The sequence below is a fragment of the uncultured Pontibacter sp. genome, from assembly GCF_947492645.1.
Lineage (GTDB): Bacteria > Bacteroidota > Bacteroidia > Cytophagales > Hymenobacteraceae > Pontibacter.
The window spans coordinates 57,672-115,342 of the sequence record NZ_CANLMZ010000009.1 but is presented as its reverse complement, the minus strand read 5'-3'; the positions used below and the strand labels follow the sequence as shown (position 1 = coordinate 115,342).

Here is a 57,671-nt window from a genome sequence, read left to right as displayed (position 1 = left end):
CTGACTTAGACCTGGACTTGCTGAAAGACCTGAATACTGCTGGTAGTGTTCGTAACCTTAAGGATAGACGTAAAGACCTGTATAACCTGAGTTGGGTAATGCGGAAGGAGGAATAGAAGCTATAGTTAATAAAAAAGGCCGCTGTCTTATGTGAGACAGCGGCCTTTTTTATGGTGTTATGGTCTTGTTTATACTTTAGACTTCTTAAATAAAGCTACGGTAAAACCTATTGCAAAAAAAGCTACCATGCCTAATCCAACATACTTTATTACATTAGGACCAGATGGCCTAATTCTAGGAGAAAAGCCGTTAACTACTTGTATATTATCTAATTGATCCAGTTCAGCTTCTAGGTTAACCTGCTCCTTATACATATCAATGCTTTCTCTGTAAAGGTTAGTTGGGTCGATCGGCTCTCCATATACAAAACCATTAACAGGTCCTCTTGGGGAAGTTACTGTGTTTTTAACGCTATCTATAGAAGAAATATCGCTTTTATACTTCGACACCATACTTTGAATTTGGCGTTGCCTTATCAGCTTTTGTTTATTAAAAAACCTATTACTCTCTAAGTAATTTGTAATTGCAGGCTCCAGCGAATCAAAAAGATTGTTATTGTAAAGCGACACCTCAATTCTAAACGGAGAGCCCCTTAATATACTGTCTTCTGCAATTCTTTCCTGATCCAGATTAAAAAAAGACATCTTCTTAATATCTCTGGCTGCGGTTTCACTAATATCCAAACGCTGTGAAATGGCGCCGAAGTTATCATCTTCAATCATTTGCGTAAGCTTCTCTAATTGGTCTTCCACAAACTCGTTTCTAATATCAGCTAGTACCAGCGTCATGCTCGAAGTAAAGTATGGCTTAGTCGTTTTATATCCAGCAAACCCCACTATTCCTCCTAAAATGGTGCAAATTAAAAGCAACAGGAAATTTCTTTTAAAAACATTTATTAAATACCTAAAAGCATTAGAAACCCCTCTATAGATAGCTCTAAGTATAGAAATCATATCAAATTCTATCTCGTCATCAACAACTCTTGTTGGTTTGTACTCAGTAGTTCCTTTTGCCATTATTTAAACTTATTTATTATTAAGATTCTGTCGTTTGTTTTCTACTGCAAAATAACAAATAAGAATCCAATTTTATGTTCAGTTTTATTACTTAACTTTGCTTTCTAATATCTTTTAGTAAAACTAATTTTGATTAATTCAATTGCTTGCTACTATCAACTCTTCACAAACTTTAATGAAAGTTTCAATAGTAATGCCTGCTTACAATGCAGCTAATACTATAGCAGAATCAATCGAGAGCGTACTTCGCCAGTCTTATCAAAATTGGGAGCTTATCATTGTAAATGACTGTTCTAAAGATAATACCGTACAAATTATCAACAGGTACATTGCACAGCATGATAACATTAAATTAATCGATTTAGAAGTAAATCAAGGACCATGTTTAGCACGTAACATAGGTATTAAATGTGCAACCGGTGATTATATATGCTTTTTAGATTCTGATGATCTTTGGCATCCTTCAAAATTAGAGCTCCAAACCTCTTTTCACCACCAGCACCCGTACAAAATTAGCCATACCAATTTTATCTTCTTCAACGGCAATGGCATTGTAAGGCGACCATGGAAGAACCTCATCCAGTTGGGCATGAAAAAATCGGGTAAACTTCTTGACCAATTGTACCAGGAAAATGTAGTTGGCATCCTTACAGTTATGGTTAAAAGGGACATATTACTTGATTTAGGAGGATTCGATCCCGAAATCCCTGCATTAGAAGACTACGACTTATGGATAAGAATTGCAGAAGCTGGCTATGAGTACGGCTACATTGATAAAAAACTAGCAGATTACAGAGTTGTAAACGGTTCCCTTTCCAACTCCCCGAGTAAATATAAACGTGTATTTAAGAAATTTATAAGAAAGCATATAAATAAGCATATAGGTAATCCTAAATTGAAGGGGCAGATATGGGGCAATTATTATAGATACTTCGGTACAGTATATTTTAAAAATAAAAAATATAAACTATCTATTTTATACTTCAAGAAAGCAATTTCGCTTCATAAAACAGGCTTTATCAGCTTTACAACATTTTTATACATGCTTATTGCTTCATTTAAAATTAAGTTCAACAAAATAGGATGAACAAGATACTTATCATCTGCGATGTTTTTACCAAGGATTTTCTAGAAAACAAACTCTTCAATGAAAGCTACATCAGTAATTTTCCTGGCTCAGCTTTCTGGCCACTTGTACATGACTTCTGTCTTCAAAAAAAATGGGTTTTATTAACATCTGATATTTTCTTATCGCAGGAACAGGAGTACCACCAATATAAGAAGTATATTATTTCGGAAATGTATACTCCTACAACTGATATCCTTATAGAAAAAGGTGCAATACCATTGATATTATTTTCACAAGAATCACCCAATGTAGCCCTTCATTTCCATAAAAACATATATGCTTATACTGGTAAGTATAAACATTCGATCCTATTTGGTGGATTAAAACAGTATGTACACCCTTCTACAGTCTTTCATGCACTCTACTGGCCAAACAACCTTAAAAATAAGGTTACCAATAGTTCAGGCAACTGGTCTGAGAAAGAGTTACTAGTAATGGTGGCAAGCAATAAGCGTAGATTTGATGTTGCGCTTGACCGCCCTTTTGTATTTTGGAGAAGATTAATTAAAAAAATGTATGTCTCTTATATAAAGACTACAAATTCACTATTCAGGTTTGAAGATCTTTATGACAAGCGTATTAAGGCAATCCTCCATTTCTCTAATGTAAAGGGCTTTGCTCTGTTTGGCACACTTTGGAACGAAGCAAATGGCCTAAATCAAAAATACTTCGAAGCTGTAAAAAAGCTTGATCCGGTTAAAGTAGATGATAAGCATGCTACCCTTGCTAATTATAAATTTAATTTATGCTTCGAAAATTGCGTTTTCCCGGGATATGTAACTGAAAAGATTTTTGATTGTTTACTTGCTGGCACCATACCGGTATATTTCGGCGCCCCAGATATAGAAAAGTATTTGCCAAATGGGTGCTTTCTTAACTATCGAGATTACAATAGTTTCCCTGCATTGCAGAAAGCCTTAGAAGGAATGACTGCTGAAGAGGCCAATTCTTACTTAGAATCTGGTAAGCAATTTCTTCAAAGTAATGAGTTCAACAAATTTACGATAACTCATTTTGCCGGGCTTATCAACGATATTCTTGAAAAGGAAATAATGTTGCAGGTAAGAAACATTTAACTCTATGTTAAAAATTAAAAGCGACTTGACAAAGAAAGTGCTTCAAGGTTCCTTTATAAACATGATTGGAGCCGTTGTCACTAACTTTACAAGATTCCTTCTTGTGTTTATTCTTGCACGTTATTATATAAAAGAAGAATTTGGAATCTGGGTTACAATTACTTCTATCACAGCTATACTAGCTACTGGAGATTTTGGCATTGGTAATGCGCTACGCAACAAATTATCCTTATTTATTACCCAAGGAAAAGATGCAGACAAACATGCAGAAAGATATTACCTTACCGTACTTCATGTTTTAATCTACGTTACCATATTCATTAGCATCGTTCTGTACTATTTGCAAGGTTATATACCGCTTCAGGAACTGTTCAAAACTGATAGTGCTAGTATTAAATCAATTGGTAAAGAAATAATAGTTTGGGTTCAAATAATACTATTACTAGGTATCCCTTTCAGTATTAGTAATACATGTTTTTATTCATATCATGAATCTAGAATTGTAGCCTACTTATCGATAACGCAAGCTATAATAACCTTTGGTGCAACTTGTATCCTTGCGCTCACAGGCCAATCCATTGTTGTCATTTCTTTAGTCTTCTTTACCTCTACCTTGCTCATGTATGTTGCGGGCACCTTTATATTCATCAAAAAAAGGGGCTGGCATTTTCTAAACATACAATTACCAGGAGCTATAAATATCATAAAAGAAATGGTTATCAAGGGATTCCCATTCTTTGCATTGCAGATGTCGAGTGCGTTCTTGTTTAATGCTGGTACTGTAATTATGAGTTCAACTGTTGGTTTAACTAGTGCAACTGAGTATAACCTGGTTCAAAAACTTTACCTCTTTATACTTGGCATATATCAAGCTGCTTTCAACCCTATGTGGGCCGGCTATGCACATGCAATCAATACACAGGCATGGGAATGGTGCAGAAAAACACTTCGAAATTCTTTGATGATCACATTCATTATTTTCGCTTCTGCAACTATCGGCATAACCATATTAGGCAACTTTGCCTTAAGTATCTTGGCAGGAGAGAAATATGTGACTGATGTAACACTATTTATACTGCTTGGTTCCTGGATAACCTTATATACACTTTGGGCATGCGCACAAACATTGCAAAGTGCTACAAATAGAATTAATTTGCTTGTAATTACTACACTAATTGCAGCTATTTGCATAACCCCATTTTCCAAATTTATGATAGGTTATATGGGCGTAAATGGATTACTTTGCGCTCAAATTATCATTTACTTTATATTAGCACTTGCTACAGTTACTGAAGCATTTTATCTGATAAAGATAAAATCTAAAGCACAACCTGTTTTAAGTTAAATTTATTCTAGCGTTTCCATTAAATGAAAATATACGAGTTCTGTCCCTTCTACAAAGAACAGTTAATAGCTGATATCCATATTGAAGAATCCAAAAAATGGGTTGATGAAATTCATATAACTGAGGCAAACAGGACTTTTCAATATTTGCCAAAAGACTTTTTATTTGTTAATACGAAGGGCGCTGTGCACCATAAGGTAAACGTGGACAAATTGTTTAAGCCCAATCGTAAGCTTATTCCCAATATCGTACTTAATAAGTCAAGGTCCTGCAAAAGCATTTTCAGAAATCCTGCCTGGTTTAACGATGCAACACAGCGAAATTTAGCAGCTTCATTTGTAGACTTCGATGATGAGGACATTATTATTTTGTCAGATATTGACGAGATAATAGACCCCGTTCATGCTGATCGAATAGTAGAAGAAGTGAAGAAGCGTAAAATAATGACAGTCAAGATTCACTTCACACTATTTTATTTTAACCTTTTTAGCAAAAACTGGAGTGGGCCCGCTGACTATAGTTACAGAATTTGTGTAATTAAAGGTCACGAGTTCCGTAAGAAGTGGAAGAAAGACTCAGACTGGCTACGCAAGTTAGGTGAAGGAGGCAAATTAACAAATGAAGTATACTGCCCAGATAAGTTTATGGGCTTCCATCACTCCTGGCTTGGAGATGAAAATTTTATCTCTGAAAAATTAAATGCTTATGCCCATACTGAACACAGAGAGCATAATGACTTGGCACATATCAAATCCTGTTTAAAAGAGGGCAAATCCATTTTCCCTGGTCATGAACTTGAAGTAAACAATTCGATAAAGTTACTTGACGCTGTAGAGCAATATAGACGGACATCTTTATTTTTATAATTGATATGCATCCGACTAACTTGAATGCTGTTAGTGAAGAAAAGCTTGTTTATTGGGTTGTTAAGACTGCGCTTGTTTTATTCTTTATATCTGATGTATTAAACCGAATACTGATATACTATGAATTTGATTTCAGTGCCTCCCTTTATGTAAGAGGGTTTTATGAGCTTGTTTTTATATCTATTATAGCTGTTTACAGCAACCGGTCCAGAACAAGCTTTTTTATTACTATACTAATACTGTTTTGTTTTTTTGCTGCGGGAATTATAGCTTTCAGCTTAAACTACCCAGACGACTTTAATACCTTATTTCACCTATCAGTATTTAATAAGTATATATTTGTTTTTATTATCTATCAAGCAATCAACTCATTAAAAAATAAGCCAACTTATATTGATAATTTAGTTGCCCTTTTAGAGAATATATTTGTCTTAAATTCTGTAATAGTCATTATTGGAGCAGCCTTTCAAATAGATTTGCTTCGTTCTTACCCAGGAGAAAGAAGCCTGCGATTTGGATACATTGGTTTTATTCCGGCTGTAAATGAAGCCACACTATTCTACCTTATTGGTTTAAGTTTAGCCTATTATAGAAGGTATATACTGAATATAGAAACCAAAAAGTTCTATGTGATTGTAGTAGCTTCGCTACTGCTGGGTACTAAAGCCATTTATTTAATTATAGTTTCGCTCCTACTTCTGCACCTGGCAAGAACATCCAAGTTTAAGACTAAGGTGTATGTGATTTCAACTATTTTAATTCTCGCTTTTGCGGTAAAATTATATTTAGGCACTCCAGACGCACAGGTAAGGTTTAACCTTTTCTACAGACTTGCAAATGAATATGGCATCATGTCTATGCTACTATCAAGTAGAGATATTTTATTACAAACAAGGTTCTTAGCTAATACAGACTATTGGGGGATTGTTAACTATTTGTTCGGAGGGCAAAATCAATTAAGATTCTTAATCGAAATGGACCTATTTGACATGATGCTATTCTTCGGAATTATTGGGTCTATATTATACTTATCGCTTTTCTTCTCGAGCCTCTTTACCTTTAAAAAGAACCGATATTTTAACTTATACTTTATATTAATATACTTTACCATTGCTGCGTTAGGAGGACATTTCTTTGCAAGCGCTCTAAATGCATTGTATCTTGCTTTAGCTGTGCTTTACATAAAATCTTCTCAAAAAAGTGTGCCATTGCTCCATAATTAAATGAAAAGAAAAATATTCCTTATTTCAAATATGTATCCTTCGCAGGAGGATGAAAGTTATGGCATTTTTGTAAAAAATTTTGAAGATTCTGTTAAGCGTGATGGTTTTGTGATAACTGAAAAAGCAGTAATAGCTGGCAAGGGTAAAAATTTGCTTAGTAAAATAAGGAAGTATCTGAAATTTTATTACCAGATACTAATCAAAGGCCTCTCATCAGATTATGATTTAATCTATACACATTATATTACACATAGCGCTATTCCTTTAATACTGCTCCGGGTTTTTATTAAAAAACCACTAGTTCTTAACACGCATGGCGATGATGTGATGGTAACAACTACTTTTCAAAGAATCCTTTCGAAAGTAGTTAAACCTTTAGTTCGTTCATCTGATTTAGTTGTGGTGCCCTCATTCTTCTTTAAAGAAAAAGTAGTTAGTAATTTCAAAATAGCTCCAAATAAAATTTTTGTATCTCCATCAGGAGGTGTAGACACTCAGCTATTTAAACCATCACCTATACCCAATAATAATTCTTTTGTTATTGGGTATATGAGCCGAATAGAGGAAGGCAAAGGATGGAAAACTTTTTTGCATGCTGTGTCTTTATTTAAAGAAAATACAACTAATAGCGTAGACTTTAAAATTTGCATAATCGGAGATGGAAGTGACCGCCAGCGAATGCTTCATGAAATTTCAAGATTGAATTTAGATGAGGTTACAAACTACCAAGGTCGATTGCACCAATCAAAATTACCGATCATTTTAAATCAAGTAAACTTATTAGTGTTCCCTACTTTACTTCAAGAAAGTCTGGGCCTTTCAGGCTTAGAGGCAATGGCCTGCGGTTTACCTGTTGTTGGTTCTAAAATAGGTGGTTTAACTGATTACATTGAAGATGGCAGGAACGGTTTTTTCTTTACACCTGGAAACCCCAAGGAGTTGTGCGACAAAATTTTGCAGTTTTTTAATTTACCGCAGTCTGAAAAAGATGAAATGATGAAAGAGGCTCGCGCAACTTCCCTCAAATTCGACACTAAGGCTGTTTCAAGCCAGCTCCACCAAAGGCTAAAAAACTTATTAACAAGCTATAATTAGTGTTGTATGTTATATAAAATTTACCTCGTCTTTTATTATCTTCTAATATCAAAGCTCCCTCACTCCCGGCTCATATCAATATCAAATAAGATCCGGTGTATCTACCTTGCCAAATTCCTTAAAATAATGCCCTATTGTAAGGAAACTATAGTAGAACATGACGTTTATATATCCAATGGAGCAGGTAAAGTCAGTATAGGAAAACATTGCGAAATAAATGAACACGTCTTTATACAGGGGGCAACCATCGGCAATTATGTAATGATTGCTCCACATGTAGCAATTCTTAATTCGACGCATCATTTTAATAGAACCGATATACCAATGATCATGCAAGGAAAAGGACTTAATATGAATCCTGTTATCGAAGATGATGTATGGCTTGGAAGAAATGTAGTAATTATGCCTGGCATTAGAATTGGCAAGGGAAGTATAGTAGGTGCAGGGGCTATTGTTACTCGTGATGTGCCTCCGTTTAGTATTGTTGGCGGAGTTCCCGCCAAAATTTTAAAAACGAGGCAAACCGGTTAAGACTAAAATAATTCTTGAATCCGTTTCTTTGATTTAGCAATTTTTAAAAGCTCAAATGTTTCTCATTATTAAAAAAACAATGCATTTTTTTCTTATCGCTTTCTTATTACTTACTTCTTGTTCTGATACTAAACTTAAACCAGATGGTCTAAAAACCAAAAAGATATTTTTAGTAGCGGGGCAGAGTAACGCTCAAGGCCATGGTGATTACCAAGAGTCCCCAAACCTAGAACAGTATCCTGTTTATGAATTTGATGCCAATATTTCGGACATAAAAAAATTAAAAGATCCTGTAGGTGCAAATGGTTGTTACTTTGAACCTGCTCAATCAGGTAGTGCCTGGCCATCATTTGCAGAGCAATATCATCAGCTTACGGGAGATACATTAATTATAGTGCAAGCAGCAAAAGGTGGTAGTTCCTGCCACCCGCTTGCTGAGACTAATGGATGGGGTAATTGGGATCCTTCAAGCAATTTATTTGCGTGCTCAGTAAATAAGACGAAACTAGCAGAAGATAAACTAAATACTAAACTTGCCGGAATTATCTGGAGCCAAGGCGAAAATGATGCTGATGCCATCAATAAAGGTATTATATCTGCATCTCAGTATAAACAGTCATTAACTAAGCTAATAAATAACTATAGGGCTATGTTTGGCAGCAATTTAAAGTTTTACATTATTCAAACTGGGTATCATACTGCAAGTGCACCTGAAGGCTTTACAGCTGTACAGCAAATACAGCAAGAAGTAGCTGATGAAGATACTAATACTTTTGTTGTCTATGATAAAACCAAAGACTTTATCAAGCTAGGTTGGATGAAAGATGTAGTACATTATAATCAAAACGGTCTTAACGATATAGGAAGAATAACTGCAGCTGAAATAGTTAAGATTGAATCTTCAGCAAACTAATACATATTGCCATCAACTAACTTTTAGCAGCACAAGACAATTACTGTCAACACTAATAGTATTTAACAATACTTCTCTTTTATATTTCCAGCTAGAAACATCTTCATAAAGCAGTATATTGCAGGAGCCATGATTTATCATGGCTTTTACTTTCTATATTTTAGACTAAAATAAATGTTACTAACAAGTAATATTGTTGCATCAATGCAGTTACCATTATTATAAAAACAGGATCATTCTTTAAATAATGCAGGCAACTTAGACGAGCGCGGATAGTATTATTTTAAAAAATTGAATCAAAAATGCGGAATAATGTTCAGTTTTAACGCTGTTAATACCTTACTTAAGAGGGTTAATAATTTAGAATTTGTTCTGCAATATTAAAATTAATATATAATGCAATTAGCAATTAAAATGAATCGGCCAGTAAACTTCCTTAACTTAAGATTTAAAGGCCTTGTGAAGGAAGAAATTCTCAAAGAAAGTTCTTATTTAAAACATGTTATAACTGTAAACGCTGATTTCATAGTAGAAGCGCAAAGGAATTCAAAGTTCAGATATTTAATAAACAATAATTATTCTACTTTTGATGGCCAGGTGCCATTGACATTAGCCCGAAAAAAGAACCCGGATATTTATATCGAAAAAATATCAGGATCTGATTTTATATATGATATTTGTTTAAGAGCTCAGCAGTCAAATAAAAGAGTCTTTTTACTTGGTGGTAGTATCTCAAGTAATGCTAAATCAGTTGAAAAACTAAAACATCTTTATAACATACAGATAGAGGGCTTCTCCCCTCCTTATAGCCAATATCCTTTTCCAGAATCACTTAATAACATTATTCTAGAGAAGATTAAAGACTTTAAACCACACTATTTATTAGTTGGGTTTGGCATGATCAAGCAGGAATATTGGATTGAAGAACACAAACATTTTCTGGAAGAGAATAATGTTAAACTTGCTATCGGAGTTGGCGGTACTTTCTCATTTGTTTCAGAAAATGTTAAAAGAGCTCCAAAACTTGTACAGGATATTGGTTTAGAATGGATGTTTCGCATATTGCAAGAGCCCAGAAGGTTATTCAAAAGATACCTTATATCTAACACTTCATTTATTTGGTATTATCTAAAAAGTCTATCACAGTAGTAAATGGATGTTGTAATACAAGAGAAGTGGAATTCTACTTCTAAGGCAGCATACATTAGTTTGCTGTTTTATGCTGTTTCATTACCAGTATCATTAGTTTTGCTAAATAACATTGCCGTAGGTATTCTTGTACTGGTCTGGATATTTGCCATCATAAAAAAAGACTTACAGAAGCCGAATAATATCGTGTTATTTTATTTGCTTCTGGCATTTTTTGCGATGCACTTGCTAGGCACCATTTATAGCGAGAACATTAAAGAAGCCTTCTCACAGCTTGAAAGAAAATCCCTTTTATTTATAATGCCGTTAGTTTTAGGCACTTTACCTCGCTTATCTCCTAAAAAAGTAAACACTATACTTATTGCGTTTGCTGTATCTACTACTCTTATCAGTACTTTATGCTTGGTATCCACTTTTTATAACAACCTCTCTCAAGGGATTGAGCTAGAAATATACAATGCATGGTATTTCTCATCTGATAGTTTAGTTAACGCGTATGGGTTCCACCCGAATTATCTAGCAATGTATTGCGTGTTTTCAATCTTTATCTTTTCGAGAAGCTTCATTTCGGCTTTTCAAAAGAAACAGTATTATAAAGCGCTTCTAATATCTTGCCTAGTCTTATTCCTTATAGTTTTTGTTGCCATGTTATCGGCCAGAATGCAGATAATAAGCTTAATTTTGATTACACTTTTTGCGATTACTTACTATGCAGTTGTTAAGAGGAAGATCTTTATTGGTTTCGTCTCTATCGTATTTTTTGGTTTGGTAATTGCCAGCGCTATAGCTTTTAGCCCTATACTAAAAGAGAAATTCAAAGGATTAATGAATATTGAGTTGTCAAAGGACAATCAGAAATTCAGCGCAAACTTACGACTCCAAAAATGGGATGCTTCTTATAATATTTTTATAGCTAACCCGATAACTGGCGTTGGAACAGGAGACATGCAAGATGCTCTTCAAAAAGAATACAAGGAACTAAACTACAAGGTGCCCTACGAATTAGAATACAATTCCCACAATCAATTTTTAGATACAGCTGGCCGCCTTGGATTATTAGGGTTGATTATCTTGCTTATTAATCTGTTTTATCCCCTATTTATAGCAGCAAAAGAGAACAATGGGTTATACTTAAGTTTTCTACTTTTGCTAATTCTTAGTTGTATTCCAGAAGTCGTGTTATCTTTGAACAAAGGCATAGCATTTTATGCTTTTGTAAATTCATTATTTATTTTTCACGGTACTAAGTATAATTCTGAGTTACATACTTAAACTTAAGGTAGTTAAAAGTTATAGTAGTAGGTTTACCCCCTTCCAACATGCCAAGCCTCTATTCAAAATATATAAAACTAATTCATATTACTGGTGATGCCATTATGCTAACTTTAGCATCTGGTGGGTGTGTTCTGTTTTTAGAATCAATAGAAAAAATACACGTCACTTTACCCTTCATTAAATTCGCACTTTTATCGATCGTAGCCTGGTTTATTTGCTCTTCTCTTACAGGAACATATAAGTTTGAACGGGTAATAAGTATTCCGCAGATAATTGTTAGAGTACTTAAAGTAACCTTGCTTTATATTTTACTTGTAGAGGCGACACTTAATATCTTCAACATTACAGACTTTCCGAGAATCTATCTAAATTACTTTTACGGTTTCGGGGTTGTGTTAATTATAGCCTGGAGAATCATCATTACAGTAGGATTAAGGGAGTACAGAAGGAAGGGTTTTAATTATAAAAAGATTGTAATCATTGGGTATGGGCCAGTTGGGCTAGAGTTAAAACGTTTCTTTCAGTCTCACCCGGAGTTAGGTTATCATTTTTTAGGTTTATTTGATAACAATGAAGAAGGTATTAAAGAAATAAATGGAAGAGTTGAGGATGTTAAATCTTTTATGTTAGCAAATGAGGTAGATGAAGTATACTGTTCACCAAGTTCCATTTCAAAAGAGCAGCTGAATTCGTTAACTGAATTCGTTGATAACAATCTTATTAGAATGAAAATCCTGCCGGAGCTAGGTGAGTTTACCTACAAAAAGCTAAAAATAGATTTTTATGACATCCTTCCGGTACTGATTCTTCGCACTATACCTCTAGACGATATTATAAATAAATTTATTAAAAGAACTTTTGACATAGTCTTCTCCTCTATTGTAATTATTTCTATACTATCGTGGTTATTACCTATACTTGCTATTGCTATAAAGCTTAATTCAAAAGGCCCGGTATTTTTTAAACAAGAGCGATCAGGCATTAACAACAAAGTTTTCAATTGTCTGAAACTTAGAACGATGGAGGTAAATACTGACGCAAATGTACTCCAGGCTCGTAAAGGTGATTCCCGTATTACTAAGGTTGGCGCATTTCTTAGAAAAACTAGCTTAGACGAACTTCCTCAGTTTTTCAATGTGTTTATGGGTCAAATGTCAATAGTAGGTCCGCGCCCTCACATGATCAAGCATACGGAACATTATGCTACCATAGTAGAAAAGTTTATGGTGCGTCATTTAGTAAAACCCGGAATTACAGGATTATCACAGGTAAGAGGCTTCAGAGGCGACACAAGTGAACTATATCAAATGCGTGGGAGAGTTAAACTGGATATATTCTATTTGGAGAACTGGTCCTTTGTACTGGACCTTAAAATCATACTTTATACTGTCCTGAACATTATAAGAGGTGATGATAATGCTTTTTAATTATATAAATATAACAGGGATCATTCTCTGCTTATATTCTATAATATTATTATATTTATCTGAATAACAATTTATAGCAAAAACTAGGCTAAAAAAGTATGTACACTTATGATATAGCAGCCTCTATTGTTGCATATAAAACAGCCCCTGCTATCATCAATAAAGCCATTTACAGTTTCCTGCAAACGGAGCTTCACGTTGCTATACTTATAATAGACAACTCCCCCACTAATATACTCTACCAAGATCTTTTAAAGGATGATAGAGTTACCTATATCTTTAATAACAAGAATGTTGGTTTCAGTAAAGCGCATAACCAGGGCATAAATTACTTCAGAAATAAAACTAAGTATTTTCTGGTTCTTAATCCGGACGTGTACTTTGAAGGTTCTGTTTTGACAGATTTATTTGAATACATGGAAGCGAATGCTGATACTGGCTTAATTGCGCCTAAGGTTTTATACCCTAACGGTCGGAACCAGATATCTAGACGCTTAATTCCTAGCCCTATTGATCTGATTGTAAGGAGACTGCCTTTAGGAAACAAACTATTTCATAAAAGAGCAAGAACAAACGAATACCTTGACGCTCAAAGCCACCAAATACTTGAAGTACCGTTCCTGCTTGGATGCTTTATGTTTCTGAGAGCTACCGCTCTCGCAAAGTCAGGTTTATTTGATGAGCGCTACTTTGTATATCTGGAAGACTTGGATCTTTGCAGGCGCATGAATAAGCACTATAAAGTTGTGTATCATGGCCAATCTAAGATTTACCATATTTATCAAAGAGACTCCTCCAAAAATTTAAAAATGCTTTTTCTACATACCATCTCCATGATAAAATATTTTAATAAATGGGGCTGGCTATCTGATGCAGATAGAAAAGAAATGAATTATAGGGCTTTGGCATTAGTAAACGCTAAAGAAGAAGAAAATAAGTATGCACTTGCAGACAGCATGCATCCTCACTTCGACATGCACAATACAAGTACTGCCAGTTCTTAAATATTACTGCATTTAGTACAAGTAAAAGCTTTTCCTTGTACATCCTCCCTCCTTTTCACCAGCTTTTACTAACTTCGCGGGCAAACCTGCAGAAGTATGAGCAAAGAGAAACCATCAATTCCAAAAGGAACACGCGATTTTGGCCCGGCTGTCGTTGTCAAAAGAAACTATATATTTAACACCATAAAGCGCACCTTCGAGAAGTTCGGCTACCTGCCCCTCGAAACGCCAGCCATGGAACAACTTTCTGTACTTACTGGAAAGTATGGCGACGAAGGCGATCAACTCCTTTTTAAAATTCTGAATTCCGGAGACTTCTTAAGCAAAACCAAGCCCGAGGATCTGGAGCAGGGTTACAAGAACATAACCCGAAAAGTAGCCGAAAAAGGCCTGCGCTATGATTTAACAGTACCTTTTGCACGTTTCGTTGTTATGAACCGCAACGAGATCACGTTCCCGTTTAAGCGTTACCAGATACAGCCGGTATGGCGTGCTGACCGCCCGCAAAAGGGACGTTACCGTGAGTTTTACCAATGCGATGCCGATGTGGTGGGCACCAACTCTTTGCTTTGCGAGGCTGAAATTGTGCAGATGATAAACGAAGTATTAACCGCACTTGGCCTTACCGACTTCACCATCAAAATAAACCACCGTGGCATACTTGCCGGCATTGCTGAGGCTATTGGCGAGAAAGGCCGCGAAGGCGATATTTGTGTAGTCATAGATAAACTGGACAAAATTGGCGCTGAGGGTGTGCGTAAAGAGTTACTTGAGCGTGGCATTTCTGAAAGTGCTGTTGCTAAACTAGAGCCGCTTTATACTTTAGAAGGTACAAATGAGCAATTACTGGAGCAGCTGCAAAGTATACTTGGCGAAACAGCAGAAGGGCAACGTGGCCTGGCAGACCTGCGCGAAGTATGGCAGTACCTGAGCAAGCTAAATAGTCAGGCGCTTACCGCAAGCAATGCATCAGGCATACCAAGGCTGATGCTGGATGTGACGTTGGCCAGGGGCCTCTCCTATTACACCGGCTGCATTTTTGAGGTAAAGGTAAACAATGTAAGTATGGGCAGCATAAGCGGTGGTGGCCGTTACGATAACCTTACCGGCATGTTTGGTATGCCAGGCGTATCCGGTGTTGGCTTCTCGTTTGGGGTGGACCGCATATATGATGTGCTCGAAGAGTTGATGCTGTTCCCGGACAGCAGCCAGGTTGGTACCAAGGTGCTATTAGTGCAGTTCGATAAGGATTCTGAGTTTTATGCTTTACCAGTATTGCAGCAATTGCGTGATGCGGGCATTGCTGCCGAGCTTTACCCTGAGCCGGCCAAACTGAAAAAGCAGATGGGCTATGCCGACCAAAAAAGTATACCTTACGTGATATTGATAGGTTCTGAGGAAATGGCAAGCGGTAAACTGAAGCTGCGCGATATGCAGCTAGGCGAACAACAAGACCTTACTATAGAAGAAATCATCAGCTTACTCATTAAATAAAACCATACTTCATGGGCCACGTGCATTACATATCCAGCGAGCACCTTAGCCTGGAAACGATTGAAAAGATTGTAACAGGCAAGTATACTTTGGCGCTCTCTGCGGATGCAGAACAACGTATTATAACTTGCTTTGATTACCTGCAGCAGAAAGTAAAAGCTACTGACCGCAGCATCTACGGCATCAATACAGGATTCGGGTCTTTGTACAGCAAAAAAATATCACCCGCCGACCTGGAGCAGCTGCAGCGCAACCTGATGATGTCGCATGCATGTGGCACAGGAGCCGAAGTACCTGCAGAGGTGGTAAAACTAATGCTGTTGTTAAAGATACAATCGCTGGCATATGGCCATAGCGGGGTGCAGTTGCAAACGGTAAAACGCCTGATTGACTTCTATAACCGTGACATTTACCCGGTAGTGTACCAGCAGGGCTCTTTAGGCGCTAGTGGCGACCTGGCCCCGCTTGCTCACCTGTGCCTGCCGCTTATCGGGTTAGGTGAAGTATACTTTCAGGAGTACAAGCTGGCAAGCGAGCATGTGCTGGAGATGTTTAGCTGGGAACCCATCGCCCTTAAAGCAAAAGAAGGCCTGGCCTTGCTTAACGGTACGCAGTTTATGGCAGCTTATGGTATATATGTGCTGTTGCAGGCAAAGCGCCTCTCCCGCCAGGCAGATATTATTGGCGCACTTTCTTTGGATGCCTTTGATGGACGTATAGAACCGTTCAATGCCCTTATTCACCGCATCAGGCCACACAAAGGGCAGATGCAGACGGCTGAAAACTTCAGGCAATTGCTTGAGGAAAGTGAGCTTATTAAGCAGGAAAAGCAGCATGTGCAGGACCCTTACTCCTTCCGGTGCATTCCGCAGGTACACGGGGCGTCTAAGGATGCCATTGCCTATGCAGAGCAGGTTTTTCTAACTGAAATCAATGCGGTAACTGACAATCCGAACATTTTCCCGGAAGAAGATGAGATTATCTCTGGCGGCAATTTTCATGGGCAACCCTTGGCATTAGCCCTGGACTTCCTGGCAATCGCACTTGCAGAACTTGGCAGCATATCGGAGCGCCGTACGTACCAGCTTATTTCAGGGCAACGTAATTTACCGGCTTTCCTGGTGGCTGAACCCGGCCTTAACTCAGGTTTTATGATCAGCCAATACACAGCGGCATCCATCGTAAGCCAGAGCAAGCAGCTTTGCACACCAGCCTCTATCGATTCTATACCATCGTCGCATAACCAGGAAGACCACGTAAGTATGGGTGCCAACGCTGCTACAAAACTTTACCAGGTAGTGCATAACCTGGAGCGTATACTTGCCATCGAATTAATGAATGCAGCGCAGGCCATTGATTTCCGAAGTCCTTTAAAGACCTCTCCTGTACTAAGCGAACTGGTAGCAGATTACCGCCAAGCGGTTCCATTCGTATCAACAGACAGGGTACTTCATCATGACATTATCAAAAGCATCGATTTCTTAAGAAAATACACAGCTTAAGGAGTGCGAACAAACCATCGGAAAGGCCTTATAGTATGCTGTACTGTAAGGTCTTTTTAGTTTTAGGTGCAATAAACTTTAATTCTACGCTTTATTTAGATAAATTTCGTTAGCCATCATTTAAGCCGCTGTTGAAATACATCCTTACCATATGGTTTTTGATTTTAGCCGTTACCTCCTGGGCGCAGCAAGGGTGTTTTCATGCCATACAAGACGGGCAGGAAGTGCAAGTAATCTGTGCCAACAAACCTGTATTTTTTCGAAACTGCTCACCGCCAGCCCCCACTACAACAATTTTCTATTACCCGGGTCCGGAGAAGTATAGCACCCAAACAAACATACTTGCCGGTGAGCAGGCAACAACCTATACAGCACCAGGCACTTATATTGTTACGCAAGCCATAAACGAGAACAATGGTAATCAAACACAACTGTTTGAGAAAACCTATACTGTTAAAGCAGCACAGGCTGCACCTGCATTTACGGCTACAGCCTGTGCCAATAATGCTATTTCCGTAACCATTACCGGTGCTACCTACGACAGCTATACTATAGATTTTGGGGACGGCACTAACTTGGCAGGACAACCCAATGTGCCAGTTGCCCATACTTATGCAGATGCCGGAAGCTATACTATAACGGTAACTGGCAGGTATACAGGCTCTGCGTGTAGTGCCACCGAAACAAAGCAAGTAACCACGCTAGCAGCATATAAACAGCCATACATACAGAACCTGCTGGTAAGGCAACAGGGCGAGACTGGCGAAATACAATTCGACTTACAAGCGCTGCAAACCGGCTATATGTACATTATAGAGCGCTGGCAAGACCCACGTGTAAATTTCCAGAAGTTGGACACGATCCGGAATGTAAGCCAGAGCAATATCAGTTATACTTTACGAAACGTAAATACAGCGGAGGGTGTGTGGTACCTGATCAGGGTGGCAGATGCTTGTGGCAGCACTATAAGCAGCAGCAACTCCAACATTATAAGTTCTATTGCTTTAGAAGCTACTGCTGGAAACGAGCAAGCCACCCTTACATGGAGCGCTATGCCGGGTGCAACACAATACGAAGTATACCGGAACAATACCCGCATCGCTACGCTTAATAGTAACATTACTACCTACACAGATCAAGGCCTAAGTTGCGGACAGAACTACACATATTATATAAAGGGAATCGGCGCTGATGGGAGCACCTCCACCTCTGCACAGCAAAATGTGCAGGTAACATCCAGCACAATACCTGCAGCGCCTTCCATGGTGGCATCTTTTAACTTGAATAACGAGGTAGAACTAAGTATAAGCCTGCCGCAGAACAAAGTAGCTCAGAAAGCAGACATCCGAAGAAGTATAAATGGAGCTGCTTTCCAGAACCTGGCAAGCGTGCAGCAATTGCAATACACCGATGCTTTAACGCCATTGCAACCTGTTTGCTATAATGTCACCTACACCGACCCTTGCAACAACACATCAGAAGTTAGTAGCAGCGTTTGCCCCATCATACTTCGTGCTACCCGGCAGGCTGATGGAGCTATAGAACTAACCTGGACACCATATATTGGCTTTCCGGCTGGGGTGCAACAGTATACGGTGGAATTGTTGGATGAAAGTGGCAATGTCGCCTTCTATTATGTAGCAACAGGCACTACCTTTTCTGACAGAACCTTGAGTGATAAAATACAGGTACTGCGTTACCGGATCAGGGCGATCTCTAACGCAGGCAGCGAAGTGACATACTCTAACACCGTAGAATTTGAACAAGACCTGGAGTTATATATCCCGAGTGCGTTTACACCAAATAACGATGGATTGAATGATGTGTTCGAAATTAAGGGGCGGTTTATCCAGGGGTATAACCTGAAAATATATAACAGCTTGGGCAATGTCATATTCACTTCTGATGGCAGCAGCACAAACTGGGACGGATCGTACAACGGCAAACAGTTGCCAGCGGGTGCCTATGCCTACGAAATTACAGTTAAAACAAACTTTGGGACTACAAAACGCAGAACCGGTACTATTACATTACTTCGGTAATGAAAAGAGGAAACGTAACAGCTTCCTCTTTTCATTTGAGTGCATTAATTTCGCTTAAGCAGCAACTTTATACTTTTAGCTGAGTTAGTTGTGACCAGCCGAGCAATGTAAAGCCCATCATTCAACCCGCTGCCGTTTAACTCATATTCATATCCTCTTCCAGCTACAGCGCTGCCCTCTGCCAGGTGCCGCACCAAGTTGCCTTTTGTATCATAAACATCTATACGATAATTCTGACCTTGCCCCAGGCGAAATGCAATAGCTGTGCACTCAGCAAAAGTATTAGGATAAGCTTTAAGTTGCATAATACTTTCTAAGGCAGTTGTACTGTTACCGCTGCCTTGAATTACAATGTTACCGTTGGTTATAGTTGGAGCTTGATTGGTTAAATTCATTATTTCGCCAGCCTCCGCAAAACTGTCGTACACTAGCCGGTTGTTTTCTCCTTTATTCCAAATTTTAAGTCTTAGCCTATCACCTTTATCATCTGGCCCATCTCCCCCAGCATCCGTTACTGAAGTTATAAAGCCGTAGTAACCTGTGCCGTTCAGCGTTCCCTCACCTTCCCAGGCGGCTCTGTCTCCTGTTACCACCAGCCACTGCACCGAACCACTCTCAAACTCACCTACTCCCTCTATCGTAAAGTGTGAGCGCCACAACTGCGGAGCGGTATTATACTTGTGCCCGTACGCTACGTTAAAGTTAAAGCTCAATGTTCCGCTCTCGAGCTGCATACTTCCCTCACCTGTTACCGTTCCGGCCTCAGGGTCAAAAATAGGTATCCATTGCTCATAAGCTGTGTTTGATGGAGAAAGGCAGCTCTCGGTGAAAGTAAGGCCTATTTTATAGATACCTGCCTCTTGGTATGTATGCTCACCTGTGATGCGTGGTGTGCTATAGGCTGTGTAAGATATAGAAGGTTCGCTGCCATCGCCCCACGTCCAGCGAACACCTGTGTCCTCGGTTAAAGTATACTTACCAAAATCGGCGGTGGTGCGTACCTGCCAGCCTACACGTTTAGCCACAGGCGGCAAATACAGCTTTACCTGAACCGGTACATGGCAAGAATCAGGCTCCTGCTGCTGGCTATACTTTACAATAAGAAAATCAGAATCTGATAACCCGCTGGAATAAACAGGGCCTAAAGCATAAATATTTTGGTTACCAGAAAGCGAAAAAGCTATAAATTCACCGGAAACAGCCGTTGGCCTTTGCTCCCACACCAGGTTACCATCATCGGCAGCATACTTTACCAGCACAGGCCCCTGCCCTGCTACATACACACCGCCCAAACTGTCTGTTGCAATGGCAACACCCCTTGCATTATCCAGGCTTGTTTGCCATACTTCATCGCCATTTTCCGTGTCATATTTGACTGTGAGCATCTCAACACTTCCACTACTGTGGGTTCTATTACCTGTAACATACAACCCTCCATTATTATCCAGAGCCAAAGCGTTAGAGCCAGTACCAGAGCCGGGAAGCTGACTTTCACCGCTTGCTTCCCATAGTAACTCGCCAGCAGCGACATTATACTTGACAACGGCAAAACGCCCTTCGCTTGCACCTGTTACATATATACCTCCTGATGCATCAACTGCAATAGCTGTGGCTCTTTCGAATGTCACGCTCCGACTGCCGTACGTAGTCGACCACGTTACCCGGCCATCAGCTCCAGAAACTTTGGCTATCAGGAAATCGGATTGCCTTTCGCGCAGTTCACCAGCAATGTACAGATCACCCGCTTCATCAAGGGCTATGGCGTTGCCGGAGTAGTTCAAAAATGTTGCGTTACCTACTTCTATTGGCTGTATAAATAGTGTTTGCCATAATTCTTCACCAGTATTGCCGTTATACTTCAACACAACCATACCTTGGGTAATTCTGCCGTTTGCAACCCCTGTTACATACACGTTGCCGCTGCGATCTACCGCTATGGCCTTACCCACGTTTACACCAAAACCATTATCATAGGTTTTCTCCCAAGCTTTTGCTCCGTCGCTCTGGTTGTACCTGATGGTGTAAAGTATGCCACGTGCGTCGTTTGTACCTGTAACATATACACTTCCGCTGCTGTCTATTACCATATCATTGGCTACTGATCCGGCATCCTCGTGTACAGCCTCCCAGAGAAGTTCACCTGATGAAGAATACTTTAGAACTACAATTCTTTTACCTGATGCACCGTTCATACTTGTGCCTGCCACATAGCTGTTACCTGCAGCATCAACTGCCAAAGAGACTGGCGTATCTTCCGATTGATTAAAAGAAATCTGGGTAGATATAAGATTATTTCCGGAGGCTACATCATACGAAAGCAATACAGCACCCGTAGCACTATCTGCCTCGCCTGTTAACAAGCCAACAAAAAGTGTATTCTGATTTGGCTGAAGCGTAGCATCCATAGCCACATCAGTCTGGTTAGTGCCTGTTTGTTGCCACAGCACAGTCCCATCGGTTTGATCATACTTTGTTACCAAAGCAGCCCCTACAGCCGTACCCCTTCCAATTACCAGCACATGACCACTACTATCTTGCATTAACTGACTGGGTGAGCCATCAAAAACCGAGCTCCAAGCAATTGAACCATCAGCAGCATTATACTTTACCAGGTTACTGGCTACTGTGCCTGCCCCTGATTGCATCGTATAAACTCCTTCGGCATTGCTTGTAATATTCAGGCTAGCGGCGCTACCGTTTTCACTTACAGTTAACCAGAGGCGCTGTCCATTTGCTGCACTATACTTGGCCACTATCAGCTTGTCGGCTGCTGTGCCTGATGCTGTTTCCTGAACCCCTGTTACATACACAGCGCCCGCATTGTCTGCTGTAATACCTACGGCGCGCTGCGTTTGTGCGTCTATATCAAGGCGCTCCAGCCATTCTCTTTTGCCTGTGTTTTGATCATACTTTATGGCTACTATATCTTCACGGGTGTTATTGCCTGCGCTGCTACCCACAACATACAGACCTCCTTGGTTATCAAGCTCCATAGCAACAGGTGTATCAGAACCCATTACGCCTCCATCATATGTATCCGCCCAAAGCACCTCCCCATCATCGGAGCTATGTTTTGTGGTAGTGATGTTTGCAAGTGTGCGTTCTGGGCCACCATCAGTAGTGCTTAGCACATATATGCCTCCTTGCTGGCTAAGCGCAACTGCCCTGGCTTCGCTAAACATGCCCAGCCGGAAAGAATTAGCCCATACAACACGGCCATCAGAGGATGAAAACTTTATGATTAGAGACTGATTACGGGAGTCTGAGCCTTGTTCATAACCGATAACAAATAAGTCACCCATGGCATCTACCACTACGCCTCTCACTCCTAATTGCGGTACAATACTGCCAACGCTTGCCGTATAGCTGCCTGACCACAGCAGCCTGGCTTCTGTGCCATACTTAAAAGCAGTAATTTGTGGCCTCGCCGCGTCGGATTGGTTCACACTAATAATGAAGGTATTACCAGACTCATCTACAGCAATATGTGGCTTAGCTACAGCACTTGCCAACGATGCGTTGTAACGTTGCGCCCACGCTTCCTGCACATTTTGCCCAGATAAGCCTAAGGGTATAAAAATGAAGCATAGGTACAAAAGGAACGGGATTGGCAAAAAAAGGCGGGTACAAATTGGTAAAAGTAATTTCATAGCTTGGATAATAAGGTAATAAATAGCTGGAGTAATTTACAGCCAGCTGAAAAAGCAACAGGGACTCTTAGGCAAGCAATACCTTAGCTACTATAGAGAGGAAAAAGCACCGTTAAGCTTGTTTAAACAGAGCCAGCACACAAATAGCTGTTTAAGTATTTATACCATAAATACTTAAAATTGTACATTTAATTTAGCTAAACAGCAAAAAAGGCTGGTGTGATGACAGCTGTAAAATGTAAACGGAAGGCAATGCAACCTACAGTACCATATAAAAACTGAACCAACTGTACTATATGTAAATTGCTATACAACAAGCATAGTAAGTATTATGCTCGTATATTTGCGTTAAAGCGCAACTGTAAAAGCAGCGCGTAATCTCTACATCTAATAAAAAAGACTATGTTTGATATGTTCGGCATGATGGGCAAAATGAAGGAAGTCCAGGCCAAGATGAAAGAAGCACAAGAAAAACTTAAAGATATAACTGTTACAGCTGAATCGGGGGCTGGCCTTGTGAAGGCAACAGTAAACGGACAGCGCAAGCTTCTTAAAATAGAGATCGACGAATCTATTCTGAATGCAAACGATCAGGATATGGTAAACGACCTGGTGGTGGCTGCGGTAAACAATGCCATGCTCACAGCTGGCGAGCGCGCCCAGGAAGAACTAAAAAAGAGTACTGAGGGCCTACTTCCAAACATCCCGGGTTTAGATCTAGGAAACTTTGGATTATAATCCGGCACACACGGCCGTTGTTATCCTGAACTGGAACGGACTACGGTTTTTACAGGAATTCCTGCCATCGGTGGTAGCGCATAGCGGCAACTGCGAGGTTATCGTAGCCGACAATGCCTCTACCGATGGCTCTATTGCTTTTTTGCAGGAGCAATTCCCGCAGGTACGCATCATACAACACCAGGAAAATTTCGGCTTTTGCGAAGGGTACAACAAAGCCCTGCAGCAGGTGGAGGCCAAGTACTATGTGCTGTTAAACTCTGATGTGGCAGTACCACAGAACTGGACAGTACCCCTGTTCGAGCTAATGGAGTCGGATGAAAGTATAGCCGTATGCCAACCCAAAATAAAAGCACAGCAACACCCCGGATTTTTCGAGTATGCCGGTGCCGGTGGAGGATTGATCGATAGCCTGGGTTACCCCTTTTGCCGCGGTCGCCTGTTTGAAAACCTAGAAGAAGATAAAGGCCAGTACAACGATGTGCAGGAGATATTCTGGGCTACAGGTGCCTGTATGATGGTGCGCGCAAATGTTTACCATGGTTTAGGAGGCTTGGAACCTGCTTTTTTTGCTCACATGGAAGAAATAGATTTTTGCTGGCGCGCCAAAAATGAAGGGTATAAAGTGCTGTATAATGGCCAGAGTGAAGTATTTCATGTGGGGGGCGGCACGCTGCACAAATCAAACCCACGCAAAACGTTCCTTAATTTCCGGAACGGGTTTGCTTTGCTCTACAAAAACCTTCCAGCCAAACTGCTTATACCTACCCTGACCTTGCGTATTGTTTTAGATTGGGTAGCTGCTTTACGCATGGTAGTTGCCGGACAGACGAAAGATGCACGGGCTGTGCTGGATGCCCACGCCGATATTGTGCGCCACAGCGGCTATTGGGCAAAACAGCGCAAAAAGCAGCGCCATAAAGGTAATTTCCCGAGCGTTACGGGCGTTTACAGGGGTAGTATAGTGTGGGAGTATTTCGTGAGTCAAAAAAGAACCGCGCAAGAATTATAAATCCCAAACGGTGCTTCGCTCACGACGAAGATGCTTGCTTACATTCATCCAAAAGGCCAGCATCAGGTAAACTAAAACCGGAGAGCCCATGGTAAGAAATGAAACATAGATGAACGTAAGGCGAATGCTGCTGGTAGCAAAGCCAAGTTTTTCACCCAGCATCGTACACACACCAAATGCCTGAGATTCGATAAAGTACTGTAGCCGTTTCATTTTTGTATGTAGGATTATGGTATAAAATTATTGTAAATTATACTTCTGTCAAAATATTTTTAACGCGAACAAGTACAAGCTACAACGAATAAATGACAACTGTGGTGTATTTGTTTACGATTAAAGCTGACTTCAGGATATGCAACAACATCAATTATATAAAAACACAACCTTCTGCGCCACCCTTGCCCTAGCCCTTTTCACCTCAGGATGCACCCTATCCCGCATGGTAAAAATCGCTGAAAAAGAGCAGACAATTACTGTACAACCAAACCCTTTAGTTGCCAATGGCCAACTAGTAACGTTTGATATAAAAGGACAGGTTCCGCAAAAACTGATAAGGGAAAAGCAACGCTACAAACTGGATGTGTACTATGAGTACGACCAACTGCAGGCGCGCGAAAACCTGGGCTCTTTAAACTTTGAGTTCGGCGAGTTTGCCTACGAACAACACGTGCCTACCATAGCCAGGCAAATGTCGTTTAACTACGCCCCTAAAAAGGAAAAAGGCAGGCTGATGGTGCAGGGCATGGCCATTGATAAAAAAAACGGCAATGTAAAGTATGCTGATCCTAAGCAAATAGCCACCGGCCTTAACACGACCCCCCTCCTGCTGGTGCGCAACAACGCCTACGATTTTGTGCCGGATACTTATAAAGAAGAGTCAGAAAAACCAGCCGCCCTTACTTTCTACTTTGAAGAGAACCAGGCAAAACTACGAACTTACCTGGGCTCCAACCTGGAGGTACTGGATAAGTATATTTCTGATAATGTGGCCTCGCAAAGTATAACGGTAACTGCCAGCCAGGCCCCCGGCGAAACAGGTTCCAACATGGCACAGGCAAGAGCCAGGGCATTGGAAAGCTATTACCGCCAGCAACTGCAAATATACGACTACAGCAACAAAAAAGTAAGTATAAAAATCAGCCTCCAGCCAAACACCCTGGCCCTACTACAGGAAAAAGTACAGGCATCGGCACTTAGCAAACAAGAAAAACAGGAAGTGCTGGACATCCTGAACAGCTCTAAACCGGAGAAAGATAAAGTACAGGCCCTTGAAAAGGCCAAAGCCTCTGATTACCTGCAGCAGTACATATACCCTGTAATGCGCACAGCCGAGGTGACTTTTGATTATAACCGTAACCGAAAAGCCGATTACGAGCTATACTTGCTAGCCAAGAAAATAGCCGAAGAAAAAGTTACGGCTGATGTACTGACAGAAGAAGAACTGCAGCATGCCGCTACGCTAACGCCGCTACTGAACGAGAAAAGAAAGTTTTACGAAGCCGCCATTAAATCAACGGATAAGTGGCCGGTATACTATAACCTGGGCGTAGTGTACACCGAAATGGCCCGTAAGGATTACCGCGCGAAAGCAAAGCAGGCTTTATTGGCTAAAGCTATCCATAACCTTACCTTCGCCGGTTTCCGCAATCCTACCGCCAAAGTATACTACAGCCTTGCCAGCGCCTACCACCAACGCAACGATTTCCTGGAAGCGCTGCAATACTATGACTATGCCATAAAACTGGGCGGATCTGAAGAAGAACTGCAACGCGTTTTTGCTGATAAGGCTGCCCTCGAGATAGAAATTGGCCAGTACGATGATGCCATTGAAAGCTTGCGCTACGCCGGCGATAACTACCAGACCAACATGAACATGGGCCTAAGTTACCTGCTGAAAGAAAATTACGAGGGTGCACAGGAATTTTATACTACTGCTCTTGAGAAAAAACCCGGCGATGCGCTTGCATACTACAGCCTGGCTATACTTGGCGCACGCACCCAGAACGAACAGCAGCTGGAAAGCAACCTACGCAGAGCAGTAAGGGCAGACCAGGCTTACACCCAAAAGGCCATAAATGATCTGGAGTTTGATTCTTACCGCGATAAAGCTGCCTACAAAGATGCGCTTATCCGCTAACATAAGGCGCTAAAAACAACGAAGTACATTGTAAATTGACAGACTTCTCTTAATTTTACCTTCAGAACAGAGAATTAAACATCTTATATGCGAAGTATACAGTTTAGAGAAGCCCTTCGTGAAGCTATGTCAGAGGAAATGCGCCGTGATAAAAGCGTGTTTTTGATGGGCGAAGAAGTAGCTGAATATAACGGGGCTTACAAAGTTAGCCAGGGCATGCTGGACGAATTTGGTCCGGAACGCGTGATTGATACGCCAATTGCAGAGCTTGGTTTTGCCGGTATTGGTGTGGGAGCATCTATGAATGGATTGCGTCCTATTATCGAGTTCATGACCTTCAACTTCTCTTTAGTAGCTATTGACCAGGTGATCAACTCGGCTGCTAAAATGATGTCGATGTCTGGTGGCCAGTACTCTTGCCCTATCGTTTTCCGTGGGCCAACTGGTAGCGCCGGTATGTTGTCTTCGCAGCACTCGCAGAACTTCGAGAACTGGTATGCTAACACGCCTGGTCTTAAAGTTGTGGTTCCATCAAACCCTTACGATGCTAAAGGCCTGATGAAGTCTGCCATCCGCGACAACGACCCGGTTATCTTTATGGAGTCTGAGCAGATGTACGGCGATAAAGGCGAAGTGCCCGAAGAGGAATACCTGATTCCGATCGGAGTAGCAGATATAAAGCGCGAAGGTTCTGACGTAACAATCGTATCTTTTGGTAAGATGATGAAGGTAGCCTTAGCTGCTGCCGAAGAACTTGCAAAAGACGGCATCAACGCTGAGGTAATCGACCTGCGTACTGTTCGCCCGATTGATTATAAAACCTTGATCGAATCGGTGAAGAAGACAAACCGCATGGTAGTTGTAGAGGAAGCATGGCCATTGGCCTCAATTTCTTCTGAGATAGCCTACCACATCCAAAGCAACGCGTTTGATTACATGGATGCTCCGGTTAAGCGTGTGACTTGCCGCGACGTTCCGCTTCCGTATGCGCCAACGCTTATCGAGGCATCGCTGCCAAACGTAGAGCGTACTGTGGATGCAGTTAAAAAAGTGATGTACAAAAAAGCGTAAACCGCTTGAAACGTATATAAAAAAGGCGGCTTGTTAAGAGCCGCCTTTTTCTTTTTCCTTTACCTCTACTTTGCCGGTTTCGGTATCCTTCTCAATTTCTTTTGTTTTAACCTTTACAGCAGTATCATCTGGTTGTATGCCTTTGTCGTGGGTGCGGGAGTATACTTGCGTAAACTCTGCGCCAAACAGCAAAATAATGGCCGAGTAATACACCCATACAAGTATAAGCACCAAAGAGCCAGCCGCGCCATAAGTATCTGCCAGGGGGTCGTGCTGAAAGTATATGTTAAGCACATACTTGCCCAGCACGAAAAGTATAGCCGTTACGATGGCCCCTACCCATACGTTTTTCCATTTAATTTTAGCATCGGGCAGCACCCTGTATATAGCCGCAAAAATAATGGAGCTGATAAGTATAGAAAAAATAATATTGCCTATAGTGATAAAGTAGATGGCCACACCGGAAAATTGCTGCCTAAGGAAGTTGTAAAGTATACCCAAAGCCACATCCAGGGAAAGCGAAACGAGCAGCAGAAAGCCCATGCTTACCACCATTGCCAGCGATAGCACCCGGTTAATGATAAGCTTTAGCCATCCTTTCTCCGGTTTCGCCTTAACTTCCCACATAGCATTCAGCGAGTCTTGCAGGGCCACGAAAACGGTGGTAGCCGAAAAAATCATGGTTGCGACGCCCACAATAGTACCGATGGTGCTGGCCTCAGAAACGCTGGCATTCTCTATGATGCTCTGAAACTGGGAGGCGCTGCTCTGGCCTACAATGCCACCTAGTTGTTTTACAACCTCCCCTTCAACTGCCTCCTCACCAAAGGCTGCACCTGCAATTCTGATAGTAATGATAAGTACTGCCGGTAACGAAAAGATGGTGTAGAACCCAATGATGGCAGCATAGTCCAGCGGGTTGTCATCAAAAAACTCTTTAAACGTCTGCTTGGTGATGTTCCAGGTAGAGACAACACGTTTCTTCATGTGCAATACAGTTATACCTTAGCCGGAGGCCAAATGCTGGCAACCGGAAACAGGTATACGTACGGCAAAAGATCTGCTGATGATACTTTACAAGATTACATAAGCTGCTAACCAACCAAAACAGAAACAGTTATTCTGATGCAAGTGTTAGCCTGGCCAGGTAGTTGGCGGTTTCTCCTTCATACAGGATCTCAAAAGTATAGCCGTGTTTGGAGGCGTAGTCTTCAAGTATGGCAGGATCGATAAAAAGCCAGTCAAACCAGCCACTTTCCTGCTCTTTATACTTCATGTTGTATTTAACTTCGCCGTAGTAACCGGCGTTCAGGTCAAGCAGCACCGATCCGTCTTCGTCTTCGTACATGTACAAGATGTCTGAAGACTCCAGTAGTATTTGCCCGTTTGGGTTGAGAAGGCTTTTGGCGTGCTCCAGAAAGGTATCAAGGCCTGTAAGCGTGCCTGTAATTCCAATTCCGTTCATCAGCAGCAACAGGGTATCGTATTTACCGGTTAGATGGTAAACATTGCTGTTCAGCACCTGCTTTACTCCACGCGTGCGCATAGCCTCTACAGCCCCTTCCGATATATCAAGAGCGGTTACATCTACTCCAAGCTCCTGTAAGACCAGCGTATGGCAACCAGCCCCTGCACCCACATCCAGCACCTTGCCTTGGCAGGCTTTTAGGGCAACCTGCTCCATTTCAGGCATCTCAGCTTGTTTCCTGAACAGGTAGTGCACAGGTATAAAGTCATCTTCCGCCAGGTTACTTTCTACAGTAATCTCAGCACTTTCCTCTCCTGCCAGGTAATCTAATACTGCAAAGCCAATCGGGTCGTTCTGTATCATAGTGTGGTAGTTCTATATGCAAAGTAAACCACAATTTATGTATTAAGAAATACGTTTTTGAACAAATCCAATTATACTATTAGCTTAATATTTAATCACACAGCTAACCATCAATTACTTACAATAAATTTAATTTACTAATTTGTTGTATTAATTAAAATTTTAGTAGATTTAGCTGTAGTACGTAACACCATTGCCCTATGAACTCGGCTGCCTACCGTCATCTTGAGCTTATGAATCCGAAACTGGAAATTAAGTATCTTAACCTTGAAAAATCACGCAACCTTTTGCTCGATGAGCTGGAGGGGCTTGATGATGAACTGCTGAACACGCCCCCGGCTGCTGGCAAATGGTCTATCAACCAGATTGTTTACCACATGATACAGGTAGAGAAGGTAACGGCCGGCTATGTAAACAACAAACTACAGAAGCAGGAAAACCTAGGCAATTCTTCGTTCGCTAACGGTTTCAAGGCCATACTTCTTAAACTAGCCCTCCGCTCCGGAAGAAAGTATAAAGCACCTGCTATGGTAGCGGAGGTTCCGGAAACTGCGGCACTACATAAGTTGCGCCAGCAATGGGACGATACCCGATTTAACCTGGAAGATGTTTTAAACGAGGTTCCTGCAAACTTAATGGACAAATGCCTGTTCAAGCATCCTTACGTTGGGCCGCTTTCTATCAACCAAACATTATCCTTTCTGCAAGACCACTTTACGCATCACGAACGCCAGATACAGCAGCTGAAGAGAAGTTTAGTTAAGGTATGATCAAATATCTATACATGAAGCTAATTTAAGTATCTTACTTACAAATGTCTTTGTGATAGATGCTCCGACCTCTTTATTTTATACTTTGTTTGTTCCTTCTCTCCTGCCAGAAGAAGCCTGCTGAGCTTACACCCACTCCTCAGGAGTTGATAATTGGCGAATGGAAGGAGTACTATTCTGGTTTGGCAAAAAGGGCTGATAGAGACCAAAATAAACCCTTTGCGCTTCGAGCAGATGCACTTCAAGGCATCAGTTTCTCTCCTGATAGTACTTTAATCTACAAAACTGGCTTTTTTGAATACCTTGAAGGTTTTAGTAAAAAGAGAAGAGCTCCTTATAAATATCTTGGCGATACATCCAGTTACTTTATCAGAAACGATAGCTTATACTTTTATGATCTGAAGGATCATAAATGGACGCCTTTGAATATTCAGAAGCTAACTAAAGATACGCTGATCCTCAGACGGGATAAAGATTTTGCAGCCTCCTATGTAAAACAGAACATTCCTAAAACTACGCGTCCTGAGATTGACCGGATTACATTTACTTCACATAGGTGTATGGGTTATTGCCCTATATATGATCTAATTTTAAATAAGAATGGTGAGGTAATCTTGTTTGGCTATGATTTTCTTCACTTTGAAGGTCCTCATATTGCAAACATTGGAGAAAAGAGGTTTAATGCTATTTTAGAGAACTTCCGTAAAGCTTCGCCTTATGATCTGAAAGAGCAGTACAGCTCCGGCAATGATGGATGGGGAATGACGTTATCATTGGCACACAAAAATTACCTTTTCAAGTCCATTTATAATTTCGAGTTTGAAGAAATGCCTGCTGAGTTGTATTGGGCATACCGGCCGCTCATTTTTATGTATGAAGAAGTAGATTTCAAACCTTTGCCTCTAGCTGATTTACCCGACTACTTAGATGTTATAGTCTATAAGTTTAAGTACGATAAACTAGTCGGAAATCTGGAGAGCACAGAGTCTTTACTGCTTTGGGATTACTTAAGAAATGGAAAGGAAACACAAGACAGATTTGAAGAACTTTACACCCTTACCTTCACCAGTTTAAGAGGTAAGTATGACAACTGGCTTCCGCCGTCGCATTTAGCATCAGCAACTAAAAGTATCAGCAAAATCACCTCAGATGGCCGTTACTACAAGTTTTATTATAAAGCTAAACCTCCGGTAACTGTAGACTTAGGCTTTAACTTTGTCGATAACAATCCTGGTGAAATATCTTTTGTAAGAGACAGAACTAAATAAAACCTGTAATACATATTTGCGCTAACTCTTTTCCCTGTTTCTCTTCCTCTAAAGCAAAAAGAGCTTATCTTTACAAATAGCTTTATTTCTATACTTTGCAAAGTATAACGTACCTTCAGTACCGACAAACAACAAACGAACTATAACATGAGCAAATTAACCATCACCAACTTCGATGACTTTGCGAAGTATGAAGGGGAAGAACTTGGCGTTTCGGACTACCACACCATCACTCAGGAGCAGATACAGAAGTTCGCTGATGCCACCCTGGATCACCAATGGATACACCTGGACCAGGAACGCGCCAAAACAGAATCACCTTTTGGCAATACCATTGCACACGGTTATCTGACGGTGTCACTTCTGCCCTACCTGTGGTCTCAGATCATCAGCATCGAGAACCTTAAAATGCAGGTAAACTACGGCATCGAAGAACTGCGCTTTAACCAGGCCGTACTAGTAGACCAGGCTGTGTGCTTAAGAGCCAAATTGCTTTCGCTTAAAAACCTGCGGGGCATTGCCAAAGCGCAGATACAAGTGACCCTGGAAATCAAGGATGGCAAGAAGCCTGCCTTTACAGGAATTGTTACCTTCCTATATCATTTTAACGACTAGTTCGCGACTGCTCTAAAGAAGTATAAACAGCAGCGGCTCCGCAATTTATGCGGAGCCGCTGCTGTTTATACTAATGGCTTATACTTTTACTGACCTCCGCCGGTATTATTCTGGCCGCCTTGCCCGCCTTTATCACTTCCGCTCTCGCTGCCTGTGCGGTTATCGCTGTTTTTCTTGTTCCAGGCGCCCTGCCCCTGCTGCTGGCTTGCTGTAGCCTTTGTACCTTCTGTTCCTAAATCAACGGCCCCTTTGTGGTTCGCTGTGTTAGAATACTCGTTAGGCATGGGAGTCGCATTAGCATTTGATTCTGGCTTATTCCCTTTCTGCTGGTTTTCTTTCTTATTATCTGCCATGGTTCTGTTGTTAAGTTACATATGGATGCCTGCTTTAGTGCAGTATCTACTTCCTTAGTTACGCCCATAAAGTACTGGGGTTATCTGTTGCACTTTTATGTAGGGTAAACCTGGCACGCGGTTAACAGGATTTATACTTAAATTTCAGAACTCGGCAAGACGAAGATTCCATATACTTATCCTATTTTAGGAACGGGTATAGCAGAATAAAAGATGTAAAATTCCTAACTTGAGTCAGAACAGTATCATCCTTACAGAAGCATGCTTTCTCATCGCCACGACATATTTTTTGAAGTTGCCCGCACGCTTAGCTTCACAAAAGCTAGCCAGAGTCTGTACATCAGCCAATCGGCCATTAGCAAGCATGTAAAAGCCCTTGAAGACTATTATAAAATCGGCTTGTTTGAGCGCCATGGCAATTCTGTTAGCCTTACCAAAGCCGGCAGCCTGTTATACCATAAAATATTAGCAGCGCGCCAGCTGCAACACCAACTTTACGAAGATTTTAAAAGCGTTAGTACCGAATTTTCGCCCCAGGTAAGTATGGTTATCGGCTCTAGCACTACCATATCGCTTTATGTGCTGCCACCGCTGCTCTCGGCATACTTGCAGCAAAACCCAAATGTACAGATCACCTTAAAAAACAGGAATAGCGAAAACACACTTAAGGCGCTGCTCGACCATGAGATTGACCTGGGTATAATGGAAGGACTTACAAAAGTGAGCAACGTTAGCTATACTCCCTTCATTACCGATGAGGTGATTGCTGTATGTTCATCGCAAAGCCCGCTGGCAAAGCTACCCTTGCAGCTAAACGACTTGTATACTTTGCCACTTGCCATGCGTGAGCATGGTTCCGGAACGCTTGCCTCCTTAGAGGATGCCCTGTATCAAAAAAGTATAAAGCTAAACGACCTGCCGGTTAAAATCAGGTTGGGCGGAACCGAGGCTCTTAAAAACTTTGTGCGGGCTGATACCTGCCTTTCATTTTTGCCGAAACCGGCTGTTTTGAAAGAGCTCGAAACCGGCGAGTTAGTAGAAGTGCCCATAGAAGGACTGCAGGTAAAGCGAACATTCCATTTTATACAGCGCAAAGGCACAGAAAACGATGCGCTGCACAAAAACTTCATCCGGTTTATTAAAAGCCAGTATTCCAAAATGGAATAGCCCATTCAGAATATCTATTTGGCTTGCTCATAGCTTTGGTCTTATTTGCCGTACGAAAGGATGCATAACTCTGACCATGGAAACCACTACACTCAGCCAAAGCCACATATCCCATTTAGCTTGTTCAGCTTGCGGAACTACACATTCTGCCTTCGGGCCGCAACTACTTTCAACTTGCTGCCAACTCCCGCTTGAGGCACAATACGAAAGTGAAGAACCTTTACCGAGGAGTATCCTAACCAACCGGGTTGGCACCATGTGGCGCTACCGTGAAATGCTGCCTGTGTTCTCTGATGAGCATATTGTGAGCCTCGGAGAAGGCTTTACCCCCATACTTCCGCTTTTAAACCTGGGCCAGAAGTATGAGCTTAAGCAAATACAGCTAAAAGATGAAGGCCAAAACCCTACGGGATCTTTTAAAGCGCGCGGCTTAAGTATGGCTATATCCAAAGCAAAAGAGTTTGGGGTGGAGGGTTGCATTGTGCCCACAGCCGGAAACGCTGGTGTAGCCATGGCTGCCTACTGTGCTAAAGCAGGCATGAAAGCCGTAGTAGTGATGCCACGCCACACACCTAAGGCCTTTAAAGAAGAATGCTACTGGTATGGTGCCGATGTACAATTAGTTGATGGCCTCATAAATGACTGTGCTGCCCGTGCAAAAGAGTTAAACGCTTCCGGCAGTTTGCTTGATGTATCTACGCTTAAAGAGCCTTATCGCCTTGAGGGCAAAAAAACAATGGGCTACGAAATTGCCGAGCAACTAAACTGGAATTTACCTGACGTTATACTTTACCCGGCAGGTGGCGGTACAGGTTTAATAGGCATCTGGAAAGCTTTTAAAGAAATGCAGCAGTTGGGATGGCTGCCGCAAAGTATAAAATTGCCCCGCATGGTAGCCGTGCAGGCTGCCAATTGCCAACCTTTGGTAGATACCTACTTCGGTGTGCAGGAAAACTGCAGAAATTATATGGGTAAACCAACTATTGCCAATGGCCTGGCTGTGCCGCGGCCGCTTGGCGAGCAAATGATGCTAAATGTATTGCGCCAATCAGGGGGGACGGCAATAAGCGTAACAGAGCATGAAATGCTGGAAGGGCTGCAGGAACTTGGCAAAAACGAAGGGCTTTTTGTGGCACCCGAAGGCGCTGCTGTATGGATGGCCGCCCGAAAACTTCTTTCTTCAGGGCACATAAACAGAGACGAGCATATCTTACTTCTCAACACAGGTTCGGGCCAGAAATACATGGCCAATGTAGAAGGCAAATATCAACTGTAGCTGCTAAATAAAAACATATTACACTTATACTTAGCTGAGAAAATTTAACCTGCCAGGTGCTGTCGAAATGCCCATACTTTCACGACAGCACCCGGAAAGGTCAGTAACATCAGCATCTATTTTCACCAAACATATTTTAACTAAAATTAAGCTATATACGGCAAGCAAGTAAGTATAAATGAGTATCTTGAGATGCTTACAAACTTTTATATGCATACCTCCTACACGCTTACCATTGCGGGGCTTAGCATTGCTGCTGCTGCCCTATTAGCCTCCTGCGATAGCACCAGAACCGAACACATAACGGCACCGCCTGCCGTAACCGCAAGCCCCACAGCAGACAGCAGTCATACGTTAGTTGCCTCTACAGAAGAAGTGCCTACAGCCATGCCTGCTCCAAGTATAAACCTTTCTGCTGATGCCGCCACAGTTTTAGCCATGCCAGAAGTGCCTGTTTTATGCTACCACCAGGTGCGCGACTGGCGGGACTCTGACTCGAAGCAGGCCAGGGATTACATTGTGCCGGTAGAGCGGTTTAAGGAGCAAATGCAGATGCTGGCCGATAGCGGCTACCATACCATAGCACCAGACCAGCTTATGGCTTACCTTACCACAGGCGCTGCCCTTCCCGATAAGCCTATTATCATCACCTTCGACGATACAAACCTTGACCAGTATACCAATGCGCTTCCTGAACTGAATAAACATGGTTTCAAGGCGACGTTCTTTATCATGACGGTATCAATGAACAGGCCCCGCTACATGACAAGAGAACAGGTAAAAGATCTTTCTGATAACGGCCATACTATTGGCAGCCATACCTGGGATCATCAAAACGTGAAAAAATACCAGGACAGCGACTGGCTGACGCAGGTTAAAAAGCCAAAGCATACCCTAGAAGAGATAACCGGCAAACCAGTTACTTATTTTGCCTACCCATTCGGCCTTTGGAACAAAGAAGCCATACCTGCACTAAAAAGCCATGGCATGACTGCCGCATTCCAGCTGGCGGCCAAGCGCGACGAACAGGATCCTCTTTATACAATAAGGCGTATAATAGCTAGCGGCTACTGGAGCCCGGGCAGGCTATACAAAAATATAGAAGGCAGCTTTTAAACATCAATGCAACTGTGAGCCAACTAACGCAAATTATGGGAGTAGATTACGGCTCTAAGTTAGCTGGCACAACCGCAGCTGCATATGTATCCGGGGGTAGTATTGATGTGGTGCAGAGCCAGCAAAATAAAAACGCTGATGAGTGGCTGTGGCAGTTACTAGCTGCTGTTGAAGCTAAAACCGTGTTTGTAGATGCTCCGCTCACTCTCCCTAAAGTTTACGGGCAAGGCATTTATACTTCTGATGCCGAATATTTCTATAGATCCTGCGATAAAGAAGTACAGGCAATGTCGCCGATGTTTATTGGTGGGCTTACCGCGAGGGCTATACAGTTACGTGCAAAACTTAGTGAGGCAGGCATAGCTGTTTTGGAAACTTACCCAAGCCAGCTGAATAAACTACTCTTTAGCCATTTAGCAGGCTATAAAAAAGACCTTGCAGCACTTCCGGTATATACAGAAGCGCTGCAAGGCCTTTTACCTTTACCCGTACTGCACCCACCTTCCAACTGGCACCAGTTTGATAGCCTGCTTGCTTGGTACAGCGGGTACCGCCACAGCAAAGGGCAATCTATACTTTACGGCGATGCCAAAGAAGGCAGGATTGTAGTTTAATTTCCGCCACCTACGTCAGCGGCTGTTTCCAGGGTAGTGAACTCCAGCTGGAGTGCCTTTATTTTAACCTCTGTATCGGTAGGGATGTCTCGTAGCTCCTGCTTGCGGTTGTTAAGCGACTCCAGTACTAATTTAGCCATATCCCAGTCTGCATTCGTCCAGGTGCTCTTGTTCTCGCGCACGTTCTCCATAAATGTAATGTAGGCTTCCCGTATGTTAGTGTTGTTAATGGTGCTTAGATCAGCGTAACTGCCTAATAAGGTGCTTTGCCATTCCATTTTATTGGCTTCCTGGCGGCTTTGTACATAACTCGAGTCGGCATCATTAAACTGCTGCTTTAAATGCTGATATTCTTCTCTTACTTCATCTGAGAAATTGCTCTGCATTTGGTCTAGCTCGTCTGTGCGCATCTTAAAATCATCTTTTGCACGCTGCCAGTCATCTTCTGTTCTATCGGCAACATTAGAAGTAGTGCTGCTTATCCAGCTTCTGAAATCTGATAATTCGTCCCGGGTTTCCATTTCTGCTTCTTTTGCAGAAGAACAAGCGCCTGCCAATATGATAAATAGCAGCATGGCAAACCCCGTGCATAGTTTTTTCATAGTCGTGTTTATTTGGTTAATCTAGTTCTACATACGCAATATAAATTGGCTTAGGTCTGCACAGGCATCAGCACACGCATATAACTTACTGTTTCCCATTATTTTAAACTACATCAAAACAATTGATAGTAGAAGCCGTAATAATAATTATAATTTGATTTGTACTAATTAATACTATTATATTAATATAAAAGATATTTAAGATTGTAATGGCCTATACTACGAGTATGCAGGGAACGGCACAAGTGTAGTATAGGCTTACTTCTGTAACAGGAAGCCTCTTAGTAAAAAAGAGCGCCGGCATCTATTTGCCGGCGCTCTTTTTTATCCATTTTCTATCCTGTACTTCTGAGTCATTTTAAATGCAAGTTAAAATCTGGACTTACATGCTGCTATTCTATAAGAACTATAGCATCGAAAAGGGCAGAACACCTTCAGGATCTTTCGTATAAGAGGGCAAAGAAATACCTATGAAAGAAAAAGAACCATTTATGAAGGAGGCCATTCGTTTGTCAGAAGAAAAAATGCTGGCTGGCTTTGGCGGACCTTTCGGGGCTATAGTGGTGCGAGGCGAGGAGATTATAGCACGCGGCTATAACAACGTGCTGTCGTCAAACGATCCTACGGCTCATGCTGAAGTAGATGCCATTCGGAAAGCCTGCCAGGCACTAGACACGTACCAGTTACAGGACTGCGAGCTTTACACAAGTTGCGAGCCTTGCCCAATGTGCCTGGGGGCTATTTACTGGGCAAGGCTAAAAAAAGTATACTATGGCAATACCCGCCAAGATGCCGCCGCCATAGGCTTTGACGACAATTTTATTTATGATGAAATAACTATCCCCATTGATAAGCGCCATATACCCATGCAACAGTTGCTACCACAAGAAGCAAAAACAGCTTTTAAAGCGTGGCAAGAAAAAGAAAACAAGCAGAACTATTAAACAATTGCAGAAGAAGAATTGAACGTAATGGCTACATTTAGCCTGGCTTATAAACAGCGTGGGGCCATACTTACATAAAGTATGGCCCCACGCTGTTTATTTATTCTTTAAAGCTTAGCGCTTCATCATGTTCGCCAGGTTACCTAAACCGCCTCGTTTGCCGGCCATCTTGTTCATCGAGCGCATCATTTTGCGCATATCGTTAAACTGTTTCATCAGGTTGTTTACCTGCGTAATATCAGTACCGCTGCCTTTTGCTAAACGTGCACGGCGCGTACCGTTTATCATATCCGGGTTCTCACGCTCGGCAGGAGTCATCGACTTAATAATGGCTTCAATCGGTTTAAAGGCATTCTCATCGATCTCTACATCTTTAAGGGCTTTGCCAACTCCCGGTATCATACCCACCAGGTCTTTGATATCCCCCATCTTCTTGATCTGCTCCAGTTGCGTCAGGAAGTCGTCGAAGTTGAACTGGTTTTTGCGGATCTTTTTGTTGATGCGCTTCGCCTCGTCCTCATCAAATGCCTGCTGCGCACGCTCAACAAGGGAGATTACGTCACCCATGCCCAGAATACGCTGTGCCATACGATCAGGGTAGAACAGGTCAAGCGCCTCCATTTTCTCACCAGTCGAGATAAATTTGATCGGCTTCTCCACTACCGCACGGATAGAAAGGGCCGCACCACCACGGGAGTCACCATCTAACTTTGTAAGGACTACACCATCAAAGTTGATGCGCTCATTAAAGGTCTTGGCTGTGTTCACCGCATCCTGTCCTGTCATGGAGTCAACCACGAAAAGCGTTTCAGTTGGCTTCACAGCGTTCTTGATCTCCGCTATCTCTTTCATCATCGCCTCGTCCACGGCCAAACGACCAGCGGTATCGATGATAACGACTTTCCTATTTGTCTTTTTAGCGTGCTCAATGGCGTTCAAAGCTATCTGAACAGGATTCTTGTTCTCCAGTTCGGTATAAGCCTCTACTCCTACCTGCTCTGCCAACACCTGCAGCTGGTTGATCGCAGCGGGGCGGTACACGTCGCAGGCAGCTACCATTACAGAACGGCCTTGCTTTTTGATGTAGTTAGCCAGTTTACCAGTAAAAGTAGTTTTACCGGAACCCTGCAAACCAGCAATAAGTATAATCGCCGGATCACCTTTCAGGTTGATATCCTGCTTCTCACCACCCATCAAAGCAGTCAGCTCTTCATGCACGATCTTAATCATCAATTGGCCCGGAGAAACAGCGATTAATACATCGCGGCCCATCGCCTCTTCTTTGATTTTGTCGGTTACAGTTTTGGCTACTTTATAGTTAACATCGGCATCCACAAGGGCGCGGCGCACCTCCTTTATAGTTGCTGCAACGTTGATTTCGGTTATACTTCCCTGGCCTTTAAGCGTTTTAAACGCGCGGTCTAGTTTGTTACTTAAATTATCAAACATCTCTTTTTCTGGATTTACCTACAAAAATAAGGATTATACTGATGATTTGCGAATAGGATTCGTGGTTTTTGCTATTGGGGTAACGGTATCGGTTAAAGTATAATTCCAAAGGGAATACTTATACTATTATATACTTTACTTACTGCTATTCTTAACTAGCTGCTGTACATCCTCAGCCTTACCTTCCTACCGTTTCACCTTTGGCTTTGGTGCCCTCAGGCCGGGAGGCCCCGTCTTTGCGCATCGCGCTGTCTATCTTTCCTGCCCTCGTGCCTCGGCCTGCCTCGCTTGCGCTCGTCACCAGAAACCTAGAAGGCGCTCAACACAAAGACTGAGATTAACACTTCTTGGATAGCGGCTTTAGCAATTGGTAAGCAAGTATCAATACCCCTTGTTGCTACAAAGCAACGGCTTTGGCCAGGTGCACTTTACGACGGTCCACTATTTGAGCGTTCAGCGAGTTTGGTCCGTCTTGATTCTTTTGCTTACTTTTCTCATCAAGGAGAAAAGTAAGGCCCAGCCGGCGAGGCGAAAAGCTAGCTAATTGTAATTACATATCCAGAAAGAAATACCGCTCATTACGAACCAACAACCAACCATTTTAAACAGCACACGCTGCATACCGTAATAATATTTTTATATTTGAGACGAATGAAAAGCTGATACTGCTTTGGAAAAAACTGACCAGACAAACCTGTTATACATATCCTATTACTGGCCGCCTTCCGGAGGGCCAGGTGTGCAACGTGGACTTAAATTCTGCAAGTACCTGCCCCAGTTTGGTGTGCAGCCTACTGCACTTACCGTAGACGAGAAACAAGCCTCTTACCCCCTGTTGGATAAAACTTTCGAAAGCGAGATTCCCGAAGGGCTGGAAGTATACCGCACTAGCACCTCTGAGCCTTTTGAGTATTATAAGAAACTATCTGGCAAAAAAGAAATCCCTTACAGCGGCTTTGCAAACCAAAAGTCAAAGGATACTTTAATGGACAAGGTGTTTAAGTTTGTGCGCGGCAACCTGTTTATACCAGATGCCCGTGTAGGCTGGAACAAGCATGCCATTGCAAAAGCTGACGAGTTACTGCCAACGGGCAAGTATAGTGTTATACTTACCACTAGCCCGCCACACTCTACGCAACTTATCGGCCTGAAGCTGAAGCAAAAGTATAAGCTGCCCTGGATCGCCGACCTGCGCGACCCCTGGACAAACATACACTACTACGACCAACTCTACCACACGCCCATAGCCAAACGCCTGGACCAGAAGTATGAGCGCCAGGTGCTGGAGCAGGCTGATGCGATACTAGTAACCAGCGAAGACACCAAGCGACTTTTCATGCACAAGCCGGCAAGTATAAACCCGGACAAAATCCATGTGATTCCGAACGGATATGATGAAGATGACTTTGTTTTTCCATCAAATCCGCCAAAAGATGCATTTCTGATTACCTTTACCGGCACTATAACGGAGAACTACAACATAGATGTTTTCCTGAAGGTGATCGCGCACCTGTTGTCGATACACAGCGAGATTAACTATAAGCTGCGTTTTGTGGGTAAAGTATCAGAGGGCGTGAAAAAGCGCATTGAAAAGGCTGGTGTTCTGGGAATAACCGAATTTATACCTTACGTGCCGCACCAGGAGGCGATAAAGCACATGATGGAAAGCACAGTATTACTGTTGTCTGTTGCTGATGTAGACGCCGACCACACCAACGTACCCGGCAAACTGTTTGAGTACCTGGCATCCAACAAGCCTATTGTGGCGCTTGGCCCCGTACACTCGGCTATGGACCACATAATTGATGAGTGCGGCGCAGGACGTTTGTTCCATTATGCTGCCTACGACCTGATGTTAGACCACATGACGCAAATGAGCAAAGCCTGGAAAATAAATCCAAACCTGGACTTACCGCTTATTAATCACAGTCGGTTTTCGCGGAAAGCGCTAACTGCGGAGTTGGCGAAGGTGATAAAAGAACTGGTGATGCAGCGAGCTTAGGGCTAACCGGCACATAGTGTGTATTTGCAGATAACCTTACTGCTTGGCTTTCGTCGTAGAGGCCAATAATCTGAGCCACACTATTTTGGTTAGAATAAAGCTCCTGAAAAATGGATTTTCGCCTGGCATGCTCTGTATCGGTGTAAGGCTTGGAGTATAACTCGTTGATGGCATTGACAATAGCCTCAGGTGAGTTTGCAACCGTACATGTGCTTTCTAAACCGGTTTTCTCGATCATGGCATTGTTAACCACGCAATGCCTGCCTTTTAGCAAGCTGTTGAGAAGCTTTAATTTGATACCCGTTGACTGAAACGTAACCAGTACATTTACCTGCGCCTCGTTTATGTAATGCAGCATTTCGCTATCAGACGGATTGGCTTTTACCGTTACATGCTTCAGTTTGGCTGCCTCTTTCAGGATTTGCTTGCAAGGGTTTTTGCCTGCAATTATAACCGGTAAACTTAACTTATTGAAGACGTTCTTTAACAGATACAGCACGGCTTTTCTGTTTTCGCTTACAGAGAGGTTGCCATGGTACAATACGCCTTTACCTATTGCACTTGCTGTTTTAGAAAACTGGTCAGGATGAAAAGCAGGTATATGTACTACCTTCCCGTAACGTTTCAGGTAGTGGCGGTCATCCTCTGTAATAGCAAGCACTACGTTTGCATATGCAAGCACATGTTCATAAAGCTTTAGCTTAAAAGCTTCTGTGGCAAAAAACAATTTCAGGAACGTATTGCTCTCCGCTTTGCACAAGTGCCAGTAATATTCATGCTCAATGTTATGTGCTCTAACAATTTTGTACCTGTCCTGTAACTGGCTGTGCTTAAGTAAATGCGTAGCATGCAATCCTTCGAAAAGTATTGGGTAATTATCTTTTAACAGGTTTCCAAGCAAGGCTTTGTTAGCGCGGGTATTTACAATAAAGGGAGTAAGATCGAATAATTTAACAGGGTGAAGTGACCGCTTATAATAATGTACTTTATAGCATATCTTTTCAAGCTCCTCAGACTGTTCTCTACCGTTTTCGTAGCAATGCAGGTGCACATGTACGCCTACCTTGCTCAATGCCTTTAACCTGTAAAAGACATCGATAACGCCCCCATAGTTGGCAGGAAAGGGAACATCGAAGGTAACGATATGAATATGTTTCACTAAAGCGTAATTTGTATCTAAGCAGGCATAAGTCTGCGCAGATGAGATTCAATGGTGTAAGTTAGGAATATTTTCTGTTTGGTTATTACATAATACTTTAAGTAAAAAAAATAGTTTATATATAGAAAAAGCTATTTTTAATCGCTAAAGCAGGGTAAAATAACAGCAGCAAACTATAAAGCGGCCAGCCACGTCTCTACCTCCCGCACCTCTACTGCGTAATTCTCCAGCCTGTCTCCTACAGTACCCACAACAGCACTATATTCAAAACCAAGGCCTTTACATAGCAGAAAGTAGTGCGTTTTGATCAGGTTTGCCGGGTGTAACTCTAAAACTTTGCATTGCTCCGAGAACAGCAGGTTTGTCAGTCCGGCACCATGAGGGGCAATTACCGCTTCGGCATCAAAAAACAGCTGTACCTGCTGCTGGTAAGTCATTTCTTCGGGGCGTACTACCTCAAAACCGTACGATGCAAGTATGGGCACAAGCTCCTGCTCGTTTACTACACGGCGTGTTCTGGCATTGGACCTACTAATATAGATACGCTTTTTAGGTACTGTGGATTTTATGTGGTAGCCTCGCCATATTTTTTCGCGTAGCCATTGCCCAACCGGCTGAGGCAGGTAGCCGCTCTGCGGGTTAGCCACAAACGATGGAAGTATAAACTCCTGCAATTGCCATTTCTCGTGCTTGCCTATAAACACTATTTCAGCCTGTGGGTAATCAGCAAGTATAAATTGTAAGGTCTGCAGTTGATATGGAGGCAGATCCGGGCGCATGATGATCTTGATAGACTCCTGCACTGTGCTAAGGAGGAAGTATAGCCGCGGCAGGCAATCGAAAAACCAATGGTAGTTATTGTTTTCAGCCCAGGGCAAATGCAGCACCGAAGTATAGAGTCCGGATTTATTCGTTGGCCAAAGCAAAGCCGGCGTTTTAAAGGCAGGAGTCTTAGCCAGGCGACTCACATCAAATACCGACTCTACTACCAGCTTACCGTCCAGTACCACAGCACCAGAGTTGCCTAAAAAATCCACATCGCGCAGGTGCACCAAATATTGCGCTTTAGTGCGGTGGCCCAGGCTGTAATCTATACTATAGTTAAAGCTTTCCGCTGATTGCTCCAAAAATGCCCGCTCAGTATCATCAAACTGTAAAACCGCACTTGGCGCCATCATTTGTTTCCCTGGGTGGTGTAGCACCGAAGTATAACGAAAATAGTAACCAGCCCCATGCAGCAATTTAAACAGCAGTTTCTTTAACATCTTTGATTGGAAGTATAGCCGGAAAGATAGGGATTTTAGTTAAAAGTTGAGAGTTAAGAGTTAAAAGTGGAATGCCCCACAGCGTCACCCAGACCTGTGAGCGTCTGCAGTTGTACTAAAAGATAATCCTGTGGATCATTTCTAATCATAAAAATCCTGATTAAACAATTTAACCATACAGTAATTCACCTACATAATATTTAACTTGCAGCATAATGGGTGACGAAAGCACACCTGTGGTATAAAGCATAAATTTAGAGAATGGCATTAGACCTTAACAACAAGGCTATATTAGTAACAGGCGGCACAGGCTCGTTCGGCAAGAAATTCGTGGAAATGGTGTATGCGCGTTTCCCGAACGTGAAGCGACTGGTAATTTACTCGCGCGACGAGCTGAAGCAGTTTGAGATGTCGCAGACTTTCCCGCACAGCAAGTACAGCTCTATCCGTTATTTTATTGGCGATGTGCGCGACGGGGAGCGTTTTAAGCGTGCCTGCGAGGGTATCGATATCATCGTGCACGCCGCCGCCATGAAACAAGTACCGGCTGCCGAGTACAACCCAATGGAGTGCATCAAAACCAACGTGCTAGGTGCCGAAAACATCATCAACGCTGCTCTCGATTCTGGCGTGAAAGACGTGGTGGCACTCTCTACAGACAAAGCTGCTGCCCCGATAAACCTGTACGGTGCCACCAAGCTTTGCTCTGACAAGCTTTTTGTGGCGGCAAATAACATGCGCGGCAAACGCGACATCCGTTTCTCGGTGGTTCGCTACGGCAACGTGATCGGCTCGAGAGGCTCCGTGGTTCCATTCTTCCTGAACAAGCGTAAAGAGGGCGTTCTACCAATCACCCACCCTGACATGACCCGCTTTAACATCTCCCTGGAGGAGGGTGTGGAGCTGGTGTTCCATGCGCTGGAGCATCATTGGGGAGGTGAGATCTTTGTACCAAAAATTCCTTCGTACCGCATCACAGACGTGGCAGAGGCCATTGGCCCTAACTGCGAGCAGGAGGTTGTAGGCATTCGCCCCGGTGAGAAGCTGCACGAGGAGATGATTACCGAAACCGACTCGCTGAACACCGTAGAGTTGGACAAGTACTACGTTATACTTCCGTCTACCCCGATCTGGAGCACCGAAGAATTTTTGAAGGCACACAACGGCAAAATGACCGAACTGGGCTTTAAGTATAACTCCGGCACCAACACCGAGTGGCTATCTGTGGAGCAGCTGCGCGAGCAGATAAAACAGCACGTTGATAAAAACTTTAGCGTTTAATTATTGATAATGAATGTTGAATTGGTTTTCATTCAGCATTTATAATTCCTAATTCATAATTCTGAACGAATGAACTCAGAACAGCACTACCGCCCCATCCCCTATGGCCGCCAGCACATCACCGAAGAAGATATTGCGGCGGTAGTGGAAACCCTGCAGTCGGACTTTTTAACACAAGGGCCTAAGGTGCTGGAGTTTGAGCAGGCATTTGCCGAGTATGTGGGTGCAAAGTATGCGGTGGCTTGCTCAAACGGAACGGCGGCGCTGCACCTGTGCACTATGGCATTGGGCGTGAACGAAGAGTCGAGGGTCATTACCACTCCTATTACCTTTGTGGCCTCAGCCAACTGCGTGCGCTACTGCGGCGGCACCGTAGAGTTTGCCGATATCAACCCAGAAACTGCCCTGCTCGACATAAACAAAGTGCGCCAGAAGCTGGAGAGTAAACCGAAAGGCTACTATGCTGGTATCATTCCCGTGGATTTTGCCGGCAACCCGGTAAACCTGGAGGAGTACCGCCAGCTAGCTGACGAGCATGGCCTCTGGATCATAGAAGATGCCTGCCACGCACCCGGCGGTTACTTCATCGACAGCAAGGGCGAAAAACAGCTGTGCGGCAACGGGAAGTATGCCGATCTGGCTATTTTCTCGTTTCACCCGGTAAAGCACATCGCCACCGGCGAAGGTGGCATGGTAACCACCAACGACGAGAAACTGTACCAGGAACTGCTGAAGCTGCGTACCCACGGCATCACCCGCGACCCGAACCTGATGGAGGAGAACCACGGCGGCTGGTACATGGAAATGCAGGAACTGGGCTATAACTATCGTATTCCGGACATGCTCTGCGCCTTGGGTATTTCGCAGCTGCAGCGCGCTGAGGCCGGCCTTGCCCGCAGAAGAGGCATTGCCAAAGTATACGATAATGCTTTCGAAAACCACAAAGGCATTACTGTATTAGGCACTAGTCCGGAGGCATTAGACGCTGAGGGCACCGGCCACGCCTACCACCTGTACGTAATCCAGGTAGCTGACCGCATTGGCCTGTATGATTACCTGCGCCAGCACAACATCTTCGCGCAGGTGCACTACATCCCCGCCCACCTGATGCCCTACTACCGCAACCTGGGCCACCAGAAAGGCGATTACCCCGAGGCTGAAACATACTACGCCGCTTGCCTGAGCCTGCCCATGTACCCAAGCCTGACGCAGGACGAACAAGAGTTTGTGATTGAGAAGGTAAAGGAGTTTGTTGGCTAGTGACTAAGGCTGAGAATTTATATAAACTTATTTTAGGCACCGCACAATTCGGCCTTGACTATGGCATCAGCAACACGCGTGGCCAGATTACGCAAGCTGAAGTAGATGCTATACTTACTAAAGCTGCTGAGGCTGGCATTACTACCTTAGATACAGCAGCTGCCTACGGCGAAAGTGAGACAAGTATAGGCAAGGCTCTGCAGGGGAAAAGTGGCTTCAAAATCATCACAAAATACCCTCCCAATGAGCCCGGTAAAAGTATAAACCGAGCTTTTGAGGAGTCGTTGCAGCGGCTGGGCCAGAAAAAAATATATGGTTACCTGTTGCACAGCTTCAGCACTTACGCGGAAAACCCGGCTGTTATCGATGAGCTCCTGCAGCTAAAAGCAGCGGACAAAATTGAGAAAGCAGGTGTATCGCTTTACCATCCCGCAGAAGCTGAAATACTTTTAAAGGCTGATGCTCCCATAGACATCGTGCAATTTCCTTACAGCGTGTTCGATAGGCGCTTCGAAAGTATACTTCCGGAGTTACGCTGGAAAGGTATAGAAACGCACGTGCGGTCTGTTTACCTGCAAGGTCTATACTTTATGCAGCCTGATGCTATTCCTGCACACCTGCAAAAAGCAGCACCTAAAGTTAAGGCGCTCCAACAACTCGCGGAAAAGTATAACTTACCAATAGGCGCAATGCTGATGGGCTTTGTACTTCAAAATGAATACATTATAAACGTTGTGGTAGGTGTGGAGAATTTGCAGACCCTGGAAGAAAATATATCTTTTACCTCTACCCAACCTCCGAAAGAACTCATACTTGCACTCCAGGATTTTGAGGAGCAAGACGAAAACATTATTTTACCCTATAACTGGGCAAAAGCATGAGCACAAACGTGAACACCTTATTTAACCTCTCTAATAAAGTAGCCTTGGTAACAGGCGGATACGGCCACCTGGGCACAGCCATTACGGAAGGATTGGCAGAGGCCGGGGCAAAAGTATACGTGCTGGGCCGGAGCAAAGACAAATTCGAAGAGGCTTTCACGAATAAGGCGCATGTTTCCATTCAGTTCCGGGAATGTGACATTGCTGATACCCAAAGTATAAAAAATGCCTTTGCAGCCATTGAGGCTGCAGAGGGAAAACTGGATGTACTGGTAAACAACGCTTTTTACTCAAAAGGGCAAAACCCGGAAGCTTTAACCGATGAGGAATGGGCTTTTGGCATCGATGGGAATCTGAATAGCGTGTACCGTTGCATCAGAGAAGTTGTGCCATACTTTAAAACCAGCGGAGGCAGCATCATCAACGTGTCGTCTATGTACGGCATGGTATCCCCTGACTTCAGTATTTACGACGAGAGCCCTGCTTTCCTGAACCCGCCGCACTACGGAGCTGCCAAGGCTGGCGTACTGCAGTTAACAAAATATTTTGCCTGCTACCTGGGCAAGTCCAACATCAGGGTAAATGCTGTAACGCCAGGCCCGTTCCCAAGCGATGTAGTACAACAAAACGAGGCTTTCGTAGCACAACTCAAGAAAAAGAACCCGCTTGGCAGAATAGGCAAGCCCGAAGATCTGAAAGGAGCCTTTGTATACCTTGCCTCAGATGCGTCGGCGTTTATGACAGGACAGAACATGGTAATAGATGGAGGCTGGACGGCATGGTAACAGTTGGCGCCATTATACAGGCTCGTTTAGGATCGGAGCGTTTACCTAATAAAGCGCTTCTGCCTCTTCCGTTTAGTGGCGGCCCTACCCTGCTACAACAGGTGGTAACACGCGCAAAGGCAGCTCAAAGTATAGCTACCGTTATCGTAGCCACAACTGAAAAACCATCAGATGATGCCATCCATACTTTCTGCCAGGACAACCAAGTAGAATGCTTCAGGGGCTCAGAGGATGATGTGCTGGAAAGATTCTATACGACTGCTCAAAAGTATAAACTGGATGCGGTGGTGAGACTGACAGGCGATAACCCGTTCATTATGCCGGAGATCATAGACGAAGCTGTTACAAAACATTTGGCTGCAGGTGCGGATTATACTATAACAGAAGGCCTTCCGCTTGGCACCAACATAGAAGTAATGGCTTTTTCAGCCTTAGCACGTGCAGCAAGAGAGGCAACCGAGGCGGCAGACCGGGAACACGTAACGCCATACATCCGCAGAGAGCAGGGTTTTAACAGACAAAGTATAAACTATACATCAACTCTGAAATCGCTGCGCCTTACTGTTGATTATCCTTCTGATTACGCTTTAGCAAACTTGCTTTACGACAGGCTGTATCAGCAAAACAAGCTTTTTGAGTTTACTGATATAGAAAAGCTTTTGCAGGAACATGGATGGCTGGCCAACGTTAATACACAAAACCAGCAGCGGCAGGCCTTTGCCAACGAAGCCGATGAGTTTTCAAGCGCTGCCAAAGCATTACAGGAAGGCGGCTACACCCGTGTGCTACAGAAACTACAGGAGGTACTAAAGTGAATTCCAGAACCCGCATCATTTTCCGTGCAGATGGCAACAGCCAGATTGGCCTGGGCCACGTGGTACGATCGCTTGCCCTAGCCCAGATGCTCCGCCACGACTTTGAGTGCGTGTTTGCCATTCAGGCACCCAGCCAGGAGTTGCAGGAGCAAATAAAGGATGTTTGCGAGGGCGTAATTATACTACCGGCCTGCCACCACGACGAGGAAAGGTTTATACATGAGCTTGATGCTTATATTGCCGAAGACGTGCTGGTGGTGCTGGATGGCTACAATTTTAATACAGCCTATCAACAAAGTGTAAAACGCAAAGGCTGCCAGCTTTTCTGCATCGACGACATCCATAGTTATACTTTTGTGGCCGATGTCCTACTTAACCAGGCTGGAGGCGTGGATGCGGCCAAGTATAAAACAGCCTCTTACACCAAGCTTTTGCTCGGCCCAACGTATGCCTTGCTCAGAACACCATTTTTAGAGGCTGCGAAATCTGAAAGAGTATTGCCAGCTGGTGCTGTGCGTGTATTCCTGAACCTGGGCGGGGCCGATCCGCAAAACCATACTTTACAAATTGCCAGGGAGCTGGAGAGTATCCAAAGTATAAATAAGGTAGAGATAATCGTTGGCAGCGCCTATCAGCACCTGCCCGAATTACAGAACTGGCTGCACCAAAACCCAAAGTATAGCCTGCACCAGAATCTCAGCGCAGAGCAGATGTGCGAACTGATGCAGAACTGTGTCCTTGCCGTTACCTCAGCCAGCGGCGTGGCTTACGAATATGCTTCTGTGGGCGGTTTGCTTTTTATACTTCAGACAGCTGATAACCAGGAAGGGCTATATACTTACCTGACACAAAACGGTATTGCGCAAAAGTATGAACAACTCCAAGAAAGTATAAAAACTGATCTGACTATAACCTTTGCGCAGGCTGTAAAAACACAGCGCCAGCATTTCGATGGAAAGTCGGATGAAAGACTGCTGCAGGTGTTCCATAATATGGCGTTGGCAACAAGTATCAGAATGCGTGAGGCCACCGAAGATGACCTGCTACTGCTGTTCGACTGGGCAAACGATCCGGAGGTGCGCAAACACTCCTTCAACCCGAACCCCATACTTTTAGAGAGCCATACCCGCTGGCTGCACACAAAACTGGAAGATAAACAGACAAAGCTATATATTGCGGAAACTGACGGAGAGCCGGCAGCCCATATCCGGTTTGAACTCCTAAACGGCAAAGCGGTGATCAGTTATTTAATTAGCGATGGCTTCAGGGGGAAAGGCCTTGGCCATGTGGTCCTGCAAAAAGGGGTGGCAAAACTCCTGCAGCAAACCCCTGAACTTAACCTGGTGGAGGGGCTGGTGCAGCAAGAGAACATGGCCTCGGTGAGAGCTTTTGAGAAAGCCGGCTTCAGCTACGGCACACCAGATTCAAAGTACCCGCAGGCGCACCGCTTTGAGTTGCACCCGGAAAGTATAAAATAGATTTAAACATGATCAAAGATATAAAAATTGCGGGCCGATTGGTGGGTCCGGGTCACAAGCCATTTATCATTGCAGAGATGTCGGGCAACCACAACCACTCCCTGGAGCGTGCCCTGGCCATTGTAGATGCCGCCGCCGATGCCGGTGCCGACGCCATTAAGCTGCAAACCTACACCGCCGACACCATGACCTTGCCGGGCGCCTTCACCATTGAGGACGAGAACTCGCTTTGGAAGGGCCGTGAACTATACGACCTCTACAAAGAAGCTTACACGCCCTGGGAGTGGCACCAGCCAATTTTCGACAGGGCAAAAGAGCGTGACTTAATCGCTTTCTCCTCTCCTTTTGATGAGTCTGCCGTTGATTTTCTGGAAGAGCTCGGTGCGCCGGTTTATAAGATCGCCTCTTTCGAGAACACCGACCACCCGCTGCTGCGCAAAGTGGCCGCCACAGGCAAACCGGTGATTATGAGTACAGGAGCTGCCACGCTTACCGAATTAGACGAGGCCGTGCGCGTATTACGCGAGGCAGGCTGCGAGCAGTTTATACTTTTAAAATGCACCAGCACCTACCCTTCTACTCCAGCGAACACTAATCTGGCAACCATTCCGCACATGCGTGAGTTGTTTGATGTGCAGGTGGGCCTCTCTGACCACACCATGGGTGTGGGTGCCGCTGTGGCTGCTGTAGCTTTGGGCGCAACGGTTATCGAGAAACACTTTACCCTGTTACGAGCAGATGGAGGCGTGGATTCTGCTTTCTCACTAGAACCGCAGGAGCTGCATGCGCTGGTGGTGGAGTCTGAGCGGGCATGGCAGGCATTGGGGCATGTGCAGTACGGCGTGCAACGCGCAGAAGAGAAAAGTCGCCTGTTCAAGCGTTCAGTATATGCCGCCAAAGACATTGCTGCCGGTGAGGCCTTTACAAAGGAAAATATCCGTGTGATCCGTCCGGGGCTGGGGCTGGCGCCGAAGCACTATGAGGAACTGCTGGGCAAAGCAGCTTCCAAGGCTATCAAGGCCGGTACGCCCCTGAGCTGGGATATGGTATAGCCCATGAGCAAGTGGTACGCCATCTACAGTAATATTCTCCATTTGCACTTTTCAGAAGGCTTCTATAACCTGCCGGAAAGTGCAAAAAATGCCGTTTCTCCTGCTTCTCCTATAAAACGCCTGCTTAAGATGGCTGGTTATACCTTGGTTCGCCTAATCGGGAATCTGTTTAAAAAGGTAGAGCAGCCGCAAAAGCTACAAGGCAAAGTATGGCTTTACGTGGTCAGCCAGAACAATTACGACAGTCTGCGTTTTTTGAAAGATGGCTTACCCAATGCTGTTTTTGTAGCAGGCCAGAGCAAGGAGATCGGAAAGTATAATCAAGCTGTTGCACGTATTTCGCTGCGCCGCAAAGTATTATACTATTACAAATTCTTCCCGCTGTACTTCCAGTTCATAAAGTATAAAAAGCTGAGCACAAATCGCTTTACTGATATACTTTATGATGCCATTGGCTTTTACGAAGTATACCTGAGCAAGCTTCAAAAGTATAAACCGGCTGCCATCGTGTTTGCCAACGATCATAACGCTGATGCGCGTGCCATGCTGTTGGCTGCCAAAGCTGCTGGCATTAAAACAGCTTATATCCAACATGCAAGTATAAGCCCGATTTTCCCCCCACTTGATTATGATTTAAGCCTGCTGGAAGGTCAGGATGCGTTGGACAAGTATAAATTGTGCGGTGCCATAACTGGCAGAGTAGAGTTAGTAGGCATGCCCAAGGCAGATACATTTATAAAGTATCGTACTTACAACCAAAGTATAAAATCTATCGGCGTAGGCTGTAATCTGATGGATGCTACCGAAGAGATCATAGCACTAGCAAGCCAGTTGGCTAATGACTTTCCTGAGGTTACAGTTATACTTCGCCCGCACCCACGCGATAATCGTGATTTTGAAAAAATACTTGGCTCTTACCCTAACACCAGATTCTCCGACAGCAGGCAGGTTCCTACTTTTGATTTCCTGAAAGACCTGGATGTATTGCTCAGCGGAAATTCGGGTATTCACCTCGAGGCGGTGCTTCTGAATGTCTGGTCCATCTACTTCAATATGAACCGCTCTGAAAAACTGCACGATTACTATGGCTTTATTCAGAAAGGATTGATCGATGAGGCTGCAACATACGGGCAACTACAAAGCATGCTCCAACAAAATCTAACTAACAGGCCGCATGTGTACAAACGTGCACAGTATTTCAATGCAGTTATTGGGAGCCCTTATGACGGAAAGAGTAGTGAGCTTGCCCTTAAACACCTGAAAGAATTCATTAACAGCTAGTCTTTTACCTATTTAGTCTCACCACAAAACGCAGACTAAAAATTTCAGAAGTGCAGTAAAATCTATAGGTTGCATTTACGTTATCACAACGGATGGCCCGCACAACGTGTGCCTGCCGGATTTTATTTTTATCACCCAAAGAGCAGCCGGACACAAAAAACATATAAAGGCTGGCTCGAAGTCATAAAATAACTTTGTATCAACAAGATTACGTCCTCAAGCACTTTTACCTGCTCTTCCCGAAAGCGAAAAGCCTGGAAATTTATTACAGCTCCTCAGAAGATATTGTACACAAAAGCCGGGTAAGTATAAAAAAGTACACGGGAGGCTTTTTTGAGCAGAAGAGGCCACGTCCGCAGCAGGTAATTTGGCGCGAGTGGAAGGGAGAGAAAATTCCATTTTTCTTTGATGCTGACAACGAACAGGAACTGGTTACATACCACGCAGACGGCACGGCAAGTATAAATTACGACATAATTGCGTCTGCTTTTTACCTGCTAAGCGGCTGGCAGGAATACTATGGCCCTGAACGGGATAAGTTCAGGCGTTATACTTATAAAGCCAGCGTGCAGGCAAAGTATAACTTCATAACCAAACCGGTTGTTAATTATTACTTTGATATACTGAAGTCGGTATTAGAGCGTGTGCACCAGAAAGACCTTAGCCACAGCCTATGGGGGCAGCAAACTTTTGCCACCTGCCTCACCAGCGACATAGACCGGCTGCACAGCGCCTGGCGCGCCGCAGGGAAACAAGCCTTTAAAGCAACAGATTTTAAAAATGCAGCTGCCTTGCTGGCACGTAAAGCCATAGGCAAGGACGCCTGGGACAATGTTTCGGAAGTAACTGCAGTAGCCGAAAAGTATGGCGCCAAAGCAACGCTTTTCTTCCTGCCCAGCAATCAATTTTACAACGGCTACCCAAATGCAGATTATGATATTACCAAACCTCGCTACCAGAAGCTGATACAGGGTGTAGCAGAGTCTGGGCATGAGGTGGCGCTGCATGGCAGCTTTGGCACGTCTAACGATCTGGTGCAGTTAAAGTCAGACCAGCGTAGGCTGCCGGTACAAGTAAAGGGCAATCGCTTTCACTACCTTTGCTATCAACCCGAAAACACAGAACAGGTGCTGCAGCAAAGTAAACTGCAATACGACTCAAGCCTTGGCTTTTCGGAGCATTTTGGTTTCCGGAATTCGTTCTGCCACCCTTTCTACCCTTTCGATTTTAATACTCGCAAAGCAGCCAGCTTTCTGGAGTTGCCGCTTGTACTCATGGATACTACACTCTACAGTATACACTATCTTGGTTTGAAGTCTGACAAAGCTTTGGCGGCAATAAGCCCTGTAGTGGATGAAGTCGTTAAATTCGGTGGTTTATTCACGCTGCTGTGGCACAACGAAAACTTTTCGAGCTACTCCGAGTACCCCGTGGAGAAGGGCGCTCCAAGCTGGCGGCAGGTGCTGGAGCAAGTCCTGACAAAACTTAGAGACGAAGGCACTTCCTTTTTGACCTGCGCAGAAGCCGCTGAGAAAATAAGGGAGCAGGAGAAAACGGAAAAAGGTAAGACTGGAGCATAATATCATTTTGCGGCCTGGATTTAAGATATCACCATAACTATATTTTCCTTTTTGCTTACAAACGCTGATTATATCATTTCCCCATACCCAAAATATACTTTACATCTAAAATTATCCCATAACTCTAAACTTTTAGCTTACTTGCGCTTTACAATTAGCCAATGAGTAAAACATTACAGCGCGAGGGCATCTGGAATACCGTCATTTCCTATGCCGGAATCCTGATTGGATATGTAAACACGATCATTCTCTTTCCTAACTTTCTGGATGAGGAAGAGGTGGGCCTCACGCGTTTAATCATTTCCATTTCTATGATGTTTGCGCAGTTCTCGGCCCTTGGCTTTGTGAACATGAGCGTGCGCTATTTTCCGTACTTCCGGAACAAAGAGCAAAAGCACCATGGTTTTCTTTTCCTGTTGCTATCTGTGCCCATGCTGGGCTTTGCCGTAGTTAGTGGGCTTTTCCTGCTGTTTAAGCCGGTGGTAATGGATTATTACGATGATGAAGGAAGTCGTCTTCTGATTGACTACTACTACTACATCATCCCGCTGTCGCTTTTTACGCTGCTGTTTAACCTGTTCACTGCGTACCTGCGCTCACTTTTCAAAACAATTGTTTCTTCGTTTGTGCAGGAGTTTCTGCTCCGGGTTCTTACCACACTCCTGATTTCGGTTTATGCTTTAGGCTGGCTGGATTTTCACCAGTTTGTACAGTTGTATATTGGCATTAACTCAGCTATTGCGCTGGTGCTGGTGGTTTATACTATGTGGCTGAAGCAATTATTTATACTTCCGGACTGGTCTGGGCTCAAAAAAATACCCTTTCGCGAAATGCTCTACTATGGTTTTTTCACGTTTATGGGTAATATTTCTGTTACCATCATCACTACCGTAGACCAAGTGATGATAGGCTCCTACAGCCTGAGCGACAACGGCATTTACACAACGGCCTTTTTCATGACTAGCGCCATAATGGTTCCTGCCCGTGCCATTTTCAAGATCGCTTTCCCGCAAGTAGCGGAATACTGGAAAGAGCAGAATATGGTGAAGATGGAGCGGCTCTACAAGCAAATTACTGTCATCAACATGATTGTTGGGTTGCTCCTTTTTGTAGGCATCTGGGCTAATATTGATAATCTCTTCTCATTTATGCCAGAAACTTACAGGGCTGGCAAATATGTAGTGCTGTTCTTGTCGATGGCACGCATCATAGACCTGGCAACGGGCATCAACGGCATTATACTGGCTACTTCGGATAAGTACAGGTGGGATTTGCTGTTTAACGTTGTGCTGGCCGGCCTCACCATCTGGACAAACTATATTTTTATTCCAATTTATGGTATAGAAGGTGCAGCTATGGCATCTATGATTTCTTATGTGGCCATAAACCTGGCACGCTTGTTCTTTGTGCAATGGGTATACAAAATTCAGCCTTTTGCATGGAGCTCGCTTACCATTACTATAATTGCTGGTGTAGCACTTGGCGCATCTTACTTGCTGCCCTTTCTAGGTAATGTATTTTTAGATATACTGGTTCGCTCTGCTCTGATCATATCCATTTACGGTGGACTTATGACGGGGCTGAAAGTATACCCTGAAATGAATGACTGGTTGAAGAAGATTGTATACAGCGCTACAGGCTGGGAATTATAATCTGACAGAAGAAGCTTTCAATTCATACATTCGCTCAATCATCCTTACCACCCGTAACCCATCCTGCGCGTTGGTAGTGGCACTTGTCTGCTCACGCAAAGTCGAGATTACATTCTCAAACACAAACTGGTGGTTAGCAGCACTTCCGGTATAGTTCCCATAGTTGTTTGCTGGAAGGCAAGGCTTTAAATTAGGCAAAGTATAATTGCGGATATCACAGTATTCAACGCTGTTCATGTACTGCCCTCCTACTTTTACCGTTCCGTTTTCAGCAATAATAGTGATGCTGCTTTCCAGGTTCTGCGAGTGCACAGCGGTTGTAAAGTTGAATGTACAAAAGCCTCCATTCTCAAACTCAAACTGTAAGTATCCACTATCCTCGAACTCTGTTAAAGCGATGTGGTTATAGTTTTTAAACTGTCCGCTCACATTTTGGATATCACCGAAAAGCCAGTACAGCATATCAACAAAATGGCTAAACTGCGTAAAGAGCGTGCCACCATCTTTAGCAGCCACCCCACGCCAGCCACCTGTAGTGTAGTAGCGTTCGTCGCGGTTCCAGAAGCAGTTTACCTGTACATGGTATACTTGCCCCAGCACACCACTCTGCACCACCTCCTTAAGCCACACCGCCGGCGGACTGTACCGGTTCTGCATCACACAAAATATGTGTCGGTTTGCAGCATCTGCTGCTGCAATCATTTCCTGGCAATGCGTTGCTTCCAGCGCCATTGGCTTTTCGCAGACAACGTGCAGCCCATATGCCAATGCCTGAAGCGTGTGCGGATGGTGCAGGTAATTAGGCGTACAAACGCAAAGCACATCAGCAGCTATACCCGAAAGTATAAACTCATCTAAACTGGTATATCGCGGTATACCAGCAAAATCATCTTCTGTAGAGAACCCCTCCCGGCTGTCTATCAAGGCTACTAATTCAGCACCAGGATTTTCAGAAATTAGCTGTGCGTGCCGATAACCGATATGCCCCACTCCTATAACCGCAAACCTAACTTCAGGTGTAGAAATCTCAGCCATGGTTCTTCACGAAATCTAGCACGTGCTGGCAGATATATGTCAGTTGGTCCTCTTTCAGTTCAGAATGCATCGGCAGCGACAACACACTTTGGCTCATCAACTCAGACACAGGAAAATCACCGGATTTAAAACCCAGGTAAGTATAGGCTTGCTGCAAATGGAGAGGCTCCGGGTAATAAACCATACTTGGTATATGGTTATCGCGAAGGTAGGCTTTAAGCTCATCACGCAGCGCAGGTGCTACTGTAATAGTATACTGGTGATATACATGGGAACTGCGGCTTGAGCGATGTGGTGCCTGTACGGCAGAAGTTTCGGCAAAGGCATTGTCGTAGAAACGGGCAATCTCCTGCCTGGCATTATTATACGCATCCACATACTTTAT

At 43.4% G+C, this 57,671-nt stretch carries 51 protein-coding genes (2 of these 51 cut by a window edge); 39 read left to right on the top strand and 12 right to left on the bottom strand.

Annotated elements, in window-relative coordinates; all coding sequences use genetic code 11:
- A protein-coding gene (locus tag Q1A23_RS14580) for a bifunctional GNAT family N-acetyltransferase/carbon-nitrogen hydrolase family protein (protein ID WP_299824566.1) crosses the window boundary here: on the top strand, positions 1–116 show its final stretch. Its footprint begins 1,435 nt before the window's first position; the window shows 116 of its 1,551 coding nt (coding positions 1,436–1,551); the start codon falls outside the window, past its left edge; its stop codon occupies positions 114–116.
- Between the two features lie 72 nt (positions 117–188).
- Here the strand turns inward: Q1A23_RS14580 and Q1A23_RS14575 are convergent, their stop codons facing one another.
- The gene (locus Q1A23_RS14575; RefSeq protein WP_299824564.1) at positions 189–1,076 is read right to left on the bottom strand and encodes a chain length determinant protein; all 888 of its coding nucleotides are present in this window, start codon (positions 1,074–1,076) and stop codon (positions 189–191) included.
- A gap of 175 nt (positions 1,077–1,251) precedes the next feature.
- On the opposite strand from Q1A23_RS14575, the gene Q1A23_RS14570 reads away from it, so the two are divergent.
- The 15 genes from Q1A23_RS14570 to Q1A23_RS14500 all read left to right on the top strand — a co-directional run bounded on the left by Q1A23_RS14570 (position 1,252) and on the right by Q1A23_RS14500 (position 19,147).
- Positions 1,252–2,163: a glycosyltransferase family A protein gene (locus Q1A23_RS14570; RefSeq protein ID WP_299824562.1), complete on the top strand. Its 912-nt coding sequence runs from the start codon at positions 1,252–1,254 to the stop codon at positions 2,161–2,163.
- Positions 2,160–3,281 carry a glycosyltransferase family 10 gene (locus Q1A23_RS14565; RefSeq protein ID WP_299824561.1) on the top strand — a complete coding sequence of 374 codons (1,122 nt, stop codon included), beginning with the start codon at positions 2,160–2,162 and terminating at the stop codon, positions 3,279–3,281. Before Q1A23_RS14570 ends, Q1A23_RS14565 begins: the two co-directional genes overlap by 4 nt.
- 4 nt (positions 3,282–3,285) lie before the next feature.
- Positions 3,286–4,626, top strand: a complete 1,341-nt coding sequence (locus Q1A23_RS14560; protein WP_299824560.1) for an oligosaccharide flippase family protein — start codon at positions 3,286–3,288, stop codon at positions 4,624–4,626.
- Between the two features lie 23 nt (positions 4,627–4,649).
- Positions 4,650–5,492, top strand: coding sequence for a hypothetical protein (locus Q1A23_RS14555; protein ID WP_299824558.1), 843 nt, complete (start codon positions 4,650–4,652; stop codon positions 5,490–5,492).
- 5 nt (positions 5,493–5,497) lie between these two features.
- Positions 5,498–6,715, top strand: a complete 1,218-nt coding sequence (locus Q1A23_RS14550; RefSeq protein WP_299824556.1) for a hypothetical protein — start codon at positions 5,498–5,500, stop codon at positions 6,713–6,715.
- A complete protein-coding gene (locus Q1A23_RS14545) occupies positions 6,716–7,810 on the top strand; it encodes a glycosyltransferase family 4 protein (protein WP_299824554.1) in 1,095 nt (364 codons plus the stop codon).
- Between the two features lie 126 nt (positions 7,811–7,936).
- Positions 7,937–8,341 (top strand): acyltransferase, encoded by a 405-nt coding sequence (locus Q1A23_RS14540; protein WP_299824552.1) that lies wholly within the window; start codon positions 7,937–7,939, stop codon positions 8,339–8,341.
- 79 nt (positions 8,342–8,420) lie between these two features.
- Positions 8,421–9,254, top strand: a complete 834-nt coding sequence (locus Q1A23_RS14535) for a sialate O-acetylesterase (RefSeq protein WP_299824551.1) — start codon at positions 8,421–8,423, stop codon at positions 9,252–9,254.
- A gap of 396 nt (positions 9,255–9,650) precedes the next feature.
- Positions 9,651–10,403 (top strand): WecB/TagA/CpsF family glycosyltransferase, encoded by a 753-nt coding sequence (locus Q1A23_RS14530; RefSeq protein WP_299824550.1) that lies wholly within the window; start codon positions 9,651–9,653, stop codon positions 10,401–10,403.
- Between the two features lie 3 nt (positions 10,404–10,406).
- Complete coding sequence (locus Q1A23_RS14525) at positions 10,407–11,675, top strand: O-antigen ligase family protein (RefSeq protein WP_299824548.1); 1,269 nt, start codon at positions 10,407–10,409, stop codon at positions 11,673–11,675.
- Positions 11,676–11,722: 47 nt separating this feature from the next.
- On the top strand, positions 11,723–13,105 hold the full coding sequence (locus Q1A23_RS14520; RefSeq protein WP_299824546.1) for an undecaprenyl-phosphate glucose phosphotransferase: 1,383 nt from the start codon (positions 11,723–11,725) through the stop codon (positions 13,103–13,105).
- Between the two features lie 98 nt (positions 13,106–13,203).
- Entirely contained in the window at positions 13,204–14,109 is a 906-nt protein-coding gene (locus Q1A23_RS14515; RefSeq protein WP_299824544.1) for a glycosyltransferase family 2 protein, read from the top strand.
- A 96-nt stretch (positions 14,110–14,205) separates the two neighbouring features.
- The gene (gene hisS, locus Q1A23_RS14510; protein WP_299824542.1) at positions 14,206–15,603 is read left to right on the top strand and encodes a histidine--tRNA ligase; all 1,398 of its coding nucleotides are present in this window, start codon (positions 14,206–14,208) and stop codon (positions 15,601–15,603) included.
- Between the two features lie 11 nt (positions 15,604–15,614).
- Complete coding sequence (hutH, locus tag Q1A23_RS14505) at positions 15,615–17,105, top strand: histidine ammonia-lyase (RefSeq protein WP_299824541.1); 1,491 nt, start codon at positions 15,615–15,617, stop codon at positions 17,103–17,105.
- A 131-nt stretch (positions 17,106–17,236) separates the two neighbouring features.
- Entirely contained in the window at positions 17,237–19,147 is a 1,911-nt protein-coding gene (locus tag Q1A23_RS14500) for a gliding motility-associated C-terminal domain-containing protein (protein WP_299824539.1), read from the top strand.
- A 44-nt stretch (positions 19,148–19,191) separates the two neighbouring features.
- Here the strand turns inward: Q1A23_RS14500 and Q1A23_RS14495 are convergent, their stop codons facing one another.
- A complete protein-coding gene (locus Q1A23_RS14495; protein WP_299824537.1) occupies positions 19,192–22,797 on the bottom strand; it encodes an SBBP repeat-containing protein in 3,606 nt (1,201 codons plus the stop codon).
- A 402-nt stretch (positions 22,798–23,199) separates the two neighbouring features.
- On the opposite strand from Q1A23_RS14495, the gene Q1A23_RS14490 reads away from it, so the two are divergent.
- Both Q1A23_RS14490 and Q1A23_RS14485 read left to right on the top strand, forming a co-directional pair.
- Entirely contained in the window at positions 23,200–23,535 is a 336-nt protein-coding gene (locus tag Q1A23_RS14490; protein ID WP_299824535.1) for a YbaB/EbfC family nucleoid-associated protein, read from the top strand.
- Complete coding sequence (locus Q1A23_RS14485) at positions 23,525–24,547, top strand: glycosyltransferase family 2 protein (RefSeq protein ID WP_299824533.1); 1,023 nt, start codon at positions 23,525–23,527, stop codon at positions 24,545–24,547. The genes Q1A23_RS14490 and Q1A23_RS14485 overlap by 11 nt, the downstream gene beginning before the upstream one ends.
- Here the strand turns inward: Q1A23_RS14485 and Q1A23_RS14480 are convergent.
- A complete protein-coding gene (locus Q1A23_RS14480; RefSeq protein ID WP_299824532.1) occupies positions 24,542–24,760 on the bottom strand; it encodes a PspC domain-containing protein in 219 nt (72 codons plus the stop codon). The genes Q1A23_RS14485 and Q1A23_RS14480 overlap by 6 nt on opposite strands.
- Positions 24,761–24,986: 226 nt before the next feature.
- Between Q1A23_RS14480 and Q1A23_RS14475 the strand changes: the two genes are divergently transcribed.
- Both Q1A23_RS14475 and Q1A23_RS14470 read left to right on the top strand, forming a co-directional pair.
- On the top strand, positions 24,987–26,684 hold the full coding sequence (locus Q1A23_RS14475) for a tetratricopeptide repeat protein (protein WP_299824530.1): 1,698 nt from the start codon (positions 24,987–24,989) through the stop codon (positions 26,682–26,684).
- Positions 26,685–26,771: 87 nt separating this feature from the next.
- Entirely contained in the window at positions 26,772–27,755 is a 984-nt protein-coding gene (locus Q1A23_RS14470) for a pyruvate dehydrogenase complex E1 component subunit beta (RefSeq protein WP_299824529.1), read from the top strand.
- 33 nt (positions 27,756–27,788) lie between these two features.
- On the opposite strand, the gene Q1A23_RS14465 is transcribed toward Q1A23_RS14470, so the two are convergent.
- Both Q1A23_RS14465 and Q1A23_RS14460 read right to left on the bottom strand, forming a co-directional pair.
- Positions 27,789–28,742: a YihY/virulence factor BrkB family protein gene (locus Q1A23_RS14465; RefSeq protein WP_299824528.1), complete on the bottom strand. Its 954-nt coding sequence runs from the start codon at positions 28,740–28,742 to the stop codon at positions 27,789–27,791.
- Positions 28,743–28,872: 130 nt separating this feature from the next.
- A complete protein-coding gene (locus Q1A23_RS14460; RefSeq protein ID WP_299824527.1) occupies positions 28,873–29,586 on the bottom strand; it encodes a class I SAM-dependent methyltransferase in 714 nt (237 codons plus the stop codon).
- Between the two features lie 233 nt (positions 29,587–29,819).
- Between Q1A23_RS14460 and Q1A23_RS14455 the strand changes: the two genes are divergently transcribed.
- The 3 genes from Q1A23_RS14455 (at position 29,820) to Q1A23_RS14445 (ending at position 32,239) form a co-directional block, all read left to right on the top strand.
- Positions 29,820–30,356 carry a DinB family protein gene (locus Q1A23_RS14455; protein WP_299824525.1) on the top strand — a complete coding sequence of 179 codons (537 nt, stop codon included), beginning with the start codon at positions 29,820–29,822 and terminating at the stop codon, positions 30,354–30,356.
- A 146-nt stretch (positions 30,357–30,502) separates the two neighbouring features.
- A complete protein-coding gene (locus Q1A23_RS14450) occupies positions 30,503–31,624 on the top strand; it encodes a DUF6438 domain-containing protein (RefSeq protein WP_299824523.1) in 1,122 nt (373 codons plus the stop codon).
- A 147-nt stretch (positions 31,625–31,771) separates the two neighbouring features.
- Complete coding sequence (locus Q1A23_RS14445; RefSeq protein WP_299824521.1) at positions 31,772–32,239, top strand: MaoC family dehydratase; 468 nt, start codon at positions 31,772–31,774, stop codon at positions 32,237–32,239.
- 86 nt (positions 32,240–32,325) lie between these two features.
- Here Q1A23_RS14445 and Q1A23_RS14440 read toward each other — a convergent pair whose 3' ends face one another.
- Positions 32,326–32,592 (bottom strand): hypothetical protein, encoded by a 267-nt coding sequence (locus tag Q1A23_RS14440; protein WP_299824519.1) that lies wholly within the window; start codon positions 32,590–32,592, stop codon positions 32,326–32,328.
- Positions 32,593–32,853: 261 nt separating this feature from the next.
- Here Q1A23_RS14440 and Q1A23_RS14435 point away from each other — a divergent pair, with 261 nt between their 5' ends.
- The 4 genes from Q1A23_RS14435 to Q1A23_RS14420 all read left to right on the top strand — a co-directional run bounded on the left by Q1A23_RS14435 (position 32,854) and on the right by Q1A23_RS14420 (position 36,765).
- Positions 32,854–33,759, top strand: a complete 906-nt coding sequence (locus tag Q1A23_RS14435) for a LysR family transcriptional regulator (RefSeq protein WP_299824517.1) — start codon at positions 32,854–32,856, stop codon at positions 33,757–33,759.
- Complete coding sequence (locus tag Q1A23_RS14430; protein WP_363322065.1) at positions 33,701–35,035, top strand: threonine synthase; 1,335 nt, start codon at positions 33,701–33,703, stop codon at positions 35,033–35,035. Before Q1A23_RS14435 ends, Q1A23_RS14430 begins: the two co-directional genes overlap by 59 nt.
- Before the next feature lie 210 nt (positions 35,036–35,245).
- Entirely contained in the window at positions 35,246–36,151 is a 906-nt protein-coding gene (locus Q1A23_RS14425; protein WP_299824513.1) for a polysaccharide deacetylase family protein, read from the top strand.
- A 35-nt stretch (positions 36,152–36,186) separates the two neighbouring features.
- The gene (locus Q1A23_RS14420; protein ID WP_299824511.1) at positions 36,187–36,765 is read left to right on the top strand and encodes a DUF429 domain-containing protein; all 579 of its coding nucleotides are present in this window, start codon (positions 36,187–36,189) and stop codon (positions 36,763–36,765) included.
- Here the strand turns inward: Q1A23_RS14420 and Q1A23_RS14415 are convergent.
- Entirely contained in the window at positions 36,762–37,367 is a 606-nt protein-coding gene (locus Q1A23_RS14415; RefSeq protein WP_299824509.1) for a hypothetical protein, read from the bottom strand. The genes Q1A23_RS14420 and Q1A23_RS14415 overlap by 4 nt on opposite strands.
- Positions 37,368–37,837: 470 nt before the next feature.
- Here Q1A23_RS14415 and Q1A23_RS14410 point away from each other — a divergent pair, with 470 nt between their 5' ends.
- Entirely contained in the window at positions 37,838–38,311 is a 474-nt protein-coding gene (locus tag Q1A23_RS14410; protein ID WP_299824507.1) for a nucleoside deaminase, read from the top strand.
- A gap of 114 nt (positions 38,312–38,425) precedes the next feature.
- Here Q1A23_RS14410 and ffh read toward each other — a convergent pair whose 3' ends face one another.
- Positions 38,426–39,760, bottom strand: coding sequence for a signal recognition particle protein (gene ffh, locus Q1A23_RS14405; RefSeq protein ID WP_299824505.1), 1,335 nt, complete (start codon positions 39,758–39,760; stop codon positions 38,426–38,428).
- A 670-nt stretch (positions 39,761–40,430) separates the two neighbouring features.
- Between ffh and Q1A23_RS14400 the strand changes: the two genes are divergently transcribed.
- Positions 40,431–41,762 (top strand): glycosyltransferase family 4 protein, encoded by a 1,332-nt coding sequence (locus Q1A23_RS14400; protein WP_299824503.1) that lies wholly within the window; start codon positions 40,431–40,433, stop codon positions 41,760–41,762.
- Here the strand turns inward: Q1A23_RS14400 and Q1A23_RS14395 are convergent.
- Positions 41,680–42,921 (bottom strand): glycosyltransferase, encoded by a 1,242-nt coding sequence (locus Q1A23_RS14395; RefSeq protein ID WP_299824502.1) that lies wholly within the window; start codon positions 42,919–42,921, stop codon positions 41,680–41,682. The genes Q1A23_RS14400 and Q1A23_RS14395 overlap by 83 nt on opposite strands.
- 173 nt (positions 42,922–43,094) lie before the next feature.
- Positions 43,095–44,186 (bottom strand): glycosyltransferase 61 family protein, encoded by a 1,092-nt coding sequence (locus tag Q1A23_RS14390; RefSeq protein WP_299824500.1) that lies wholly within the window; start codon positions 44,184–44,186, stop codon positions 43,095–43,097.
- 261 nt (positions 44,187–44,447) lie between these two features.
- Between Q1A23_RS14390 and pseB the strand changes: the two genes are divergently transcribed.
- From pseB to Q1A23_RS14340, 10 genes are all read left to right on the top strand, one after another.
- Positions 44,448–45,467, top strand: coding sequence for a UDP-N-acetylglucosamine 4,6-dehydratase (inverting) (gene pseB / locus Q1A23_RS14385; RefSeq protein ID WP_299824498.1), 1,020 nt, complete (start codon positions 44,448–44,450; stop codon positions 45,465–45,467).
- 69 nt (positions 45,468–45,536) lie between these two features.
- Positions 45,537–46,727, top strand: a complete 1,191-nt coding sequence (gene pseC, locus Q1A23_RS14380; protein ID WP_299824496.1) for a UDP-4-amino-4,6-dideoxy-N-acetyl-beta-L-altrosamine transaminase — start codon at positions 45,537–45,539, stop codon at positions 46,725–46,727.
- A complete protein-coding gene (locus Q1A23_RS14375) occupies positions 46,727–47,608 on the top strand; it encodes an aldo/keto reductase (protein WP_299824494.1) in 882 nt (293 codons plus the stop codon). The genes pseC and Q1A23_RS14375 overlap by 1 nt, the downstream gene beginning before the upstream one ends.
- Positions 47,605–48,393, top strand: a complete 789-nt coding sequence (locus Q1A23_RS14370) for an SDR family oxidoreductase (protein ID WP_299824492.1) — start codon at positions 47,605–47,607, stop codon at positions 48,391–48,393. The genes Q1A23_RS14375 and Q1A23_RS14370 overlap by 4 nt, the downstream gene beginning before the upstream one ends.
- Positions 48,387–49,208 carry a glycosyltransferase family protein gene (locus tag Q1A23_RS14365; RefSeq protein WP_299824490.1) on the top strand — a complete coding sequence of 274 codons (822 nt, stop codon included), beginning with the start codon at positions 48,387–48,389 and terminating at the stop codon, positions 49,206–49,208. Before Q1A23_RS14370 ends, Q1A23_RS14365 begins: the two co-directional genes overlap by 7 nt.
- On the top strand, positions 49,205–50,686 hold the full coding sequence (gene pseG, locus Q1A23_RS14360) for a UDP-2,4-diacetamido-2,4,6-trideoxy-beta-L-altropyranose hydrolase (protein WP_299824488.1): 1,482 nt from the start codon (positions 49,205–49,207) through the stop codon (positions 50,684–50,686). The genes Q1A23_RS14365 and pseG overlap by 4 nt, the downstream gene beginning before the upstream one ends.
- A gap of 8 nt (positions 50,687–50,694) precedes the next feature.
- The gene (pseI, locus tag Q1A23_RS14355; protein WP_299824486.1) at positions 50,695–51,738 is read left to right on the top strand and encodes a pseudaminic acid synthase; all 1,044 of its coding nucleotides are present in this window, start codon (positions 50,695–50,697) and stop codon (positions 51,736–51,738) included.
- 3 nt (positions 51,739–51,741) lie between these two features.
- Positions 51,742–53,019 (top strand): hypothetical protein, encoded by a 1,278-nt coding sequence (locus Q1A23_RS14350; protein WP_299824484.1) that lies wholly within the window; start codon positions 51,742–51,744, stop codon positions 53,017–53,019.
- A 194-nt stretch (positions 53,020–53,213) separates the two neighbouring features.
- The gene (locus Q1A23_RS14345; protein WP_299824482.1) at positions 53,214–54,599 is read left to right on the top strand and encodes a polysaccharide deacetylase family protein; all 1,386 of its coding nucleotides are present in this window, start codon (positions 53,214–53,216) and stop codon (positions 54,597–54,599) included.
- Between the two features lie 161 nt (positions 54,600–54,760).
- Positions 54,761–56,251, top strand: a complete 1,491-nt coding sequence (locus tag Q1A23_RS14340; protein ID WP_299824480.1) for an oligosaccharide flippase family protein — start codon at positions 54,761–54,763, stop codon at positions 56,249–56,251.
- On the opposite strand, the gene Q1A23_RS14335 is transcribed toward Q1A23_RS14340, so the two are convergent.
- Together Q1A23_RS14335 and Q1A23_RS14330 are read right to left on the bottom strand one after the other, a co-directional pair.
- Complete coding sequence (locus Q1A23_RS14335) at positions 56,246–57,286, bottom strand: Gfo/Idh/MocA family oxidoreductase (protein ID WP_299824478.1); 1,041 nt, start codon at positions 57,284–57,286, stop codon at positions 56,246–56,248. The two genes, Q1A23_RS14340 and Q1A23_RS14335, sit on opposite strands and share 6 nt — an antisense overlap.
- Positions 57,279–57,671: the final stretch of a DegT/DnrJ/EryC1/StrS family aminotransferase gene (locus Q1A23_RS14330; protein WP_299824476.1), read on the bottom strand. It continues 744 nt past the right edge of the window; only the last 393 of its 1,137 coding nucleotides appear in the window; the start codon falls outside the window, past its right edge — the gene reads right to left on this strand; its stop codon occupies positions 57,279–57,281. Before Q1A23_RS14330 ends, Q1A23_RS14335 begins: the two co-directional genes overlap by 8 nt.

Excerpts from the sequence above, each read along its gene's own strand:
- Q1A23_RS14340 (WP_299824480.1), top strand. The coding sequence starts at position 54,761 with ATGAGTAAAACATTACAGCGCGAGGGCATCTGGAATACCGTCATTTCC.
- Q1A23_RS14575 (WP_299824564.1), bottom strand. The coding sequence starts at position 1,076 with ATGGCAAAAGGAACTACTGAGTACAAACCAACAAGAGTTGTTGATGAC.
- Q1A23_RS14520 (WP_299824546.1), top strand. The coding sequence starts at position 11,723 with ATGCCAAGCCTCTATTCAAAATATATAAAACTAATTCATATTACTGGT.
- Q1A23_RS14410 (WP_299824507.1), top strand. The coding sequence starts at position 37,838 with ATGAAAGAAAAAGAACCATTTATGAAGGAGGCCATTCGTTTGTCAGAA.
- Q1A23_RS14530 (WP_299824550.1), top strand. The coding sequence starts at position 9,651 with ATGCAATTAGCAATTAAAATGAATCGGCCAGTAAACTTCCTTAACTTA.
- Q1A23_RS14335 (WP_299824478.1), bottom strand. The coding sequence starts at position 57,286 with ATGGCTGAGATTTCTACACCTGAAGTTAGGTTTGCGGTTATAGGAGTG.
- Q1A23_RS14370 (WP_299824492.1), top strand. The coding sequence starts at position 47,605 with ATGAGCACAAACGTGAACACCTTATTTAACCTCTCTAATAAAGTAGCC.
- Q1A23_RS14365 (WP_299824490.1), top strand. The coding sequence starts at position 48,387 with ATGGTAACAGTTGGCGCCATTATACAGGCTCGTTTAGGATCGGAGCGT.
- Q1A23_RS14350 (WP_299824484.1), top strand. The coding sequence starts at position 51,742 with ATGAGCAAGTGGTACGCCATCTACAGTAATATTCTCCATTTGCACTTT.
- Q1A23_RS14490 (WP_299824535.1), top strand. The coding sequence starts at position 23,200 with ATGTTTGATATGTTCGGCATGATGGGCAAAATGAAGGAAGTCCAGGCC.
- Q1A23_RS14570 (WP_299824562.1), top strand. The coding sequence starts at position 1,252 with ATGAAAGTTTCAATAGTAATGCCTGCTTACAATGCAGCTAATACTATA.
- Q1A23_RS14535 (WP_299824551.1), top strand. The coding sequence starts at position 8,421 with ATGCATTTTTTTCTTATCGCTTTCTTATTACTTACTTCTTGTTCTGAT.
- Q1A23_RS14420 (WP_299824511.1), top strand. The coding sequence starts at position 36,187 with ATGGGAGTAGATTACGGCTCTAAGTTAGCTGGCACAACCGCAGCTGCA.
- pseB (WP_299824498.1), top strand. The coding sequence starts at position 44,448 with ATGGCATTAGACCTTAACAACAAGGCTATATTAGTAACAGGCGGCACA.
- pseC (WP_299824496.1), top strand. The coding sequence starts at position 45,537 with ATGAACTCAGAACAGCACTACCGCCCCATCCCCTATGGCCGCCAGCAC.
- Q1A23_RS14445 (WP_299824521.1), top strand. The coding sequence starts at position 31,772 with ATGAGCAAATTAACCATCACCAACTTCGATGACTTTGCGAAGTATGAA.
- Q1A23_RS14550 (WP_299824556.1), top strand. The coding sequence starts at position 5,498 with ATGCATCCGACTAACTTGAATGCTGTTAGTGAAGAAAAGCTTGTTTAT.
- pseI (WP_299824486.1), top strand. The coding sequence starts at position 50,695 with ATGATCAAAGATATAAAAATTGCGGGCCGATTGGTGGGTCCGGGTCAC.
- Q1A23_RS14425 (WP_299824513.1), top strand. The coding sequence starts at position 35,246 with ATGCATACCTCCTACACGCTTACCATTGCGGGGCTTAGCATTGCTGCT.
- hutH (WP_299824541.1), top strand. The coding sequence starts at position 15,615 with ATGGGCCACGTGCATTACATATCCAGCGAGCACCTTAGCCTGGAAACG.
- Q1A23_RS14555 (WP_299824558.1), top strand. The coding sequence starts at position 4,650 with ATGAAAATATACGAGTTCTGTCCCTTCTACAAAGAACAGTTAATAGCT.
- Q1A23_RS14495 (WP_299824537.1), bottom strand. The coding sequence starts at position 22,797 with ATGAAATTACTTTTACCAATTTGTACCCGCCTTTTTTTGCCAATCCCG.
- Q1A23_RS14540 (WP_299824552.1), top strand. The coding sequence starts at position 7,937 with ATGCCCTATTGTAAGGAAACTATAGTAGAACATGACGTTTATATATCC.
- ffh (WP_299824505.1), bottom strand. The coding sequence starts at position 39,760 with ATGTTTGATAATTTAAGTAACAAACTAGACCGCGCGTTTAAAACGCTT.
- Q1A23_RS14435 (WP_299824517.1), top strand. The coding sequence starts at position 32,854 with ATGCTTTCTCATCGCCACGACATATTTTTTGAAGTTGCCCGCACGCTT.
- Q1A23_RS14565 (WP_299824561.1), top strand. The coding sequence starts at position 2,160 with ATGAACAAGATACTTATCATCTGCGATGTTTTTACCAAGGATTTTCTA.
- Q1A23_RS14415 (WP_299824509.1), bottom strand. The coding sequence starts at position 37,367 with ATGAAAAAACTATGCACGGGGTTTGCCATGCTGCTATTTATCATATTG.
- Q1A23_RS14515 (WP_299824544.1), top strand. The coding sequence starts at position 13,204 with ATGTACACTTATGATATAGCAGCCTCTATTGTTGCATATAAAACAGCC.
- Q1A23_RS14525 (WP_299824548.1), top strand. The coding sequence starts at position 10,407 with ATGGATGTTGTAATACAAGAGAAGTGGAATTCTACTTCTAAGGCAGCA.
- Q1A23_RS14465 (WP_299824528.1), bottom strand. The coding sequence starts at position 28,742 with ATGAAGAAACGTGTTGTCTCTACCTGGAACATCACCAAGCAGACGTTT.
- Q1A23_RS14440 (WP_299824519.1), bottom strand. The coding sequence starts at position 32,592 with ATGGCAGATAATAAGAAAGAAAACCAGCAGAAAGGGAATAAGCCAGAA.
- Q1A23_RS14560 (WP_299824560.1), top strand. The coding sequence starts at position 3,286 with ATGTTAAAAATTAAAAGCGACTTGACAAAGAAAGTGCTTCAAGGTTCC.
- Q1A23_RS14390 (WP_299824500.1), bottom strand. The coding sequence starts at position 44,186 with ATGTTAAAGAAACTGCTGTTTAAATTGCTGCATGGGGCTGGTTACTAT.
- Q1A23_RS14475 (WP_299824530.1), top strand. The coding sequence starts at position 24,987 with ATGGTAAAAATCGCTGAAAAAGAGCAGACAATTACTGTACAACCAAAC.
- Q1A23_RS14470 (WP_299824529.1), top strand. The coding sequence starts at position 26,772 with ATGCGAAGTATACAGTTTAGAGAAGCCCTTCGTGAAGCTATGTCAGAG.
- Q1A23_RS14460 (WP_299824527.1), bottom strand. The coding sequence starts at position 29,586 with ATGATACAGAACGACCCGATTGGCTTTGCAGTATTAGATTACCTGGCA.
- Q1A23_RS14480 (WP_299824532.1), bottom strand. The coding sequence starts at position 24,760 with ATGAAACGGCTACAGTACTTTATCGAATCTCAGGCATTTGGTGTGTGT.
- hisS (WP_299824542.1), top strand. The coding sequence starts at position 14,206 with ATGAGCAAAGAGAAACCATCAATTCCAAAAGGAACACGCGATTTTGGC.
- Q1A23_RS14430 (WP_363322065.1), top strand. The coding sequence starts at position 33,701 with ATGCGCTGCACAAAAACTTCATCCGGTTTATTAAAAGCCAGTATTCCA.
- Q1A23_RS14545 (WP_299824554.1), top strand. The coding sequence starts at position 6,716 with ATGAAAAGAAAAATATTCCTTATTTCAAATATGTATCCTTCGCAGGAG.
- Q1A23_RS14455 (WP_299824525.1), top strand. The coding sequence starts at position 29,820 with ATGAATCCGAAACTGGAAATTAAGTATCTTAACCTTGAAAAATCACGC.